This is a genomic window from Coleofasciculus sp. C1-SOL-03, from assembly GCF_040220555.1.
In the GTDB taxonomy this organism is placed as follows: Bacteria; Cyanobacteriota; Cyanobacteriia; order Cyanobacteriales; family Coleofasciculaceae; genus Coleofasciculus.
The window spans coordinates 1-57671 of sequence record NZ_JAVJUO010000140.1; the positions used below are offsets into that span (position 1 = coordinate 1).

Annotated in this window: 44 protein-coding genes (1 of these 44 running past the window's edge); 17 read left to right on the forward strand and 27 right to left on the reverse strand. The window is 46.6% G+C overall.

The window, feature by feature from the left end:
• Positions 1 to 215: 215 nt before the first annotated feature.
• From RIE73_RS21920 to RIE73_RS21930, 3 genes are all read right to left on the reverse strand, one after another.
• Positions 216 to 3026 carry a CHAT domain-containing protein gene (locus RIE73_RS21920; RefSeq protein WP_446403206.1) on the reverse strand — a complete coding sequence of 937 codons (2811 nt, stop codon included), beginning with the start codon at positions 3024 to 3026 and terminating at the stop codon, positions 216 to 218.
• A gap of 257 nt (positions 3027 to 3283) precedes the next feature.
• Positions 3284 to 6271, reverse strand: coding sequence for a two-partner secretion domain-containing protein (locus tag RIE73_RS21925; RefSeq protein ID WP_446403207.1), 2988 nt, complete (start codon positions 6269 to 6271; stop codon positions 3284 to 3286).
• 160 nt (positions 6272 to 6431) lie between these two features.
• Positions 6432 to 6842 carry an ArsR/SmtB family transcription factor gene (locus RIE73_RS21930; RefSeq protein ID WP_446403208.1) on the reverse strand — a complete coding sequence of 137 codons (411 nt, stop codon included), beginning with the start codon at positions 6840 to 6842 and terminating at the stop codon, positions 6432 to 6434.
• A gap of 250 nt (positions 6843 to 7092) precedes the next feature.
• On the opposite strand from RIE73_RS21930, the gene RIE73_RS21935 reads away from it, so the two are divergent.
• From RIE73_RS21935 to RIE73_RS21985, 11 genes are all read left to right on the forward strand, one after another.
• Positions 7093 to 7791, forward strand: coding sequence for a 4Fe-4S dicluster domain-containing protein (locus RIE73_RS21935; protein WP_446403209.1), 699 nt, complete (start codon positions 7093 to 7095; stop codon positions 7789 to 7791).
• 16 nt (positions 7792 to 7807) lie between these two features.
• Complete coding sequence (locus RIE73_RS21940) at positions 7808 to 8854, forward strand: heterodisulfide reductase-related iron-sulfur binding cluster (RefSeq protein WP_446392864.1); 1047 nt, start codon at positions 7808 to 7810, stop codon at positions 8852 to 8854.
• Between the two features lie 271 nt (positions 8855 to 9125).
• Entirely contained in the window at positions 9126 to 10205 is a 1080-nt protein-coding gene (locus RIE73_RS21945) for an FAD-dependent oxidoreductase (RefSeq protein ID WP_446403210.1), read from the forward strand.
• A gap of 11 nt (positions 10206 to 10216) precedes the next feature.
• A complete protein-coding gene (locus RIE73_RS21950; protein ID WP_446403211.1) occupies positions 10217 to 10801 on the forward strand; it encodes a 4Fe-4S dicluster domain-containing protein in 585 nt (194 codons plus the stop codon).
• Positions 10798 to 11664 carry a CoB--CoM heterodisulfide reductase iron-sulfur subunit B family protein gene (locus RIE73_RS21955; RefSeq protein ID WP_446403212.1) on the forward strand — a complete coding sequence of 289 codons (867 nt, stop codon included), beginning with the start codon at positions 10798 to 10800 and terminating at the stop codon, positions 11662 to 11664. Before RIE73_RS21950 ends, RIE73_RS21955 begins: the two co-directional genes overlap by 4 nt.
• A gap of 289 nt (positions 11665 to 11953) precedes the next feature.
• Positions 11954 to 12349: a hypothetical protein gene (locus tag RIE73_RS21960; protein ID WP_446403213.1), complete on the forward strand. Its 396-nt coding sequence runs from the start codon at positions 11954 to 11956 to the stop codon at positions 12347 to 12349.
• A gap of 343 nt (positions 12350 to 12692) precedes the next feature.
• Positions 12693 to 12911, forward strand: a complete 219-nt coding sequence (locus RIE73_RS21965) for a YgaP family membrane protein (protein ID WP_446344738.1) — start codon at positions 12693 to 12695, stop codon at positions 12909 to 12911.
• A gap of 46 nt (positions 12912 to 12957) precedes the next feature.
• Complete coding sequence (locus RIE73_RS21970) at positions 12958 to 13362, forward strand: NifB/NifX family molybdenum-iron cluster-binding protein (RefSeq protein ID WP_446403214.1); 405 nt, start codon at positions 12958 to 12960, stop codon at positions 13360 to 13362.
• A gap of 45 nt (positions 13363 to 13407) precedes the next feature.
• On the forward strand, positions 13408 to 13617 hold the full coding sequence (locus RIE73_RS21975; protein WP_446403215.1) for a DUF2214 family protein: 210 nt from the start codon (positions 13408 to 13410) through the stop codon (positions 13615 to 13617).
• A 475-nt stretch (positions 13618 to 14092) separates the two neighbouring features.
• Positions 14093 to 15925, forward strand: a complete 1833-nt coding sequence (locus RIE73_RS21980; protein WP_446403216.1) for an ATP-binding protein — start codon at positions 14093 to 14095, stop codon at positions 15923 to 15925.
• Positions 15926 to 15940: 15 nt separating this feature from the next.
• On the forward strand, positions 15941 to 16777 hold the full coding sequence (locus tag RIE73_RS21985; protein WP_446403217.1) for an MBL fold metallo-hydrolase: 837 nt from the start codon (positions 15941 to 15943) through the stop codon (positions 16775 to 16777).
• 30 nt (positions 16778 to 16807) lie between these two features.
• Here RIE73_RS21985 and RIE73_RS21990 read toward each other — a convergent pair whose 3' ends face one another.
• The gene (locus RIE73_RS21990) at positions 16808 to 17938 is read right to left on the reverse strand and encodes a hypothetical protein (protein WP_446403218.1); all 1131 of its coding nucleotides are present in this window, start codon (positions 17936 to 17938) and stop codon (positions 16808 to 16810) included.
• A gap of 158 nt (positions 17939 to 18096) precedes the next feature.
• On the reverse strand, positions 18097 to 19029 hold the full coding sequence (gene queG, locus RIE73_RS21995) for a tRNA epoxyqueuosine(34) reductase QueG (protein WP_446403219.1): 933 nt from the start codon (positions 19027 to 19029) through the stop codon (positions 18097 to 18099).
• A gap of 107 nt (positions 19030 to 19136) precedes the next feature.
• Here queG and RIE73_RS22000 point away from each other — a divergent pair, with 107 nt between their 5' ends.
• Positions 19137 to 19517, forward strand: a complete 381-nt coding sequence (locus RIE73_RS22000; protein WP_446403220.1) for a ketosteroid isomerase family protein — start codon at positions 19137 to 19139, stop codon at positions 19515 to 19517.
• Positions 19518 to 19576: 59 nt separating this feature from the next.
• On the opposite strand, the gene RIE73_RS22005 is transcribed toward RIE73_RS22000, so the two are convergent.
• From RIE73_RS22005 to RIE73_RS22025, 5 genes are all read right to left on the reverse strand, one after another.
• Entirely contained in the window at positions 19577 to 20008 is a 432-nt protein-coding gene (locus RIE73_RS22005; protein WP_446403221.1) for a hypothetical protein, read from the reverse strand.
• A 278-nt stretch (positions 20009 to 20286) separates the two neighbouring features.
• Positions 20287 to 20712 carry an ATP-binding protein gene (locus RIE73_RS22010; protein WP_446403222.1) on the reverse strand — a complete coding sequence of 142 codons (426 nt, stop codon included), beginning with the start codon at positions 20710 to 20712 and terminating at the stop codon, positions 20287 to 20289.
• 3 nt (positions 20713 to 20715) lie between these two features.
• The gene (locus RIE73_RS22015) at positions 20716 to 22419 is read right to left on the reverse strand and encodes a SpoIIE family protein phosphatase (protein ID WP_446403223.1); all 1704 of its coding nucleotides are present in this window, start codon (positions 22417 to 22419) and stop codon (positions 20716 to 20718) included.
• A 662-nt stretch (positions 22420 to 23081) separates the two neighbouring features.
• A complete protein-coding gene (locus tag RIE73_RS22020; protein ID WP_446403224.1) occupies positions 23082 to 26003 on the reverse strand; it encodes a DUF3769 domain-containing protein in 2922 nt (973 codons plus the stop codon).
• A gap of 120 nt (positions 26004 to 26123) precedes the next feature.
• The gene (locus RIE73_RS22025) at positions 26124 to 26240 is read right to left on the reverse strand and encodes a photosystem II reaction center protein I (protein WP_006099131.1); all 117 of its coding nucleotides are present in this window, start codon (positions 26238 to 26240) and stop codon (positions 26124 to 26126) included.
• Positions 26241 to 26676: 436 nt separating this feature from the next.
• On the opposite strand from RIE73_RS22025, the gene glgP reads away from it, so the two are divergent.
• Positions 26677 to 29241, forward strand: a complete 2565-nt coding sequence (gene glgP, locus RIE73_RS22030) for an alpha-glucan family phosphorylase (protein ID WP_446403225.1) — start codon at positions 26677 to 26679, stop codon at positions 29239 to 29241.
• Between the two features lie 316 nt (positions 29242 to 29557).
• On the opposite strand, the gene RIE73_RS22035 is transcribed toward glgP, so the two are convergent.
• The 5 genes from RIE73_RS22035 to RIE73_RS22055 all read right to left on the reverse strand — a co-directional run bounded on the left by RIE73_RS22035 (position 29558) and on the right by RIE73_RS22055 (position 41875).
• Positions 29558 to 30955, reverse strand: coding sequence for a hypothetical protein (locus RIE73_RS22035; RefSeq protein WP_446403226.1), 1398 nt, complete (start codon positions 30953 to 30955; stop codon positions 29558 to 29560).
• Between the two features lie 141 nt (positions 30956 to 31096).
• Positions 31097 to 31537, reverse strand: coding sequence for a hypothetical protein (locus RIE73_RS22040; RefSeq protein WP_446403227.1), 441 nt, complete (start codon positions 31535 to 31537; stop codon positions 31097 to 31099).
• 169 nt (positions 31538 to 31706) lie between these two features.
• The gene (locus RIE73_RS22045) at positions 31707 to 35978 is read right to left on the reverse strand and encodes a CHAT domain-containing protein (protein WP_446403228.1); all 4272 of its coding nucleotides are present in this window, start codon (positions 35976 to 35978) and stop codon (positions 31707 to 31709) included.
• Positions 35979 to 36461: 483 nt separating this feature from the next.
• Complete coding sequence (locus tag RIE73_RS22050; RefSeq protein WP_446403229.1) at positions 36462 to 38894, reverse strand: CHASE2 domain-containing protein; 2433 nt, start codon at positions 38892 to 38894, stop codon at positions 36462 to 36464.
• 353 nt (positions 38895 to 39247) lie between these two features.
• Positions 39248 to 41875, reverse strand: a complete 2628-nt coding sequence (locus tag RIE73_RS22055) for a GAF domain-containing protein (protein WP_446403230.1) — start codon at positions 41873 to 41875, stop codon at positions 39248 to 39250.
• Here RIE73_RS22055 and RIE73_RS22060 point away from each other — a divergent pair.
• Positions 41863 to 42267: a hypothetical protein gene (locus RIE73_RS22060; RefSeq protein WP_446403231.1), complete on the forward strand. Its 405-nt coding sequence runs from the start codon at positions 41863 to 41865 to the stop codon at positions 42265 to 42267. The two genes, RIE73_RS22055 and RIE73_RS22060, sit on opposite strands and share 13 nt — an antisense overlap.
• An 11-nt stretch (positions 42268 to 42278) precedes the next feature.
• Here RIE73_RS22060 and recN read toward each other — a convergent pair whose 3' ends face one another.
• A complete protein-coding gene (gene recN, locus RIE73_RS22065) occupies positions 42279 to 44048 on the reverse strand; it encodes a DNA repair protein RecN (RefSeq protein ID WP_446403232.1) in 1770 nt (589 codons plus the stop codon).
• A gap of 396 nt (positions 44049 to 44444) precedes the next feature.
• On the opposite strand from recN, the gene RIE73_RS22070 reads away from it, so the two are divergent.
• Positions 44445 to 46508 (forward strand): ABC1 kinase family protein, encoded by a 2064-nt coding sequence (locus tag RIE73_RS22070; RefSeq protein ID WP_446403233.1) that lies wholly within the window; start codon positions 44445 to 44447, stop codon positions 46506 to 46508.
• Positions 46509 to 46705: 197 nt separating this feature from the next.
• On the opposite strand, the gene RIE73_RS22075 is transcribed toward RIE73_RS22070, so the two are convergent.
• The 8 genes from RIE73_RS22075 to kaiC all read right to left on the reverse strand — a co-directional run bounded on the left by RIE73_RS22075 (position 46706) and on the right by kaiC (position 53193).
• Positions 46706 to 47059 carry a phenylpyruvate tautomerase MIF-related protein gene (locus RIE73_RS22075; RefSeq protein WP_446380288.1) on the reverse strand — a complete coding sequence of 118 codons (354 nt, stop codon included), beginning with the start codon at positions 47057 to 47059 and terminating at the stop codon, positions 46706 to 46708.
• A 210-nt stretch (positions 47060 to 47269) separates the two neighbouring features.
• A complete protein-coding gene (locus RIE73_RS22080) occupies positions 47270 to 47752 on the reverse strand; it encodes a flavin reductase family protein (RefSeq protein ID WP_446403234.1) in 483 nt (160 codons plus the stop codon).
• Between the two features lie 182 nt (positions 47753 to 47934).
• Positions 47935 to 48333: a zf-TFIIB domain-containing protein gene (locus tag RIE73_RS22085; RefSeq protein ID WP_446403235.1), complete on the reverse strand. Its 399-nt coding sequence runs from the start codon at positions 48331 to 48333 to the stop codon at positions 47935 to 47937.
• A gap of 97 nt (positions 48334 to 48430) precedes the next feature.
• On the reverse strand, positions 48431 to 49285 hold the full coding sequence (cobM, locus tag RIE73_RS22090; protein ID WP_446403295.1) for a precorrin-4 C(11)-methyltransferase: 855 nt from the start codon (positions 49283 to 49285) through the stop codon (positions 48431 to 48433).
• A gap of 123 nt (positions 49286 to 49408) precedes the next feature.
• On the reverse strand, positions 49409 to 50287 hold the full coding sequence (gene lgt, locus RIE73_RS22095; protein ID WP_446403236.1) for a prolipoprotein diacylglyceryl transferase: 879 nt from the start codon (positions 50285 to 50287) through the stop codon (positions 49409 to 49411).
• A 51-nt stretch (positions 50288 to 50338) separates the two neighbouring features.
• Positions 50339 to 50833: a DUF427 domain-containing protein gene (locus RIE73_RS22100; RefSeq protein ID WP_446403237.1), complete on the reverse strand. Its 495-nt coding sequence runs from the start codon at positions 50831 to 50833 to the stop codon at positions 50339 to 50341.
• Between the two features lie 175 nt (positions 50834 to 51008).
• Positions 51009 to 51362 (reverse strand): circadian clock KaiB family protein, encoded by a 354-nt coding sequence (locus RIE73_RS22105; protein ID WP_446403238.1) that lies wholly within the window; start codon positions 51360 to 51362, stop codon positions 51009 to 51011.
• A 121-nt stretch (positions 51363 to 51483) separates the two neighbouring features.
• Positions 51484 to 53193 carry a circadian clock protein KaiC gene (gene kaiC / locus RIE73_RS22110; protein WP_446403239.1) on the reverse strand — a complete coding sequence of 570 codons (1710 nt, stop codon included), beginning with the start codon at positions 53191 to 53193 and terminating at the stop codon, positions 51484 to 51486.
• 146 nt (positions 53194 to 53339) lie between these two features.
• Here kaiC and rlmN point away from each other — a divergent pair, with 146 nt between their 5' ends.
• Entirely contained in the window at positions 53340 to 54419 is a 1080-nt protein-coding gene (rlmN, locus tag RIE73_RS22115) for a 23S rRNA (adenine(2503)-C(2))-methyltransferase RlmN (protein WP_446403240.1), read from the forward strand.
• 207 nt (positions 54420 to 54626) lie between these two features.
• Complete coding sequence (locus RIE73_RS22120) at positions 54627 to 55187, forward strand: DUF4334 domain-containing protein (protein ID WP_446403241.1); 561 nt, start codon at positions 54627 to 54629, stop codon at positions 55185 to 55187.
• Positions 55188 to 55520: 333 nt separating this feature from the next.
• On the opposite strand, the gene RIE73_RS22125 is transcribed toward RIE73_RS22120, so the two are convergent.
• The 3 genes from RIE73_RS22125 to dapB form a co-directional block, all read right to left on the reverse strand.
• Entirely contained in the window at positions 55521 to 55964 is a 444-nt protein-coding gene (locus tag RIE73_RS22125; protein WP_446403242.1) for a SufE family protein, read from the reverse strand.
• A gap of 231 nt (positions 55965 to 56195) precedes the next feature.
• Positions 56196 to 56894, reverse strand: coding sequence for a phosphate ABC transporter permease (locus RIE73_RS22130; protein ID WP_446403243.1), 699 nt, complete (start codon positions 56892 to 56894; stop codon positions 56196 to 56198).
• A gap of 89 nt (positions 56895 to 56983) precedes the next feature.
• Positions 56984 to 57671: the 3' portion of a 4-hydroxy-tetrahydrodipicolinate reductase gene (dapB, locus tag RIE73_RS22135; protein ID WP_446403244.1), read on the reverse strand. It continues 140 nt past the right edge of the window; the window shows 688 of its 828 coding nt (coding positions 141–828); its start codon lies off the right edge, out of view; its stop codon occupies positions 56984 to 56986.

Here is a 57671-nt window from a genome sequence, read left to right on the forward strand (position 1 = left end):
CGACACCCGACACCCGACACCCGACACCCGACACCCGACACCCGACACCCGACACCCGACACCCGACACCCGACACCCGACACCCGACACCCGACACCCGACACCCGACACCCGACACCCGACACCCGACACCCTACACCCAGTAGTACCTTCAAGTCCCTTGTCACCCCCTCAGATACCTCACTTACACGCCATCGCGCTGTAGAACTGACGCTCTATAGCCAATTACCCACCAAAACAAACGGCGCCCAGTAATAAGGATGCTCATACTCAGGATTTTTCAAGATTGAGAGTTGTGCTTGACGCAGAGATTCCGCTTTGCTGTTTTCAGCTTGAGTCAGGGATTGGTAAAACTCAGCCATAAGTTGAGCCGTTGATTCGTCGCGAACTGACCACAGAGTTGCCAGAGTGCTGCGAGCGCCGGAACGGACAGCAACACCCGCTAATCCCAAGGCGGCTCGTTGATCCCCTGTTGCCGTTTGGCAAGCACTGAGAACCAGTAATTCAATCGGTTGGCTATCCTCTCGTTCTCGAACTTGCAGTAGTTGATCCAAATCATTGACATTAACTTGCCCTTCCCACGTCAGGATAAACGTATCTTCCACCTCGGAACTAAACTGACCATGAGTAGCCAGGTGAACCACGGGGAAAGGAACATCACTAATTTCCTGTTCAAGTGTGGTTGTCGTAAACTCCTGATTGAAAAGCATCTCAGACGGTACTTGAGCCGAGATTTTACTCAGTTCCAACTCGACTCCAGGTAAAGCAGAAAATCCCTGACGTTCCTCACTGAGTCCACCAATTAATGCCTGAAGCCGTTCCCGGTCTAGCGCACGGGGTTCTAACAGTTGCAATCCGGGACTCACCGCGACACTATATTTTTCAATTAGATACTGTTCTCCATCATAAAGGGCTGCCATGGGCAGATTTCGCAACGCCCCATCCAGGATAAAGACGAGGGTTTTAATCTCATTGTCGGCTAACTCGACTTCTATGGGTCGAATCAGCCAGTCATAAATGTCTTGGGAATAGCGTAATCGTTGTTTGTTTGACAGGACAGGGTTGAGGAATTTGCGGAGTTGGACAAAGGCGTTGTTGACTTCTGCTTCCGGTAATTGGGTTTGATAATGGCGCAGGGGTTGTCCCGGCAATGATAGAACCACAGCTAATCGGTCTGGCAGAATAATCGGATAAATCACCGCCGCCGTGGGATCAACTTGATCAATTTGTTGGGATTGCGCCTGGATACAGGTATGGCGAAAAAAGTTATCTAACTCAGCAAGTTGGAGGGATTCAATCACCTCGCGGGCTTTTTGCAGGTTTTTTTGAGAGGGATCAGATTTGAGAAGTAATCCCACCAGTTGACGATAGACGGGTTCAACTCGTTCTCGAAAGTAAAATTGTAAATTTGGCAGGGCAATCAAATCACTGCGGAGCGATCGCAAGGTTTCCACGGCGACGGTATAAGCAGCGACGGCATCTTTTATATTGCCTTGTTTTTCCAGAATTCGACCCAGTTGCCATTCCCATAAATAGGTAATATCGCCAGCATTAATGCCTTGAACCAAACTCAGCGCCTGTTGCGTCAGCTTTTGCGCCTCGGCTAACTGCTGCTTTTGTTCGTAAAGTTTGCCTAATTGTCCAATGGCGTAGGATTCAGCTTTCGCGTCTTGAATCTGTTGGGCCTGTTGAATCGCTTTGGCTAACAATTGTGCGATCGCACCGTCCGTAGTCAGCGCTTTAGCGCTTGCGTTCGTAGTCAGCGCTTTAGCGCTTCCGGTTTCTGGGGTAACATTATCGGTCAAACCCGCCCCTACCAATTGACATCCAGACGTGCCATGGCACGTCTCTACATCGCTTCCCATCCGCATCAGACTATCTGCCAAATTTACCTGAGCATAAACCGCCGCCCGACTGGGGGATAGGGTGGCGAGACTAACTTGGATTTGCGGTAATAGTGCGATCGCGGCATCCTCTTGTTCCGTATTGATCAACAGACTCAGTTGGTTCAATTGAGCCTTGATTTGCATCAGCGGATTGGTTGCCGTTTTAGCCGCTTTGTGGTAATAATCTAATGCTTTGTCATCCTCTTGTAAGTCTCTCGCCACATTCCCTAAACTCAACAGAATCGCACTGGTATCGGGAGTCGGGTTAAGGGTTTGGGCGATCGCTAAACTTTGGGTTAACAGGGTTTGGGACATTTTGGGATCACCCAACTCTTGCAGGGCAATTCCTAAACTCTGCAATCCTTGAACTTTGACGCGGGAGTCAGGTTGGGCTTGGAGTTGTTGATTTGCCTGTTCTAAACGGGTTTGCGCCCGTCGATAGAGTCCCAAGGTTTGCAAGGCTTGGGCTTGGTTAATTTGGCTTCCCAGTTTTCCGGTTTCATCACCCGCACGGCGGTAAGCGTCGGTGGCTTGTTTCCAGGTGTCCAGGGCGGCTTCAGCTTGTCCTTTGGTGAGTTGCAGGCGTCCCTGCGTATTCAAGGCTTGACCCAGAATCGCCAAACCCCCTGATTCCCAATTGTCTTGGTGTTGCAACAGATCAAGACTTTGGCTAATCGCTTGTTCTGCGTCCTGGACTTGTCCCAAATTTTGATAGGCTAACGAGAGATAACTTAAACTTAGGGCAAAGTTTAGGCGATCGCGCTTTTGTTCATACTCTTGGGCGGCTTGTTGCCACAGTTGTGCGGCATCAGCAAAACGTCCCGCTTCAAAGGCAGCAATTCCTTGCTCTAGGGGGGTTGGGGAATTGGCAATTTTGGCGTTTGCGGGTTGGCGTTTTAAGCGCCTGGTGTTATCCCCAAGGTGTAAGATTTTATCGGTTTGGGCAATATGCCCTTCTGCCCTCTGCCCTCTACCCTCTACCTTGTCTCCACTAACGTGTAAAGATTCAACTGGATATGAGATTCCGGGTAATACAGTGGTGACGAGAAACAGGGTTAGCCCAAACAGTATCACAGAGGAAGCATACCGTCTCAAACTAGACCGAATCTTTAGCCGAAAAATTTGACTAGCCCACTTCATAGTTTGACCTGATTTTGATAGTTAACGGTATCCAGAGGGAGTGTTGAGCGTTGATCCTTTGCTCAAAGGAACCTGGTTTTGAGACAAGTAGGGGCGGGTTTAGAAAATTACGTTTCGCTATTGATCATAACCTTTGTACAAAACCCGCCCTGACTTAATTGGCAGTTAGGAAATTAGGTTTTTTTAACGCAGAGGGGCGCAGAGGTTCACGCAGAGGGCGCAGAGGTTTTTTGCTTGATCTGAGATCCTCCCAAGAATTAAGGTGAACAAGTTGGTGGTGTATAGCGAGGACGTTGGGGAGAAGCTTCCGGTAAATTAGCTACCAATTCAACTTGACCTTTTTCATTGACAATCCAGCCTTGAGCTTCAATAATTTGAGGTTGAGGATTCGGTCGGTAAAATTGAAAATTGTTCTCTGTCTTAGCCGTAGATGCTGGAGAAGACGCCACCGCTAAATTGCGTACATCTGACCACACCGTCTCACTGGCAAGGGGTTGCGTGGGGTTGGCAGGTAAGCCACCGCGCCCCGTTAGGGCAAAGTAATTTCCTTGATCAGCAGCACAGCCAATGGCAATAAGTGTGCTAGTATCCGTAAAATTTTCAGGGAATTCAACTAATCCTTGAGAGGGGTCAATACCCTGAATATCGATTCTAACAGTACCACTAAACTCAGGACCCAATTCAGAGGTAGCTGTAATATCACTTTCTGGTGTCAATTTCTCCCGAAACTCTGTGCCAAAAATACCTTGAGCCGTAATAATAACCCGCCCGCCTCGACCTTGTTGAGCATTCGCGGTAATATCGCTATTTTCTAGAGCGACTAAGGTATCGGTCATGATGGTAATATTACCCCCATCTGTATTCCCAGCATCTGTGGTAATCTGACTCTCTTGAATCATCAGCAAGTTTTGAGTTTTCAGGGATAAGTTACCGCCTTGACCCGAATCCGTCGCCGCATTAATTGTTCCCTGATTGTCCAACTGAATCAAATCCGCGACAATTTCTAATGTTCCCGCATCCCCAGAACCAAGACTATTCACGGCAACTTCTGCCCCATCCCGGATAATAAGTTGACCTGCATTTACCTCTAAAACACCCGCATCCCCCGTGGCTTGCAATGCGGGAAAGTCAGCCCGTCCGGAGGAAGACACTAAACTACTGGGAATTTCTACGGCAACTCCTCCCCCTGTAGTAATTCCTGTACCGATGAGTTCCAAGGTATCGGAGACATTAACCGTCAATGTGCCTCCATCTCCCGCACTTAGAGTGGTGGTTGAGATATTTGCCCCACCCCGGATGATCATATTTCGGGTGGACACTTTTGTCTCTCCTGCAGGTGCCCCACTAAAACTGGTGGTTCCCGGACCACTAATAAATTGAGAATCAGGGGATAAACCATCAATTTCAATAAAATCAGTCGCATTTATGACAACATCTCCGGCTGAACCCCCCGCCGGAATTAACCCCAATCCGGTTAATGCACCCGTCTGATTTCCCACTTGCGCCCCGTCGCGCATAATCATCTGGCGTGTATTTACGGTGATGTCACCGCCTGTCCCTGTACCAAAGACACTGTTAGCAAAAATCCCTGTAGGCGCTAGTGCGCCAATGGGCGTGCTATCCATTTCCACAGACTCAGAGGCATTGACTTGCAAACTTCCACCATCACCTTGACCAAAGGTAATCGTTTGCAGGAGTCCGCCATTTTTTAGGGTTAGGTGTTGCGTATTCAACCTAAGATTTCCCGCATCACCTGTGGTTCCTTGAAACGCCCCAGTGACAAACGCCGAACCAGATATTTCCACGGACTCAGAAGCGTTAATCACAGCATCTCCCCCTCTCCCCGCACCCCCTGTTGGTGTAGAGGCGATCGCGCCATTCCGCATCACTAACCGATTCGTGTCAATGGTTAAACGACCGGCGGCGGAACTGTTTCCTTGAGTAGCCGCCAAAAGTCCGCCGCCGAAAAATTCGATATCGGAAACTTGGAAGGGGGGTACACCTAAGGCAGCTAATTGCTCTGGTGTAGCTAACGCCCTTAAGATAATGTTTTGCTGCAAATCCTCAAATCCAGAGCCACTCAGTTCTACAGATTCTGAAGCCCGAATCGTCAGATCTCCCCCTGTCCCACCTCCAAAGGTTGATGCAGAAACTAATCCTTGACCCTGAACCCGCAATTGGGCGGTGTTTAGGGTTAAATCTCCTCCTGATCCAGTACCAATTGTATTGGTTGTGATGCTACTGATGGGAAAACCAGTGGGGGAAGCGCCAACCACTTCGACTAACTCAGAAGCGTTTATGGTTAAATTAGCTCCAGGTTGAGATCCTAGAGTAATTGACTGAATTTGTGACCCATCCCGGACGGAAACTTGTCGCCCTTGCACCAGAATTTCGCCCCCGCCTGCACCACTTGCATTGACGGTGGCTTGTTCTATCAGTTGAATCGTGCCTAATGTCGAACTTGTAACATTCAGGAACGAGGATTGGGGAGAATTGAGGTTCCACTCTCCATTAAAAACAGAACCCAGTTCGATTTTTCCCGATGGTGCGGTCAGATGACCCCCGTTTAACTCCACATCTCCACCAATTAAGGATAAAGTTTGACCAGGTTGCACTGCTAGTCCCACGACTTCATCCCCAATCATGGCGACGGATTGATTGACAATCGTGCCGGGATTGGCTCCAAATTGCAAGCCTAGGGGAACGTTAACGGTAAGTAAAGGGGATGGGGGTTGAGGATTTGTGGCGCTGAACTCCAGCCCATTCTCAAAAATAACGCTATCTGCTGTCGTGGCTCGAAATGCACCGGACACATCTAATCGAGCATTTTCGCCAAAAACGATACCATTGGGATTCAGCAGAATCAGGTTCGCGGCTCCATCGACGCCTAAGGTTCCCAGAATATTCGTCGGACTGTTTTCACCAGTGACGCGAGTGAAAATGGTTTCAATCCCGCCAGGATTAGCGAAATCAACTCGTTGTCCATCTCCCACATTGAACTGTTCAAAACTGTGGAATAGGTGAGAATCCCGTTGAGCGCCGCCTTGAATCAGAATGTCTATCGAGTTATCGCCCGGTGTCAATACCGACGTTTCATTACCCAAAGTAGCATCAGGAGTAATTTGCGCGATCGCCGGCTGAGTTAAAACAACGCCAATCCAGCATCCCAACAGGCTTGTAGCTGTCCATGCCCGCCTCGGGAAGCTAATGCGATCGCGGCTTTTCTGATTCGGGTTTCGTGCCACTGCTACATTACATTCCAAGTAACACCAAACAAGTTATCGCTGTATTTGGCTACAATAGCATCTTTCTAGAGGCAGATGCTAAAGACTAGAATAGAGGCACGACATCATATCGTGTCCCTACAAATAGTGATACCCCTGCACCCCTGATCGCGGCGGTCAATTATCTGCGACTTTGGCGTAGCGCGGCTAGCTGCTGTATTTGTTGGCTTTGCTGCTCCATTTGCATCGAGAGCGTATCACAGACTAGATCGCACAATTCAAACAAAAACGGATTAGCTATCTTATAGTAAACACAAACCCCTTGCTGTTCACGGGACACGATTCCCGCCTGGTTGAGTATTTTGAGGTGCTTCGATACGTTAGCTTGTCCGAGTCCGGTTTCTTCAATAATCTCTGTGACGTTCTTTGCACCTGCTTTCAAGCAGCAGACAATCTGTAGCCGACTGACTTCCGAGAGGACTTTGAAAAAATCTGCCATCAAGGTCAACGCCACAGGAGACAGTTGGGAGATGCCGCAATCTGTTGAATTAGCTTTCTTGGTCTTGGATTTGGTAGCAGTGCGATTAGGCATAAGGGCTAAAATTACGCGGTTCGGTGTTATTTACTGATTAGTCATATTATTACATACCATAACAATTCCTGTCCTCGTCGCCAGAGTCACAGATGTAGAGACGTGCCATAGCGCGTCTGGGAAAAAAGGGAAATTTTTGTCGCCCTAAAAAATTTCTTGCCAAGCCTTGACACCATATCACTACTTGCTCATATAATAAATTCATCGACGAGAGGCGTCACTCAGTCACGCCAGTCAAAGGGGTTTACCAATGGGCAAACTATTTAATGAACTAAAACAAGACATTTTGTATCAGCATGGCATGAATGCCTGCCTGAATTGCGGTGTATGTACTGCCGTGTGTCCGGCAGCCGAGTTTAACGATTACTCTCCCAGAGAGGTAATGAACATCGTCCAATCCGAAGATGACGAACTGATTGAAGACTTGCTCAAATCCGACAAGATTTGGTATTGCGGACAGTGTTTCTCCTGCAAAACCCGGTGTCCCCGAGGCAACAGTCCCGCCTCAGTCATTCTTGCCTTACGCCGACTTGCGATTCGTTACGGTTACTTTGCCGAGTCGGAAAAAGGACGACAGCAATTAATTGCCAAGCGGGTGTTTGGGGAAAACATGCTCAAACGTGGCTATACCTTACTGGCAAAAAACATCTCCCCATCCCATTTCCCTGAACTCGGTGAGAACTGGGAATACTATTACGACCATATGCAAGAGATGCGTGAATGGTGGGGTGTGCCAATGGACTTGGAAAATAGCCCCGGTTCCCACCGCATGATTCCGGAAACAGACATGGAAGAAGTGCGGACAATTTACCAAAAAACTGGTGCTGTCTCTTTAATGGATGCCGTGGAAAAAGGCATGGAAAAGAAACTCGGCAGCAAAGCGGAAGTGGAAAAATACTGGCAAACCTGGTTAGAAACTGGGGATAGCCGCAACTACGAAATCAAATAAATCAGGAGAATCAACCATGAAACTAGCCGGAAAAAACCAAGCCTGGGACAGACACCAAAAACAAGTCCCCAGCGTCGATGAACCAGGTGGAAACTTATGGGGATGCTTCCGCAGTTGTTTTCTGCAAAGTGCCGCCCCTTATACTGAAGGTGTCGCCTATAAAATCTTAAAAAATGACCTAGGCATCGAATTGCGGGAAGCCCCGGGTCATACCTCCTGTGGGGCAATTGGATATCACGGCGATGTCACCAACCTAGAAACACAGATGGTGATTGCAGCACGAAACTTTTCCATCGCCCATTATGAACAAGGTGTCGATAATCTTTTCTCTTTCTGTGTCACCTCCTTTGCCAACTATACGGAAGTGATTAAACTCTGGGAAGAAGAACCCGAGTTGCTGGAATACACCGAAAAGACATTAAAAGAAACAACCGGTCGAGAGTTTTGGATTCCTCACGTATCTGGTGGTAGACCTTCAGTTGTTCATGCCTCAGATGTCTTTTTTGCCAATCGTCATAAACTAGCAGAAAAAGCCAAATATAGCCTCAAAGGAATCAAAGCCACGGATCACGTCGGTTGCCACTATGGGAAGATTTTTCCCGGTGAAGCCATGGGTGGGGCGGAATTTCCCCAAGTCTTAGTGGGACTTTTAGAAGCCTTTGGTGCAGAAATTGTTGATTATCCCGAACGCCGCCATTGTTGTGGAATGGGCTTCCGCCAATGTGCGTTTCCTGAAAACCGGGATTATACCGCCGGGAGTGTTTATAAGAAATTAGCCAGCTTGAAAGAAGCACACCCGGACTGTAATTTAATCTTAACCAACTGTCCGGGTTGTACGGTGTTTCTGGATGCCGAACAAGGCACGATTAAGGAAGTCCTGGAAGAAGAATTCAACGTGTCTATTCTTGACTACGCCCAACTCACTGGACTGCTGTTAGGCTATGACCCCTTTAAGGATTGTGGACTTAATGCCAAGGCGGTTCCTATCGAACCGTTGCTGGATAAAATCGGGATTCCGTATGACAAATCTAAGACGGCTGAAGAACGCAGACGACCGTTTTAAGTCTAATAACACTGAAATAAGCATTAGGAAATCATCCCAACCTTTGATGTACCGTAGGGTGGGCATTGCCCACCAGCATACCAGTCAGTGGCATTCGTTTTAAGTCGGTGGGGACAATTAAAATCGTCATTTGTCATTTGTCAAGGCTTGAGGAAGGTTGACAGAAGTTAACCAAGTTCGATTTATTTCCATTAACCTACTTAAACGACTCTTTCCGTATGGTTTTGCTTGAAAAAATGCAAAAATTGTAAATAGAAAAAGGATTAAAACAATGGGTAAAAACGTAGTCGTAATTGGTGGTGGTCCAGCCGGAATGGCAGCGGCGGGGAAACTTAGCGAGTTAGGACAAGAGGTCACGCTAATTGAGAAAGAAGCCGAATTGGGGGGACATTTAAAGAAATGGTATAAAGTGTTTCCTGATTTTACCGATGCTTCAGAAATTATCGCTGAACTCAAAGGCGGATTGCATGGAACCCGGGTGTTAAAAAATTGTACGGTGAATCAGATTGAAGGTTCAGCCCCGAACTTTACCGTAACCACTTCAACCGGGGAAAAAATTGAGGCAGCTTCGATTCTGGTTTCGACGGGATTTAACCATTTTGATGCTTCGTTTAAAGAGGAGTATGGATACGATATCTACGATAATTCCATCACCTCGGTTGAACTGGATGCCATGCTAAAACAGCAAAAGGTGAAAACGGCATCGGGGAAAACGCCACGGAAAATAGCCATGGTTCATTGTGTCGGGTCTCGCGATGAGAAAGTAAATAATAATTACTGTTCGCGAGTTTGCTGTACCAATGCGGTGAAGGTGGCAATTGAAATTAAAGAACAGATACCTGATTGTGAAATTTACAGTCTGTATATGGACATTCGGGTGTTTGGTCGCGGTTATGAGGAACTATACCGAACGTCTCAGGAAAAATATGGGGTTCAGTTCATCCGAGGTCGGTTGTCTGAGGCGAATGAGAAAAATGATGGCAGCTTATTGTTGCGGGTAGAAGATACATTAACGGCAAGACCGATGCGGTTAACTGTGGACTTGTTGGTATTAATGGTGGGGATGTGTGGCAATACTGAACTGTCAGAAATTGCTGATTTAAAAGTCGGTTGTGATCGGTTCTATGAAACCGCCCATACTCAATACTCGAACAATTATTCGGCGCGAGCAGGCGTTTTTCTGGCGGGAACAGCAACGGGTCCGAAAGCGATTGCTGAATCAATTACAGATGGGCGATCGGCGGCGGCGGAAATTGCGGGTTTTCTCGCCACTAAGGTTGGTTCTCTCTGCCAATTTGAATCAGCGACCAATGGGCATTTTGCCAGTAAAAAACAAGTTGTACATCAGTGAGGATTAAATCAATGGTCGCCAAAAAGAAATGCTTCTTTGGTATTAAAACGGATCGCCAGGTTGATGGTGATCAAATCAGTCAGAAGGTGATGGATAAAGTGATCGCTGAGGGGGGTGAGAATGCCGCGATCGCGAGTTGTATGCAGTGTGGGACTTGTAGTGGTGGATGTACCAATATTGACCGCATGGATATTTCCCCCCGCAAGCTGATTCTGTTGCTGCAACGGGGTGAATGGGAAACGATTCTCAAAAGTAACACCCTCTGGTTATGTACCTCCTGTTACACCTGTACCTCCCGATGTCCCCGTGGAGTACGACCAGCGGATGTCATTGAAACAATTAAAGCCCTTGCCATCCGCGAAGGAATTCAGAACGACTCGACCCGATTTAATCAAATCTTTGTGGAGTTAGTCAAGAAACGCGGGATTGTCTTTGAACCGGAACTCATGCATCAATATGGCGGGATTGAAGCCATGTTGGAACAAGCCGAGTTGGGCGTCAAATTAGCACTTCGGGGTAAACTGTCGCCCTTCCCGGCTAAAGTGAAAGACCCGAAAACATTTAATCAAGCATTAGACAAGGCGAGTAAAAAATGACATATTCTTACTATCCAGGATGCAGCCTCCATTCCTCAGCCAAGGAGTTTGATATCTCCACCCGGGTGGTGATGCAAGAACTGGGAATTGAGTTGGAGGAACTTGAAGATTGGTCTTGTTGTGGAGGTTCCGTAGCGGCTGGGGTGTCTCATGAGGTGGGGATGGCGTTAGCCGCCAGAAATGTGGTGCTGGCGCAACAAAAAAATCGCGATCTTTTGGCATCTTGTTCGGGATGTTACAACAAGTCAGCTAAGGCAGCTAAGGCATTAGAGAACGAGACGGAACGGAATAAGATTACGCCGATTCTGTCGCAGATGGGGATGTCGGTTTCTGACTCTAATATTAAGGTTAAAAATGTTGTCGATGTCTTGGCGAATGATGTGGATATCTCCAGCCAGATTAAAAAGCCGTTGCGAGGTTTAAAGGTTGCCTGTTATTATGGGTGTCTTTTGACTCGACCCCAGGAACTAACGGGATGGGATTCTCCAGTTTTCCCCATGTCGATGGATAACTTAGCTAAGATTTGTGGGGCGGAAGTGGTTGATTTTCGGTCAAAGACCAAATGTTGTGGTGGACCGATTCTTGTCCCCCAGGAAAAGGTAGCGTTTGAACTGACGAAGCGCCTGTTAGATGAGGCAAAATCCTTGGGGGCAGATTGTATGGTGTTGGCTTGTCCGTTGTGTGCTAATAATTTAGAACTGAGACAGCCGGATATCGAGAAGGCGTACAATGTTTCCTATAAGCTGCCCATTCTTTATATCACGGAAATTATTGGCTTGGCGTTAGGGATTAAACCGGGAAAACTGGGGATTAACAAGCACGTTGTTTCACCTAAACCGGTTTTGGCTAAATTGGGATTCTGAGGCGCACATCGGGAAAGGGCGCACGTCTGTGCGCCCCTACAGTTCTATGCAAGCAAGTTAGGATCACATCCTTTGCGACGAACCCAATTTTTACCATCAATTTGTTCATCAGGTGTATAAATAGACTGAAGATAGATTCATTAACACGATTATAAAGCAATTCCTCGTTAAAGGGAGCAATCTGAAGGTTCAGACTGGATAAAATCTGTTTGATGTCCTCTTCCGTTACTCCAACATCGGCTTGGCACTCTTTCGCAATGTCAATTATGGCTTGTAAGTAAGCACAGGAATGAGAAAATATATTCAAGCTTTAGGGAAAGAGCCTTTGCTTGTTACAATTCAGGAAACTACTGTAGCTGTGCTGACACCAATTGCGGACTTAGACAGTTTACCTCTAGAAGCAAATCTAGATTCACTAACATTAATCAAAAAGTCTTTGCAGCGACAACAATCCGATTGTGTAGCATCTTTAGCCGATTATGTTCGTAGTTTAGGAAGAGAACCAGCGATCGCCGGATTTGAGGGTAAACCCGTAGCTGTTTTGGTAGCTACAGCAGATATTGAAACGGTTTCCTTAAGTAGCAACACTCAGTTTTTAGACATTATTGAGCGATCGCGACAACAGCAAAAAGCAGGTAAGGTTGTGAATAGTGAGGAGGTGCGAAAGACATTAGGGTTAGGGTGAATTGGGAGGTGCAAGCGCTATCTAATGCTTCATCTGAAGTGCGAAATGTGGATGATAACGCGATCGCTCTCACCTCTGTTACCCCACATACCTGCCCCCACTTTAGGCGTGGAAAGGCTTCCCTGGCACCAAGGTAGAGGTATTGTCGCCAACGTCTCTACTAGCTGGCTGCTTTAACTTGCTTAATCAACTATCTCGTGATATATTCAACAAATAGCTGAAAGTTTCCCAGGCAAGGCGGGAAACACTCTTAGCCAATAACCCAGAATTACCGTAACCATTAGGCAATCAGTTCAGAGTGTTAGAACGCCGAAAAATCTACTGTTCGTTTACATTAGGTATCATGTTCAACAATGTCGGACGCTTCGATCAGATTGTTCGCTTACTTTTAGCAGAAATTTTGCTTTATGCAGGGTTGAGTGTTTATCAAGATACGGGCTTAGTCGTTGGATTAGATATTGCCGCCGCTTTGCTTGCCTTCAGTGCGGCGATTGGCTTTTGCGGCATTTATCGCTTACTCGGTATCAACACTCGCCCACCTCACGATCATCCACCCGCGTAGCTTTTACGCCAGTTCAAGTAACCATTCATTAAAAATAGGAAAAACCATGAAAATTGCTGTCGCTAGTCAAAATAAAACAAGCATAACCGAACATGCTGGACATTGCCAGAGGTTTTGGATTTACGACATCAAAGATAATGAAATAACCGCTAAAACGCTGTTGGAATTGTCACCCGAACAGTCGTTTCACAATAGCAAACCCAACAACTCCCACCCGTTAGATGATGTGCAGGTTTTGATTGCTGGGGGAATGGGAAAGAAATTGATGAGCCGTCTGGAACAGAAGGAAATTGAACCGATTATTACTAAAGAAACGGATCTAGATAAAGCGGTTGAAGCTTATCTTAATGGTTCTTTAGTCAGAGAAGATAGCGAATGTCATGATCATGAACATCAGCATCAACACCGTCATCAACACCGTCACGGACGTGAAACTGTCAGTGAGACTTAGGATCAATTGCACTGACTTAATCTGGGTTCGTAGTCGGCACGAAGCGTGCCAGAAGCGCTGAAGCGCTTACTACAAACTCTAAAGTCAGTGGCATTCTACTTAGGTTTCATGTTAGCTTTTGCCGCACTCACGGTTGAAAGTTTTAATCTAAAATCCGACATGACGCTGGCTGAAGCTAAAAAAGTTGCCTTTGCTGATGGGGCTTATGGTGTAGCCGCAACGATGATTCTAATCACCGGAGTGTTGAGTGTGTAGGGGCGGGTTTCACGACTATCTTGTCGGTTGCACCCAGATGTGACTAAACCCGCCCAGACTCAGTTTCTAGACTTCCCGTGAAAAGTTAGAGCGACTGATTTGTACAGCATTTTTTAATCCGGTGTATTACAGTAGTCATGATAAAATCCTATTCTACTCTTATTTTGCTGTATTACATCGAGTATGCAACTGCTGTAGCCACGGGAGATGAATTTTAAACAGTGGTAGAATAGACCAAGAGCCAATCTAATTAATTACTCTAGCCGCTTCGGTTCATCAGGGGAATCTAAGCTGTCATGCATTTAAATTGGGTATTAGTAGCGAGCAAGATGCAAAGCCTGCGGCATGGCTTCGCTTAACGCACTAAAAGGATGAGAGCCATTCTTGACATTAAGGTTTAAATGCCGAACAGCTTATCTCATCTTACGCAATTGCTTAGAGTTGGCTCGCTCAAATCGTTCTGGAACTTGCAGCCATGTCTATTCTCTCCACTCAACAGAGTTGCTTCGGCTTACGCAGTATCTATGAAAAAGTCGATCATCCCATTTTCGTGATCGATATCGATGCTCAAGGAAATTACCGTTACGCCGATTTTAATCCCGTAGCAAAAAAAATTTTGGGGTTAACCTCAGATAACTTACGGGGACGTTTACTGAGCGAAATATTACCACCTGAATTCACCGAACCCTGTATAGAACTTTATGATGAATGCGTTAAGGCGGGAAAAACCATTCATTACGAAAAACTCGTTACTCTAGACGGAGAACCGATTTGGTGGCTGACGGGACTCACCCCTCTCAAAGATGATAATGGGCACATTTATCGACTGGTGGGAACCTGTACAAATATCACACAACGTAAGCAATTTGAACAAGCGTTGCAAGACTCGGAAACCCGATATCGACAACTAGCACAGCGAGAATCACTGCTTAATAGTATTGCTAGTCAAATTCGTGCTTCTCTTGATTTTAATACGGTGGTGGAAACTGCCGTTGATAAACTTTATCACTTGTTAGAATTGGAACGCTGCGTCTTCCGATTATATGTACCAGACGCTATTCCTCCCGTAGCAGAAGTTATCGCTGAAGTCAAACACCCTGAGTTACCTTCCTTAAACGGAAGTCGGGTTCCCGTCGCCGACATTACCCCCTTAATTGCCAAAATCACCCGCAAAGAAGTGACTCGTATTGAAGATACCCTGACGTTGCAAAATCCCGTCGAACGCCAATTTTTTCTGGAGACATTAAACTATCGTGCGGTGGTTTTTGTCCCCGTTCACACTCAATCGGGGAAAATTGGCGCTATCTGTTGCAGTCATAGTGGGAAAACGCGCCATTGGAGTGATAGCGAAGTAGACTTGTTAGAACGGGTAGCCGATCAACTCGCGATCGCGCTTACGCAAGCGGAACTCTACGCCCAAACTCGCTCAATTGCTGAATCGGAAGCCCAGAAAGCTATAGAACTGACAGCGGCTTTGCAACAATTGCGACAGACGCAAGCTCAACTCATCCAACAAGAAAAAATGTCTAGTTTGGGACAACTGGTGGCGGGAGTGGCTCATGAAATTAATAACCCAGTTAGCTTTATTTACGGCAATATTAATCCGGCTAAAGATTATATCGATGATGTTTTGGAACTGGTACAGCTTTATCAGCAATCCTATCCCAATTCCAATCCTATTATTCAAGCCAAATTACAGCAACTAGATTGGGAGTTTATTCAGCGAGACTTTCCTAAATTACTGGACTCGATCAAAATCGGAGCCGATCGGATTCGCAAAATTGTGCAATCATTGCGGAACTTTTCGCGACTCGATGAAGCGGAGATGAAAACGGTTGATTTGCATGAAGGAATTGACAATACTCTATTAATTCTCGAAAATCGCTGGCAAGCCAATCCCAACCGTCCGGCTATTCAGGTAGTTAAAGACTATGGTGACTTGCCCTTAGTCGAGTGCTATGCTGGAGAAATCAATCAAGTGTTTATGAATCTGCTAATTAATGCGATTGATGCTTTAGAATCCGCTTTTGTGAAGCAGCCAAGGATTGAGATTTTGACTCAACAATTAGACGATGAAATGGTGGCGATTCGGGTTCGGGATAATGGTTTGGGTATACCAGCAGAACTCAAATCACGAGTGTTTGAGCCGTTTTTTACCACTAAACCTGTTGGCAAGGGAACGGGATTAGGATTATCAATTAGTTATAAAATTGTGGAGAAACATGGCGGTACTCTCGACTATTGTTCCCAACCCGGAAAAGGCACTGAGTTTGTCGTGAAACTTCCGCGATCGCAGAAACAATCCTAATTTATAGAATAACCTATGCAGATTCAAAAAAACGCCTGTCAGCTTACCGTTTTAGTTGAGAATACAGCTTATGGGCGGGGACTTTTAGGAGAACATGGGCTGTCTTATCTGATCGAAACCGATTCCCAGCGCATTTTATTTGATACAGGACAGGGGTTAACACTGTGCCACAATGCTCAACAGTTGGGAATTTCGCTACAACATTTAGATGCGGTTGCGCTTAGTCATGGTCATTATGATCATACGGGTGGTTTAATCACCCTCTTAGAAGACTGTAAGATTGCTAAACTCTTTCTGCATCCGGCGGCGCTACAACCCAAGTTTAGTCCCAGAGGGAATATTGGATCTCCGATTCAAGATGTAGATCGGTTCAAACAGAGGATTGATCAGTTAGTTTGGACTGATAAACCGACAGAAGTTATCCCTGGTATGTACCTGACAGGTTCAATTCCCCGGTGTCATCCCCTAGAAGATACAGGGGGGGATTTTTGGCAAGATTCCCAGCACAATCAAGTGGATTTGATTGTCGATGATCAAGCCTTGTTTCTGGATACACCCGCAGGAATGGTGGTGATTTTAGGCTGTGCTCATTCCGGTGTGATTAATACCCTCGATTATATTGCCCAAATCACAGGTATCGATAAATTTTACGCCGTAATTGGGGGAATGCACCTGAACCGGGCGAGTCGCGATCGCGTGCAAGCAACGGTGGAAACATTGGCGCACTATAAAGTTCAGGTATTAGGGGCGAATCACTGTACTGGAACCGCCGCGATCGCGTTTTTGTGGCATCATTTTCTAGGCAACTGTATAAGCTGCCATGTGGGTACTCGCTTAGGGTTTGGCACTTGAACGTTGGCACTTTTTTGCCGAGTGTCTAATTTAGAATGTCTGCCCTGTGTAAACAGAACGAACTTCTCCATTCCGTCGAATAATCGCTTCTCCGTTGTTCACTTCAACTAACATCCAGCCACTTGTGCCAATGGCTTCGCCAATGTTAATCCGCTGAGTGATCCCATCAATTTCAAATAAGGCAGCAGAAAGTTCGTCTGACTCTAGCACTCCCACCAGAGTATGGTTGACAGGAGGCGGGGGTGGCGGTGCTGGTGGCGTTGGCGATGCTGATGCTGTAGGTGAAGTCGGAGCAACGGTTGGGGGTGAGGCTGGCGGTGTTTGAGCCGTGACTTGAGGAGGAGGCGGTGTGGGTGCTGGCGAATTAGCAGCCGGTGAAGGCGCTGGGGCTGGTGGTGGGGCGACTGAGGAGTTAGCAGGAGGTACAGGGGGTATCCAAGAACTCTGGGGTGGATAAACCGGATAGTAGATTCGTTCCAAAATTGTACCCGGTGGATTAGCACCGACGGGACGATTGATAGCACCCGAAGAGTTGGTCGCACCTGGAGGTAGATTCGGATTACCTGTTCCACCACCTGCGATCGCAGCTTGTTGTCTGGCTTCAGCTTTACGGTCAATGGCTTTTAGCGCCTCCAACGCATACTCTCCAAACTCGTAATCGGCTTCTGAGGGGAGTTGGGTGTCAGCAGACGGTGAGGCAATAAAGTTGGGCAACCAGGGTGCAAACCGTTGTTTCTGAGTAATTAGGAGCAACAGTGCGGTTAGACCCACTGAAATTAGAGCCATTACCCATAAAAATTTATCCACAGACCAACCTGATTTTTTGGCATGGGAATCACTACTCTTTATTCCTTTCGTTTCTGAAGACTGGGTTTCAGACGATTTTTGGTTCGTCTCAGATGGCTGTTCCACCAAATCTTGAGCAGGTATCACAGCAGGTGGTGCGGTGACGGGGGGAATTACAATCGACTTTAAAGATACATAGTCTGGCTTAGTCGGTTCAGTTGGTAATTTGCTACTCCCTTCCAAGATGCGGTCAAGATCTGCAAATAAATCATCCATTAACTTATCTGCATCGGCTTCGGCTGACCAAGACTGGATCGCCGTGGAGGTGGTTGATGGCTTGTTTGCCTTGTCGTGAGTATTGATATCCTGAGACATAATGGCTCGCTCTGATGGCTATAGAATTCTCTATATTAAGATGCTCTAAAGCATTTCCTATCGCTTAGATTAGCAATCAAATTACCGATCTGAGAAAAAATTCTCATCTTTTTATCAAAATTATGTACAAGTTTAAGTCCAATGGCGATATTGTGGGTTTACTTCTGTTGATTGGCTTTGGCATTGCGTCGCCACATCTGGGGTTTGATGCGTCGCAACGCTGATGCCGGAAATCGTTGATGCCATTGGTGATCTGAAAGTGTCGCCAGTTCCGCTAAGGTGGGAGCGACATTCCCAGGATAGGGTTCAAAGTCGGCTACATCTGTTGGTTGAGCAAAGCGTTGGTTCCACGGACAAACATCCTGGCAGATATCGCACCCCGCCACCCAACCCTCTAAATGGGGGGTGATGGATGAGGGTAGTTCCTCGGCTCGGTTTTCAATTGTATGATAAGCAATACAACGATTAGCATCTACGACAAAAGGTTTAACAATTGCTCCAGTCGGACAAGCCTCCAGGCAACGGGTACAGGTTCCGCAATGCTGAGTATGGGGAGTATCGGGTGTCAGAGATAAGTTGGTTAAAATTTCCCCTAAAAATACCCAACTGCCATACTCTCGCGTAATTAGATTACCATTTTTTGCGATCCAACCAATTCCAGCACGTTCTGCCCACACTTTATCCTGCACTGGACCGGTGTCTACGTAGTAACGAGCTTGGATTCCTTCTGCTTGGGCTTGTAGCCAATGGGTCAAGGCTTTGAGTTTTTTGTGCATCACCTTATGATAATCTCGTCCCCAAGCGTAACGGGATATCTTGGCGTACTCGTCTCCCTGAGGACGTTGGTGAGGGGTGTAGTAGTTGAGGGCAACGGAAATAACGGATTTAACCCCTGGCATACAGGTATGGATATCTAGACGGCGCGGATTCTGCATCCAATCCATGTCAGCATGATAGCCCTGAGCCAACCACGTTTTCAGATGTTGAGCGGCTTCCTCGTCAGCATTCCCTTCTATAGCTGCAATACCACAGTGATGAAATCCTAGCGATCGCGCTTTTTGCTTAATTTGATGGCTTTGGTCATTGGTCATTGGTCAGGGAATAGGGAACAGGGAACAGGGAACAGGGAATTCTATTGTCATCGCATACTTTATTATGATGTATGAATGAAGGCAATACCGTTACTAACAACCCTGAAATGACTATAGAGGGCATTACCCAGTCCGTGATTTGGCGTTACTTTGAAACGATGAATGCTGGGGATTATGACGCAACTGCCGCATTGTTTATAGATAACGGTGTAATGCAGCCACCGTTTGAGGAACCCATCCAAGGACAAGAGGCGATCGCAACCTACCTAAAGGCTGAAGCCATTGACATGCAGCTCTTACCCAAAACCGGAATTGTGGAACCTCAAGAAAACAGGGAGACTCAAATTCAAGTCAAGGGTAGAGTACAGACACCACTATTTAGTGTCAATGTAGGTTGGATATTTCTTCTCAATCCCGAACAAAGGATTAGTTTCGTCAGAATTAAGCTGTTAGCGTCGCCTCAAGAACTCCTCAGCTTAAGACGATGACGAATGACAAATGACGAATGACAAATGACAAATGACAAATGACAAATGACAAATGACAACTAAGCCGCCACTTGCTCCCAGGAACGAGCGAGCAACTGACGCCCCAACTCAATATCTCTAGGCGCACAAAGCCAATCGGGATGAGCTGTCATTAACAAACTCTCTAATGCTTCTTGGTCAAATAAATGCCAGACAGCCGCGCCGTTAATCGTGGTTGCGATCGCGTAGCAGTTGGCGCTGATACACTGAATGGTTGAGGTGTTGGCAATTCGCCGCAGTTCCATGCGATCGCCTGATTGAAGACGGCGGAACCGCCATACTATTTGCTTCCATTCCTTGAGTGATGACACCGTTAATCCTGGAATCGCTACCTGGATATCCGGATCTCCATTGACGGCAATCCAATAGTGGCGTGATGGATCAATTCCTTCCAACCATGGAGAATCGTCATCTAATCGGTAGCGGGGAGACAAGATAAACGGCTGTGTCATACGAAATGATGGGTTGCACTAAACTTAACAGCTAACTCTTGGTTTCAGAGGCTCACCAGTCCTCGAAACAAGGGCATCCTTAACAGACAGACAGTCAAGTCGCTCTTTCGGCTTGACTTATTTAAAATCCTATAGATTCAGACATCTATATCAAGTAAATTTAACAAAGCTTATAGATTTAATTAGGACTATGGCTGTTTTTGTAATATTTCGTAACAATTGCCGTACTCGCAGACATTATACTACAGACGTTCCGGAAATGGGATACAATTATCTAATCATTCGTCAGTCTTAGGCAAGCTCGTCTCCATCTTCAGACAGTTACGACCATTGATCTGCAAGCGATACTCGACTCTATCCATCAGCTTTTGCATAATCAGCCAACCATATCCGCTTTCCTGTTTCGCCTCTGGAGAAGGTTGATTATAGTTAGTGATGTCATACCCTTTGCCGTGATCCCAAATTTCCAAAGCAATGTCCCGCTCTTTGAGTTCCAAGCGAATCAAAATCGGTAAATTGGGTTGATCTCGATGAGCATGACGCACCACATTGGAATAGGCTTCAACTAACGCCAGTCTTAACCGACTCGATTGATGTTGCCAATCCACTGAATCTCCTAACGCTACTTCCAAACTTCCCAGTAACCAGCTTTCAACAATCGTCAAAAACTTCAAGTCACTTGGTACATGCAGCTCCGTTTTCATCAACTATAGAACCTCCATTGAGAGAATTGTTTGATCATCTTCCTGAACATTATTCGTCTCCTCGCGGATGCGAACTAATAAATGGGGTAGATTAAAGGGAGCTGGCTCCTGAAGCAGAAGCTGCCAAAGACCCGATGTTCCCAGCATTGAATTCGTCAAGGATTTACTAGTTTTAGAGTTTTGAGAATGGGTGTAATGTTTAACCTCCTTAACCGTTGCTTCTGTAATCCCATCGCTGATTAGCAGCAAGACATCACCCGAATGTAACGTCAACGTTCCAGCGTCCGCCTGCCACTCCGGAAGAATACCCAGCGGAATTCCCCGAGTTTTCAAGTAATCCGGTTCTACGGTTACAGATGATTCCGGTGCAGATTGCTGTTGGGCAACTAAACGATGCGCCCAAACCAACGGATAAATGTGACCCGCATTTGCATAGACAAGCTGTCGTGAGGTTGGTGTATATCGTGCTAATACCATCGTGATAAAACAGTTGGTACTAAACAGATCATCTGACATAATGCTGTTCAGGTTTCGCATCACTACCTCCGGTTCTGGAGAGATTTCTTGCGCCAATTCTCGGCGCAAGATAGAAATCGCACTTGCCATAAATAAAGCCGCAGGCACTCCCTTTCCCGACACATCACCAACCGCCAGCCAAACATCGCCTTGAGGATGCACGTAGACTTCAAAAAAATCACCGCCAACTTCTCGTGCGGGATAACAGTGGGCTTGAACTTTAACCCCGTCCACTTCGGGTAAACTTTGGCGCAACAAATTATTTTGAATTTGGCGAGCTACCTCCAATTCAGCCCGCATCTGTTCCGCTTGTAACTGGGTGCGTTGGTAAAGTTTTGCCTGAGAAATGGCTAACGCTGCCTGTTCAGCGACAGCTTCAATGAGTTTAATATCCTCTGACATCCAAGGCTGATCACACTGTTGTTTATAAAGGGATAACACGCCCAATAGCTGTTGTTGCCAGATCAGAGGAACAACTAGATGCACCGAATGATTACCATCACTGAGCTGTTGAATAAGCTGGGTTTTCCAGTTTTCCAGCACATTTTGCACAATCGGTTCAACATCAGGTAACGATTCTGAATCGTTTGTTGACTCAGCTTGGTAAGAAAATGAGTCTGAAATCAGGTGATTACCATCGACAGGTTGCAAGATACAACTCGTCGCCTCGAAGGTTTGACCAATCGTGGTGACAACGGTTTGCAACATACTGCCATAGTCTAGCGACTCGCGAATGGCTGTTGTCACCACATTAAAGAGTTCTTCGCGGCGTAAAGCGCGGCTCAGTTCATTAGTTCGTTGTTTGAGAACTCGGTACGTATCGGCTGCTTGTTGAACGATGACTTTCAGACTTTCCGGATTCCAGGGTTTGGTAATATACTTAAAGACTTTACCAGAGTTAATGGCTTCGACTAAATCTTCAACATCGGTATAGCCCGTTAACAGAATCCGAATTGTATCCGGAAAACGATCAACTGTTTTCCCCAATAATTCGGTACCATTCATCACAGGCATCCGTTGATCAGAGATAATGATCGCCATTTCTCCCTGTTCATCCAAAATGTTCAGAGCGCCCATCGCCCCATCCGCTTTATAAACCCGGAACTCTCGTCGGAACGTTCTATATAATAAATCTAAATTGTCAGGCTCATCGTCCACTATCAATAATTTGAGTTTATCTGCCTGACTCATTTTGTGTACTCCGGTTTCTGCTTGAGTTAGAAACAATAAGTTAAGGGGGTTAAAATTTGTTTGTCTTTTGACCTCAAAGCTAGCTGAGGATAGGTGAAAATTATCTTTTTTTCTTTTGGTATATGGCAAATTTCCATAGTGATTAATTTATTTTTGCTAATAAAATTTATTATCATACCATATCTATTTTTTCTTAGAGGAATGAATCAGCCGTTTATTTTACCAAGAGCCTGCGCTCTGCACCAAGCCAGCTATGGAGATTGCCTTTTTTCCCTAGCTTAACCTTCTTCTGGGGCAATGGGGTTGCTACTCAGATTATACTTTCCTGTCCCAGGGCTGGGGGAGCTGGGGAAGCTGGGGAAGCTGGGGAAGCAATGTTCCAGACGTGCCATGGCACTATGGTGAGCTGGGGGATATATTAGCTGTTGCGTTATTCAAACCTGCCCCTACACATTGGTCAGGGCGGGTTTTGAATAAACGTTATCATCAATAACAAAACGAAAGTCCCTAAACCCGCCCCTACAGAGGTGCCTTTTGAATCACCAATGATGAACCATGACCTACACCGTAGACAAACCCAAAGACCAACGACTGTCAATTTTCCCACTTGATTTTTTATCCCGACTTTAGCTCTTTGTAAAATGACAAAGGACAAATGACCGTTAGCGAGTTACTCCCTGCACAACTGGACGAATGGCAGAACCATCAAACAGTCCTGGGTTTCCTGTCCAATTAAAATCATTAATCCGGAAGCTAATCGAACCTAACTCCTGAACTGGGTTGTAGCGCAGGAGAAGACTGTAGGTGCGACGGCTGTACTCCAAAAATAAATCTGTACTGATTTCCTCACCCGTATCCAAATTGTAAGAAGTCTGAAAACCAGCCAGAAACGGACCGTAGATTTGTTGGGTGATGCCAGCAGAAAGCACAATTCTATCCGCCACTCGGTCAAACCGAAATGGGGATAAGTTACCCCGTGCAACTTGAGTGTAGCTGAGGTTAAATCGAGTGTAGTCGAGATAGGGTCGGGAAAAATGCCCAAGCTGACCCACAAGCCCAACTGTACCACTGAGAGATTCCTGGGTATCGCCACTACTATAGGCGCTAGCCACCCCGGTGACTACTCCCCGCACTGCCAAAAAAGGAACTACAGGTCTGGGTGTATATCGTAATCCTTCGGTGGGGGTTAAGGGCAAAGCCTCACCTCGCCAGAGTGTGAAACTTCGGCTTAACGTAGCACTGGCTTGATAGCGCGTTAGATCGATGCGATTATTCTCTCGTGGAGGAGGGGGTAGCAAGTCTTGTCTATCTGTCCTAGCGTTAATTGCCTGAATACCGGCTTGATAGGTGAGATTGATCCCTGTGTCTCCTAAACGAATTACTGGGGATGTAATTACCGCTCCCAGACTCTGCTGCACGGTTTGAAAGCCCAAGGAACCATTAAACAGGCGATCGCGAAAGCTATATTCCAGATTCAAGTTATGCGGTAAACCTGTACCAATAACCTGTTGGAGTCGCACACTGGCTCTGAGTTCTTCGTCCAATTCATCGGGATCAAGGCTGGTGAAGGTGGCTGAAGCCCGTAGGGTGGTTCGGGGGGTAAAGGTGGCATCTAGTTGAGCTTTGAGACCGAAGGAGGAGGGGTCTAAAAGACCATTATCATCTTTGTCTGGGGTATTGGGGTTTTGTTCACCAAGGACGGCTCTCTGGAGAAAGTATTGGGGGGTGACTTTAAATCGTACCCCTGGGGTACTGACAATATTAAACGATCGCTCAATAAATAAACCGCCGCGATCATCATCATCGAAGCCAAACTGAAGTAAACCCGGTTCCCGTTCCCGACGATCAATGACCACCCGATTCCGAAATGTGGGTACGGATAACCCTTGATCGAATACCAGTCGTGGGCGAGTGGCAACGATTTCATCTACTAAGGGCGAAATCCGGCGAAATCGAGCCGTTTCTGCTCGTAATTCTAGTTCAGGGGGAGAAAAGGGGTCATTGGTGATCCGCACATTTTGACCGATCGCTTCTGATCCTTCAAAGTCAATGCGATCGGCTTCATAACGAAATCGATTGATGGTTCCTGTCGCCTGGGGCGCACCCGAAACGACATTCGACAAATTTCCCGTAGTGGCTGTACCAAAGCTTCCGCCGATAAAAAAGGAATAAAAGCCGGGATTGGTTACATCTTGCAGGGGTTGATTGCTGAGAACGCGATCGCTAATCGGTCGTTGTTCTTCGGGAGCATCCGGATCAGCTGGAGAGGGCAAGATGGTCAAATCTGTACCTGATGTGGGGACGTATAATTCTCCACTGGCATCAAAAATCACGCCGCTATCCTGGACAAAGGAATACTCAAAGCGTTCGCCTCGTAACACTTGTTCCCCTCGTGTCAAGGTGACATTATCCTCAGCCACCAAAATCCGATTCGGTAGGTTAACCTGGACGCGATCGGCTTCTAGCAAAGCACCGCGAAACCGCAACAGGACATCCCCTTGGGCGGTAATCACCTGTCGTTGTTGATCATATTCCTGTTGATCAGCGGTCAGTTCCAGCACCCCTGTGATCGGACCGGGAGCCGCAGAGTCAGGGGTTTCTGAGGTTGACGGCTCAGGGGTTGGTTCGGAGGTTTGCGATCGCGGTTGTCGCTGATGCAGATCCGGTGCAGGGACTATCCTTGGGTTTGGTAATGCTGGGGGATCGGATGGGGGAGGTGTAAATTCAAACTCTCTGATCTCACCTCCCCGTTCTTGAGTGATGATACGCTCGACGTTTGAGAGTTCCAAGGTTACGGCGGAGAAACCTACCGGGTTCGCATTCGTTGTCTCAGAGGTTAAGTTTGTGCTGAAAGCATCAGAATCAATCCCTTCTACCTTTTTTTGGTCTGTTAGCGTAGTTGAGATCGGGTCAGACTGGGCATTTGCCGATTGACTTGTGCAACAGGGCTGCAAATCTGCCGCCGTTCCCATCTCTTCTGCTAGCTTGCTCCCAGACGTGCCATGGCACGTCTCTACATTACTCCTCTGCTCATCGGCTTGTCCGCAGGTGGTGACCAACTTTTGCTGAGGTGAATTAGCCGCATTCATTGAACGGTGAGCAGGTATCTTATCCTGTGCGTCTAAAAAGTCCTCACGTCCTTTTATCTCATTTCCGTGAAGCCTTTGACTGGGAACTTCTGCATTGTTTCCACTCAAGGGTAAGGATTCCACCGGACTGGATATTGGGGGTGGCGGCGTGCGATCGCGGGAGTCTCCGGTGCGGTTTGACGGCAAATCATGACCCGCTACACTCGTCTTGGCATCTCTGCTCTGTGACACCTCGGTTCCTTGGTTCTCTGTAGGCGAATAACGGGCAGAAATCGACCGTCCTAGCAGAGCAGCCTGTGAAGATGTTATGTCTGATGAAAACTCTGGCGCTAACGTTTCGGGTGGGGTTGGTGTCGCCAATCCCTTTGGCGTTTGCTGGGGGAGGCGAGTCGGTACTGAACTTAGAGGTGAGGACGAAAGGGGAGCAACAGCGTCCTCAGTCGTTAACGATTGAATAATGGCAGGAGTTTCAGGCGGCTGAACGGGTTGGGGCATTTTTCAACAATAACGGTCGAAGGAACAAATCCGAAGCGTACCGCCTTACCGCGCCTAATCACAGCGGGGCGAGATACGCCTCGCCCCTTTGAAAAACTCAGGGATGAAGCAAAGTCTAATTTACTCCAAATCCCGTCGCTTGGGGTTACGAGCCGGATCGTTTGACAGGAAGCCAAACACGAATAAGGCAACGAAAATACTAACAACGATATAGACCACAATCTTGAGCGTCAGCATCTTGAATATCTCCCAGAGGTATGAATCATCGAATTGGCAATTATGTTGCGTTTTGCAACAACTTTTCTCATCATACCCAATCGTGGTTCCCTTGTTGATCGGCAACGTTTACTCAGGCTCAGGAGATTTGACCGATAGTTTCAGGCAACGTTCTGTCAATCAGCCTGGGATCATTATCCCTACATCCTTATGCACATCCGACTTTTTTAGTCAAGAGTAAGTTCCATGACCTAAGACCAAGGATAAATTCCTTTTGCCATCTGCCTTTGTTCAATCATCCCAAAAATGAGCCTGAACCTCTTACTGATGGGATTTTAGCCTGAAGCTGACATCGATAAACCCAAGTCTGTTACGAAAACAGTATTAAAAGTCTCATCCTTTGTGTAAAAGTATGTACACAATGTTATCCGTGTAAGACTTAGAATTTTGTCGCTTTATGCAGCCTATTCGCACTTTTAACGTTTCTCCCGCGTTGCCAGAAGTTCTGGAACCCTTACGCAAGCTGGCATACAACTTGCATTGGGACTGGAACGTGGAAACAAAAGACTTGTTCCGACGCCTAGACCGTAAACTCTGGGAATCCACTCGCCATAACCCCGTTTTGACATTGGGGATGATCAGTCAAGCCCGTCTGGAAGCGATGGCGGAAGATGATGGGTTTCTGGCACAAATGGAACGGGCGTCTCGACAGTTAGACGACTACCTCAAGGAACGGACATGGTATCGTAAACATCGGGGTAACAGCGATGAAAAAGAATGCTATGCCTACTTCTGTGCCGAGTATGGGTTAGTCGATTGCCTGCCCATTTATTCCGGTGGCTTGGGTGTTCTAGCGGGCGATCATCTCAAATCTGCCTCTGATCTCGGTTTGCCTTTAGTGGCGGTCGGTTTACTCTATCAAGAAGGATACTGCGCCCAATACCTGAATGCAGATGGTTGGCAACAAGAGCGTTATCCGATTAATGATTTTTACAATATGCCGCTGCACTTAGAGCGCCATGAGGATGGTTCAGAAGTGCGGATTTCAGTAGACTATCCCGGTCGTACTGTTTATGCTCGTGTCTGGCGTGTGCAAGTGGGAACGGTTCCCCTGTACCTGCTGGATACCAACATTGAACCAAATAATCCCTACGACCATGACATCACCGATAGACTCTATGGTGGTGATCTGGATATGCGGATTCACCAAGAGATGATGTTGGGGATTGGCGGGATTAGAGCCTTAAAAGCCTTGGGATACAAGGTTAACGTTTATCATCTCAACGAAGGTCACTCCGCGTTTTTAATTCTGGAACGCATCCGTCGGTATATTGAGGAAGAAGGGTTAAGCTTTGCCGAAGCCAAACAATTGGCTCAGTCAACCCAACTATTCACCACCCATACGCCTGTCTCAGCGGGATTTGACCTATTTCCTCCTGATAAGGCGATGTACTATGTGGGTCATTATGCGAATATCTTCGGTTTATCGCGGGAAGAATTTCTGGGGTTGGGACGCGAAGATACCGGGAATTTGGAATCCCCCTTTAGCATGGCAGCGTTAGCCATTAAAACCTCTAGCTTTGTTAATGGTGTCAGTCGATTGCATGGGGACGTGTCGCGGAAGATGTTCCATGGACTGTGGTCTGATCTACCTCTCGATGAAGTTCCGATTACCTCGATTACCAATGGTGTCCATGCTCGCAGCGTCGTGGCAAAGGCAAACCAGGAACTGTATGATCGCTACCTGGGTCCAAACTGGTCTAGCCGCAAGGCAGACGATCCGCTGTGGGATCGGGTGGCTTCGATTCCGGATGAGGAATTGTGGCGCAATCACCAAGCCTGTCGGTCTCAAATGGTCATGTCTGTACGGGAGCGTTTACAATACCATTTGCGTGATCGCGGCGCTACCCCTGCCGAAATTGATCGGGCGCGTGAGGTTTTAGATCCGAGCATTTTGACCATTGGTTTTGCCCGTCGGTTTGCGACTTATAAGCGGGCAAACTTATTCCTACGAGATCTGGATCGGATTAAAAAAATTATCCAAGGCGATAAAGAACGAAAAGTTCAGTTTGTCATTTCCGGTAAGGCACATCCCAAAGACATGCCAGGGAAAGATTTAATCCGTAATATCATTCATACGATTCGGGAAGCGGGATTGGATAACTCTGTCGTCTTTGTTCCCAACTATGACATTCACATCGCCCGATTGATGGTATCGGGGTGTGATATCTGGTTAAATACCCCCCGTCGCCCCCGTGAAGCATCGGGAACCTCTGGGATGAAGGGTTCCATGAATGGTCTGATGAATGTCAGTATCCTAGATGGATGGTGGGACGAAGCCGATTACGTGCGAACCGGGTGGCCCATCGGTCATGGGGAAGAATATGATAATCCTGAGTACGAGGATGAGATAGAAGCCAACGCTCTTTATGAGCTAATGGAAAAGGAAATTGTCCCCTTGTTTTATGATCGCGATAATGAAGGATTACCGCGTGGGTGGATTGCCAAGATGAAAGATGCAATCCGGCTTAACTGTCCTACCTTTAATACGGCTCGTATGCTGCGAGATTATGCGATGCGGGGTTATTTCCCCGCCAGCGAACGCTACAAGGCAATGACGAGCGAAGGTTATCAACCCGTGAAGGAACTTGCTCAGTGGAAACAACACTTATTTGAACAGTGGTACAACATTAAAATTGAAGACATTGACATTGCCGCTGCCAAGGATTTGATGGTCAATCAAACAGTTGCTGTGAAAAGCCGGATCAACTTAGCCGGACTAACGGCTGATGATGTACAGATAGAACTCTACCAAGGTTCAGTCAATGCCAATGGGCAAATTGTTAATGGTGTACCCGTGGTGATGGATTACCAGGGAACTGACGAACACAATATCAGTATTTATACGGCTGATATCAGTTACAGTGCCAGTGGTTTACAGGGTTTGTCTCTGCGGGTATTTCCCAAACACAAACACCTTTCGAGTCTCTATGAACCGGGCTTAGTTCTCTGGGCTTCCTAGTATTAGAGATGGGGGGAGTCGGCTGACAGGTGTAGGGATGTAGGGGCGGGTTTTACAGATAACTTATGGCAAAAACTTTGTCGGGGCGGGTTTAGTTACATCTGGGTGCAACCAAAAAGATAGTAGTCAAACCCGCCCCTACATTAAACCCGCCCTTCTCCCATAGCTGAAAATTAGAATGGGTAAGGGTTATGGCTGAAGTTGACACCAATGTAGTTAAACCCGCCCCTACAGAGGCGTCAGATACCGTAAAAAGTTAGCCAGTTCTCTCTTCTGTTGCTGTACGAGGAGAACTTCAGGTTAAAACCCAACAAAATTATCTCTTCCTTCCGATATCTAAAACTATCCCAGTAATTACAGCACTGACGATGCCAATCAATAGGCTCAAGCCAAAGGTTAAACTGAAATTTGTCCAATGGTTTAGGGCGGGTGTCGGTTGATTGGCAGGTACTGGTAAAATACTCTTGACAATCCCTTCTGCTTGTTCAGTCAGGGCAGACGCAGCCAGTGATGCGGTGCTAATTCCCACACTCGCGATCGCGACGGTTTGGTTGAGAGTGCGTTCATTCTTGGTTTTCTCAATTTCGATAATTCCCCCAATAGTTCTGATACAGGTTTCTAGGGGATTTAATCCGGCTTTCAGGGTTTGGTAATCCCTGTGGATGTGGCTGAGAAATTTCTCCGTCGCCATCTCGCCAAACGCTTTCAGGAAGCCGAGATCGCTGTTGGGGTCAAGTTGTGCGATCGCCTCGACTCGCTTGATGTAGTTTTGAGTGTTTATTTCTAGGTTCGAGGCTTGTTCTTGCAGATAACCTAAACTGGTTTCGTAGTAGTGGGATATCGACAAAGCATGGGCTAAGTCTTGTTGCAATTCATCCAGATTTAGGGGAGAAGCATGAAGGCGATCGGGTAGGGAATCAACCAGTTTTTGGATAACCCGCGAGAAATCTTTCAATGTTCTTTTCAGTTGGCGGCTTTGTTCATAAGTCCACAGTATTTTATTGCGGTAGTGAAACAGACGGATTAAATCGCGGTAGAGTCTGCCAATAATAGTTTTCAGTTCCGCATCGGTTTTATCATCAGGAAACAAACAGAGCAAAATATAGTGATTGCGGTTTAAGCCATCAGGAATAATATCAATTTGTTCGAGTTCAAAGCAAGTAGCGCCTTGAAAGGTTCCCTGTCCTTTATAATTCCGTTGCCATTTGGCGTGGGGAAACAGTTGTAAAGCGTTGTAGCAAGCTTGGGCTGTTAATTCTGGGTCTTGATTGGCTGTGGCTAGCTTACCCCAAACCAGCCAGTTTTCACCCATCTTACCCGGAATTTTATGGGTGTGTTCGAGGATGATTTCTTTTATTTGACTCAGTTTATCCTCTAGAGTAAGTTGTTCCCAATCTGGTTCATTTTCTTTTCCCGAACAGTCGATTTGTAAGGCGTAAGTATCGCCGAGTTTCACTGGATAATAATAGCCATCGAGGGGGTATTTAAATCGCTCGATTTTCTCCGCGCCCAGAAGTTCGATATAGCTAGAGAATAGAATTTCAGAATCTTGGAGTTCGGCGAGTTTTTGGTCACTGAGACTATCCGGATAAATACGCTGCCAAAAACGGCGGCGATTGTCCTGAATTTGCTCATTACTTTGTCCCAATCCGTCTACTAAATCATAGAGGAATAAATCGACAGTGGGATAAATCAGTTGGGGGGACGAGTTCATATAACGTTATCTATTATAAAATCATTGTCGGGGCTGTAGGGGCGCACCGACGTGCGCCCTGTGCTGACTGACGTGCGCCCTACTCAATGTACTGCGTCAGGCTGTAAAATCCTATAGGAAATAAAATTGATTTTTGATTAATCATATTCCATACTTATTCTTAGCCGAATTTACCGGGTTAGGCTCAGAAAGAATTTGAGCAGTTTGCTCAAGTTGGGTTCGATCTAATCTAGCTTCAATTATTGCTAGAGTACATTCCATCTGGGCAATAGAATCCTGGATATCTCTGGTAAGATTGGGGGTTTCTTGATTATTATCGTCGTCAGCGTTATCAGCCGGGAGAAATTTTAACCCTATCTTCTCTTTTGCTGCTGTATCGGTTAACAAGAGACGGGCAGATTCATAAGGTATCTTTAAGGCAGGAATGCTAATTACCAAATCGTGCAATTCTCCAATCCGGGTTTCCAGGGATTGGGCAATATCTGCCAGTTTTTCTTTAATTGTATCAGAGAGGGGCGATCGTTGTTGGCAGAGGGCAGCAAGAAATGCTTTGAGAGTCAGGACATCGGCGTCTTTCATCATGGACTATTGAGTCGGAGCATATAATACTACTTTATTCTAGTTCCCCCCTTTTTAAGGGGGGTTAGGGGGGATCTCTGATAACGATATTATTGCAGTAGGTTTAGGTGTCTAACAACCTTATAAAAGGCTAAAGCCCTTACTACGAACGACGATGAACGACAAACCTAATCTAATTCTTAATACCAGATATCGTAAACGCCGCCCAGTAATACGGATGAGAATAAGGGGGAGCATTATTTTCCATTCTATCCAGTAAATTGCGCTGGTCTTGCAAAACAAGCTGAAGGGATTTATGTTGGGCAAGTTGGGGAATTACTTGATTTAACCACTCAACTAATTGCTTACGAGTTGCTGTTTTTAGCCAGCGTTGAGCCAATTTTAGTGCCATTGGTGGCGATTGTCCCGCCTCAAGGTACTGGTAAAATTTGACAATTAATAATGCGCTAGCAGCTGATTCTACTGTCCACAGGGGACTGATCACATAAGTTACCCCAGCTTTCAGAAAGGCGCTGACTAATCCCACATATTCATCGGTAATGGTTTCGTCGCCAGTCATCGCGGTTTCACAAGCACAAAGACAAGCCAGATAGTAGTCTTTTAAATCCAGATGGATAATATCAGTTAATGTTAGTTGGTCAGTATCGTGGAGGAATAGACAAGATTGAGCCGGATTGCTGGGATTATAGGCTCCATGTCCGGTAAAGTGGAAGACATGATGGGGAGTTTGTAGGGTTTGGCAGAGGGATTCACGAGTTGCGTTTGGGTTTGCGATGAGTGTAACCTGGGAAAATAGCTGACGAATTAATGCTGCTTCAACTTCAGCGAAGGGTAAATCGGATAAGGGTGTAGCTTTTCCCTGAATGAATGGTCTACTTTTGGGATTTTCTACCAGTAATAAAGAATGGAGTGGGGGACAATTATCCGGAGTGTCATTAATCGGGAATTTTCCGCCATCGTCCCTATTTTTCTCATTCTCCAGAATCAACCGCAACTTAGAATAAGCACTAGGGAGATACGTACAGGTATAATTCGGGAAAAAATAGTGCAGGGGGAAGCGGTGCAAGTCGCGGTGGGGAATCAGGATAAGATTTTCAATCGGCTGATTTTGCAGGTGTTCGAGAATACCAGAGATATTCAGAATCGCCCGGAGTTCCCGGAAACTTTCCTCCATTTGATGACGCCAGGGATGATATTTTTTCTCAGTTCCATTGGCTTTCTCCTTTGAACTCCGATACGCCTGATACCGTTGATTCCATTCGGTTAACCATCTTTCCCAAACCAGAACGTGCTGTAACGATTCAGAACGCTGGTCATTCAACTCTATAAACCCTCTGCGAACCTCTGCGTTTCCCTCTGCGAACCTCTGCGTTAAAACAACCTGCAACGCATCAGGTACTATCACAAACGTGGTTAACGCACTCGGACTCAAATGCCAATAAATCGCCGCCGTCGTTGGAGTTAAAAGACGTTGAATCTGGCGGTAATCCAGTTCCGGAACCTCCTCATATCCTAAGAACCAACGCAGACAAGTATTTTTTCCGGTTTCAGCGAGGGTTAAAGCACCAGAAATATCTCCCGACTGAATCGCTAAATCGACGGTTAATTGATTAAATAGGGCAGATTTGAGTGCCAGTTGTTGTTTTTGCGGCGTAGTTCGTTTTGGGTCAGCTAAAAGGCGCTGTAATAGGTCAGCACCCCGACGCTGTAATTCTTGCGCTTCCTCAATTTCTTCTAAGCTTAGTAATACCCGGATCAAATCTTGCAGAACTTCGAGATGTAACTCCTCAAATTCAGGCGGTTTGAGGGTTTGCAGGGCAGTTTTGTAGCTAGTTTCTGCCTTGCGCCAGAAGGAAGAAGGTTTAGCAGATTGTCGCCCTTGGAAATAATGCACCCTGCCAGTTTGGTGATGTAAAACTCCCCAGCCTTTGGGATGAGTATCGCGACGAATGGTTTTATCGAGTGGGGCTTGATAGCTGGCGATTGCTCCCTCGTAACCGCGTAAATTCAGTTTAGGATTAGTTAGGGATGGATGGTTGAGGGAATCTTGAGCAATCTTGGCGATAACCTCCTCAGAGAGAGGTTTTTGGATGAAGTCAATTAATGTCTGGGAGGGTGGTTGCTGGACTAACTGGCTGAGTTTGGGTGAAGGCGGTTGTTCAAGTTGGGCAATAACTTTGGGTGAGTCAGCAAAAGTTTCTTTGAGTAAGGCAATGCTGGAGTGGAGAGAGGCTTGAAATAGAGCAAGATGTCGTTCTCGATTTGTGTTTTGCAGGGTAGGAATTAAGACATTATGGACTTTGTTATATTCTAAGTGAAAGCAAGCAGCAAAGTATTTTTGCCAATAGAACTCACAACCGAATGATTTCATTGCAGCAATCCCCCGATTACTCCACGCTTTGTAGTAATCAGGCTGGAGAGAAATTGCCTGGTCATAACTTGCCAGTGCTTCTTCATGTCGTCCTAACTCACCAAGCGCAATGCCCCGATGTTCCCAGCCTTGGTAGTCATCCGGTCGGAGAGAGATTGCCTGGTCAAAATTTGCCAGTGCTTCTTCATATCTTCCTAACTCCATAAGCGCAGCGCCCCGGTTATGCCAGGCTTGGTAGTCATCAGGTTGGAGAGAGATGACCTGGTCATCATTTGTCAGTGCTTCTTCATATCTTCCTAAGTTACTAAGCATAACACTCCGGTTTAACCAGGCTTGGTAGTAATCAGGTTGGAGAGAGATTGCCTGGTCATAACTTGTCAGTGCTTCTCTGTATCGTCCTAACTTAATAAGAACAAGACCCCGGTTGTCCCAGGCTTGGTAGTAATCAGGTTGGAGAGAGATTGCCTGGTCAAAATTTGCCAGTGCTTCTTCATATCTTCCTAACTCACCAAGCGCAATGCCTTTTCCGCGCCAAGCTTGGTAGTAATCAGGTTGGAGAGAGACTGCCTGGTCAAAATTTGTCAGTACCTCTTCGTATCGTCCTAACTTAAAAAGAACAGCACCCCGGTTGTCCCAGGCTGGGTAGTAATCAGGTTGGAGAGAGATTGCCTGGTCAAAATTTGCCAGTGCCTCTTCGTATCGTCCTAACTCACCAAGCACAACGCCCCGGTTGTCCCAGGCTGGGTAGTAATCAGGTTGGATAGAGATTACTTGGTCAAAATTTGCCAGTGCTTCTTCATATCGTCCTAACTCACCAAGCGCAGCGCCCCGGTTGTACCAGGCTGGGTAGTAATCAGGTTGGATAGAGATTACCTGGTCATAACTTGTCAGTGCCTTTTCGTATCGTCCTAACTTACCAAGCATAATACTCCGGTTAAACCAGGCTGGGTAGTAATCAGGTTGGATAGAGATTGCCTGGTCATAACTTGTCAGTGCCTTTTCGTATCGTCCTAACTCACCAAGCGCAACGCCCCGGTTATGCCAGGCTTGGTAGTCGTCAGGTTGGAGAGAGATTACCTGGTCAAAATTTGCCAGTGCTTCTTCATGTCGTCCTAACTCACCAAGCACAACGCCCCGGTTGTCCCAGGTTTTGTAGTCATCAGGTTGGAGAGAGATTAATCGGTCAAAATTTGCCAGTGCTTCTTCATGTCGTCCTAACTTAAAAAGCGCAGCGCCCCGGTTGTCCCAGGCTGGGTAGTAATCAGGTTGGATAGAGATGACCTGGTCAAAATTTGCTAGTGCTTCTTCATGTCGTCCTAACTCACCAAGCGCAACACCCCGTTTAAACCAGGCTTGGTAATCATTGGGTTGGAGAGAGATTAGCTGGTCAAAATTTGCCAATGCCTCTTCATATCTTCCTAACTCAGACAAGGTGACGCCCTGGTTAAACCAAAACTCTGCATCTGAAACTGTGGAAAAATTGCTCGCAGAAACCGACTTTTGATTATATCCAGAACGATTTAAACCAGCCAATAGCTGATTCAACTTCTCAACCTCACTTAAACTCGCCCCTTGCTCATTCCCCCCAGATATTGCCGATTCAGTTATCACAGAATTATCCGGTTCCGGCACAACCAACAACCCCTCTGCCAACTCCCGCGCCACCCGTGCTAATTCCCCATGTGCCACCTCTGCCAACCGCCTCAACCGCCGCGCCAACTCCTGATGCACCTCTGGCTGTGCCAACCAGCGCTGACCAAAATCCTGTAACCACACTGCCAGCCGTTGCTGATTCACATTCCGACTCATCAAAAATGCCTGCAACTGTCCCCAAGTTTTCCCCTGCGCTACTTCTGCCAATAGCGCTAAAACCACATTCTCGTAATCCAAATCACTGGGTTCAGTTGGTGGAGGTGGAGGCGGTGGCGGTTGGCGCATCAACCAGCGTTTCAGCCAACGCCAGAGTTTAGCGAGTAAGTTGAACATGGGATTGAGGGCTGAGGTTTCACGGTAGCTGACGCTTCTGTAGGGGCGGGTTTCACTATTATCTTTTCGGTTGCATCCGGATGTCACTAAACCTGTCCCGACTGGGGTTTCACTTTATATTGTGGTCAAGATTAATTTTAAATATAGCAACTGCCATAGCGGTTAGGACACATCATTTAGTTCCAGACGTTCCGGCGGAACGTCTCTACAACAGTTGGGATTGAGGGCTGACGTTTCACGGTATCTGACGCTTCTGTAGGGACGGATTTCACGACTATCTTTTTGGTTGTATCCAGATGTTACTAAACCTGCCCCAACTGGGGTTTCACTTTTATATTGGGGTCAAGATTAATTTTAAGATAATCCAGTTCAGTGGCAAAGGTGCGTTACGCTACGCTAACGCACCCTACTGGACTGACACAGCTAAAATTGTGGAATAGATTTATCGTTAAACTGGGCGCACGTCGGTGCGCCCCTACAATTCTAATCCACCAATTAAGGTGTGCTACGCCGCCATCGTGGGTTGAGCGAAGTCGAAACCCACCAGCATACCAGCCAGTGGCATTCGCTCTAAGATTTAGGTGGCAAGGTACTTAAATCCTCTAACACTTTTGTCACAGATTGATATCGATCCATAAAATAGTAACGCACCATTTTTTCTAATATCTCAGCGAATTCCTTACTCACATTTGCCAAATGACGCCAGCTAATTTCCCCGGTCTCTGAATCCAGAACTAACTGGTGCGGAGGAATGCCTGTCAGCGCTTGAATCCCAATCACCCCAACCGCATAAATATCGCTACTCAGAGTCGGGTGTCCGGCATATTGTTCTGACGGTGCATAACCACGAGTACCAACTGCTACCGTATGATGTTCCTGGGTATCATGTTCCTGATCCAGTTTTTGTTGGGGTTGAATCTGTTTAACTGCGCCAAAATCAATTAACACCAAATTACCGTCAGTTTGGCGACGAATAATGTTACTGGGTTTGATATCTCGGTGAATAACATTGTGGTCATGGATAAATACCAGAATTTCTAAAAGCCCTTTGATTAACGTGATGACTTGCTCCTCTGGCATCCGTTTATCTACAGGTAGCTCGTCGCTGAGTGAATCTCCTTTAATGTATTCTTCAACCAGATAAAATTCCCGACTTTCTTCAAAATATGCCAGTAACTGGGGAATCTGAGCATGTCTACCCAACTTTTCTAAGATTTCTGCTTCGGTATGGAATAGGCGTCTGGCAATGGCAAGAAATCGTTCATCACGACGGGCTGGTTTTAAATGCTTGACCACACATTTGGGTTTACCGGGTCTATGACTATCTTCCGCTAAATAGGTGAGACCGAATCCCCCAGAACCAAGCACCCGATTGATTTTATAGCGTCCGGCTAAAAGATTAGGATTGTCCGATTGTTTAACAGTGGGCGCGGGTGGGCTGGTAACGGCGTCAGGTGTCCAAATTGCCGTTGAATCATTCCCTTGTTGGGGCGATGGGGCGATCGCTGTTTCTTCACTCAGGGTTACCTCGTGCTGGTCTGCAATCAGTGTCTTATCATCATCTTCATCGTCCTGAGTGGTAAGCGGAACTCTGGTGCTATCCTGCAACATCCCCTGCAGGGCGATGAGATTATTCTCCTGTTCTTGGAGCAAACGGGCAAAATGGGCGCGTTCTTGCTGATTTTGGTAGGCGCTGTAAGCCAAGACCCCTGTCGATGACATCACCAGTCCCAAGATGGGTGTGATTACGGGTATCCACCCGGCTTCCAGAAACACGATGAAGGATATACCGCCTACCAGACCAATAGCTACTATTTCAGCCAGCAGCAGTTGTTGGATATTGCGGGTAACGTATATCAAGATACCTCCCGTCAATGACCAAAATCCGATCCAGAGGACTTCTCCCCATTCCGGCATAAACCAAAATAGCTTGCGTTCATTCAGAACCGTACTGAGAAGTTGACTGACAATTTGACCATGAACCACGACTCCCGGCATTTTTTTCAGCACGTCCCCTTCAGAACTGTAGGGGGTGAAGAACAGATCATTTACCGCTGGATCAGAAATTCCAATCAGGACGATGCGGTCTTTGACTAAGCTGGGATCAACCCGGTCTTCCAGAACATCTGCCAGGGTAACAGTATCGGCGAGTTTGTCCCCAGAGCGGTAATTTAACAAAATTTGATAGCCCCCTGCATCCGCCCGCTGATACCCTCCTGACTTGGGCTGTAGGGGTTTGAAAATAACGTCTCCCCATTTGAGATACTCTTGTTCGTCTTGTTCGTCTTGTTCGTCTAGGGTAACCGTTTGGGGTTCAATTCCTTGTTTTTCAAGATAGAACCGAGCTAACTGAAAGCTAAATGAAAGAGGGGTGTTGCAACCTTCAGGAATGTCAGCACTGTGAAACAACAATGCCCGACGCACTACACCCCCTTCATCAATGGCTAAATCCGCAAAGCCAACCTGCTCGGGCGGTACACTTTCCGGTGGGGGAGTCCCGTCCGTGGTTTCGTCCCCCAAGCGACAAATGGGGATGATATTATCACTTTGTTTAAACAGTTGGGTTAATTCAGGGTTACCGGGGGGGATGGGAATATCTCGATAAAGATCCAGACCGATTACAGTTGGTTCATGTTGCTGAAGCTTGGAGAGAAGTTTATGCATCAGAGCATCAGTCATGGGCCACTGCTCTCTGGATTGCCACTGCTCTAAGGATGCAGTATCCTGCTCCGTCACTTCCACCACTAACAGGCGGGGGTCAGGGGGTAAACTGGGTCGCAACTGCATCAACCGATCATAGGCATAAAGCTCTAACGGCTCCAACAGGGCTAACTGGCGAGTTCCCAGCAACACACCTGTCACCGCCAAACTGGTGAGTAAGACTGGATTTTTCCAGGTTAAACTACCAATGCGTTTAAGACGCGACCATAAGACAGAGAGCTTTGACTCTTCGCTTTGCTCAAGAGCATGGTTTTGATATAACTCCCCACTAGTCTCTTTCACGTATCTGATTACCCACAACTAACACCTTAACGCTAGCAAGAATTTCCCTGAACTGTAACTCTCATTAATACCGAATTCAGTAGACACTGGGATCTATTATGACTCACACTGGGCTGGATAATAATCCTCTGATTAACGATAAATAGGGGTTGCTGAATAAGTCTTGTGGTGGGGAGAGGGAATAGGGAACACCTCGGTTTCGCTCGGTGTGGAATAGGCAATGGGCAATGGTTGACCCTTCGGCTTCGCTCAGGGTCAACCCTCTGTCGAGGGAAAATTTGGTGCTTAGGTCAGCGAAAAGTAAGTAGGGTGGGCATTGCCCACCCCACCCAAAGAAAGACTAGCCGCTTAATTTATTTTTCAGTCATCGTGTACGCCCCATCCCAGTCATCCGGCGGGGGTTCTTGGAGAAAATGTTGACACCGCTTCAGGTGTAACGCAGCCGCTTTGTCATTTTTGTCAAATTCTTCCATGATAATCCCAAATTCACCCATCGCCCGGGTAAACTTGCGGTTGAGATAATGCTCCCGCCCTTTGTGGTAATGTTCGATAATTTCCTCTTTTTCAGCCGAAATGGGATCAGAACGCAGTCCCACCAGTTCGTAAATTTTGACTGGCTTATTCTTCCCTTTGACCCGAATACAATCAAGTTCCCGATACCAAATTTTATCCTGGCAGGGATTAAAGGTATATTCGCTAATGATAATGTCACAGCCATATTGCTTACTGGCACCTTCCAGACGAGAGCCTAAGTTGACACCATCGCCAATGGCGGTGAACTCCATCCGCTTACTCGAACCAATATTGCCGCTAATTACGCTGTCGGAGTTAATCCCAATCCCAATGCGAATTTCTTCTTTTTTCTGGGCTAAACGACGGGCATTAAAATCTGCCAGTCGGTATCGCATTTCCACTGCCGTTTGTACCGCTCTCCAGGCGTGATCGGGTAAGGGTAAGGGCGACCCAAATACCGCCATAATCGCATCACCGATGTATTTGTCAAGGGTGCCTTTATACTTAAAGATTGCCTCGACCATCGATTCAAAATAGTCATTGAGCATCCCCACCACTTCTTCCGCTTGCAGTTTTTCGGTCAAAGAGGTGTAGCTGCGAATATCGGAAAACAGCACCGAAACTTCTTTGCGATCGCCTCCCATTTTGGCATCACCCAGTTTCAGCAGTTCTTCTGCCAATTCCTGAGTCATGTACCGATACATGGTACTCTTGAGGCGCTTTTCATCACTGATGTCATCCATCACCACCAGCGCTCCATACACATTGGTTAGATCACTGGTATCGGCAATGGAGTTAATCGACAAATGCACGCTATGTTCTTCATCGCTGGGCGTCAGCAATATCTGATCCGGGTAGTACTGATTCCGGTCTTTCTCACTTCTAGCGTCTAAGGCACTTTGTAGCAATTGGGCAAAGCTGGCAAAACTGCCCTCTTTCTCTTTAATTTTCACCAACTCTGACACCGATCGCCCTTCGATAGTATCTCCCTTACTAAAGCCCAGCAGTTGCTTGGCGCTTTCATTCGCCGCGATCACTTTACCCGCTTTGTCAGTGGAAATCACACCATTGGTGAGACTGCGAAGGATATCCCGCTGCATTTGCTCCTGCTGCTTCACCGTGGCGAACAGTTTCGCATTTTGCAGCGCCACACCCGCTTGGATATTAAACGCTTCCATGAAAGCAATATCGCTTTGATCGAAACTCGCTTTCCAGCATTCCGGTGCGTCTTGTTCCTCTTTATCGGGATTCGGTTCGTAAGCAGGAAAATCGCCCTTCTTCTTCTTATTCACCAACTGAGTGACGCCAATTAACTCACCATCGGCGTTATAGACTGGCATACACAGCAAGCTACAGGTACGATATCCAGTATTGCGATCAGTTTCCCTGGCTTTCTCGGAATCGGGATGATTGTACAGGTCAAAGGGGATATTGAGAATTTCGCCCGTCAGTCCCACTCGACCCGCAAAACCCGCTCCGATGGGAACCCGCAGTTCTTTCATCGAACCCCCAGCCTGAGCAATCTTCGTCCACAAATCATTGCGTTCGTGATCAATCAACCACAAAGTCGAGCGATCGGCATTCATCAACTCCTTGGCTTCATCCATCACCCGCTTGAGCGTTTCTTCCAAGTCCAAACTGCTCTTACTCAGGGATTCAGTCGCCTTCATCAGAGCATTCGCCGCTCGCTGTTGCTGAGTTGCCATGTAAAATGACTTGGACGACTCCAGAATCAGGCGGATGGAAGGAGCAAATTCTTCAAAAAGTTTCTGGTCGCTTTCGCTAAACCCTTGTTTATCAATTTTTTCTTCTAAGGGTAAATCATCCTCAGGCTCATGATCCGGCTTCAGCTTATTCAGTAGCTGAACCACCGCTACCAAGTCTCCCTTCTCATTGAGTAAAGGAAGCGTCAACATGGTATACGTCCGGTATCCGGTTGTCTTATAGAGTTTTTTCGACCCTTCTGATCGCGGATCATCGAAGAAATCATAAGGATTATTGACAACCTTTTTAAAGGTTGCCACTTCCCCAGCAATTCCTTGATCAGCCGGAATCCGCAGTTCTATGGTTTTTTCATTCTCACCCTCGGCGACAATCGAAAATAATTCATTTTTATTTTCATCCAGTAAAAATATTGTTGTCCGGTCTGCACCCAAAAGCTCTGCTGTCTTCAAGGTGATAGCATTGAGCATCTCCTGCAGAATTGTCTCAAACCCTTGGCTGTCGAGAAGCATGGACAGGGTTTGATGAACCACTTCGAGTTTCTTTTCCACTCCCGTGACAACTTCTTTGAAGCTGTCTTGAGTCAGGGGCGCAAGAAACGCCGTAAATGTTCCATTTGTAGTCGCTAACGCACCAGCCGAGGCAGGTTGATGTTCATGCGCTCGTTGGTCGTCAGTATAGATTGGCGTTATATCAACGGTATCTCCATTGTGATCCGCAGACCTGGGTGAAAATGCAGCTGTCATATTTCTCGTTAGGGTCAGAGAACATTCCTGGCATACGAATAAGATTACTCTATCAGTTAAAGTTTTACCACTCAGGTTTATTTTATTGGCAAGATGAGGGAGCTGGCAAAGCTGGGGGAGATGGGGGAGATGAGGGAGATGGGGAAGATGAGGGAGATGGGGAAGCTGGGGGAGATGGAGAAGTTGGGGGAGATGGGGGAGATGGGGAAGATGAGGGAGATGAGGGAGATGGGGGAGATGGAGAAGCTGGGGGAGATGGGGAAGCTGGGGGAGATGGAGAAGTTGGGGGAGATGGGGAAGATGGGGGAGATGGGAGACAAAATTTCTATCGCCTATTACCTATTGCCTATTGCCTATTGCCTATTGCCTGTTCCCTATTGCCTGTTCCCTGACAAATGACCATCTAATTTTGACGCCAATGACGGGCTTGGGTCAACAGCGAATCAGCAAACGTCATCGCTTCTTGACCCGATTGTCCACCCGCTAGCTGGGCAATTTCTTCCTGGCGGTGAGAATGATGATCCAGGCGACTGACGCGAATGACGGTACGCAGGTCAATTTCAGCGATTCCCTGATCAACCAGCGTATTTGTCTGGCTGGTTTGGGGTAAGAGGGTTTGATCGATCACCTGTTTATCGACACGGAAATGCCGATCTGCCATGGCGGCGATGATTGGTTGGTGCGTCACACACAACACTTGATTTTGCTGGCTCAGGTGATGCAGTCGTTCCGCGATCGCACTGGCGACTCGCCCCGATACCCCAGCGTCAATTTCATCAAAAATTAAGGTGACACCAGGATCACCACTATTGGATAAACAGGCTTTCAATGCCAGTAAAAAACGGCTCATTTCCCCACCCGACGCTGTTGCGGCTAAGGGTTGTAGGGGTTCCCCTGGGTTGGGAGATAAATAAAACGTCACTTGATCCGCACCTGTGGATGTTGGCGTGATGGGTGTGATCGCGACCTGAAACTGGACTTTTTCCATGGCGAGGGGCTTCAGTTGTTCCACCAGACGTTGTTCCAGTTCCTCGGCTGCGACTCGACGCAACTGGGTGAGCTGATTACAATATTCGGTTAAGGTTTCCTGACATTGACGATAATTTTTTTCCAACTCATCCAGCGATTGACCATTACCTCGAAGTTCAGCCAATTCTGAGGTCAGTTTTTGGTAATGAGCGATCGCATCGGCTAACGTCGGTCCATATTTCCGGCAAATTTGTTTCAGGGCGCGGATGCGTTCTTCCACCTCTTCTAAACGTTCGGGATCAGTTTCGAGTCCATCCCCATAAGCATTAATTTGGTGAGAAGCTTCCACCACCTGGGCTAAAGCACCACTGACCAATTCTAGGATGGGTTGTAACTGGCTGTCGTATTGCGCCATATCACTCAACGTGGTTTCGGCTTCCCCTAATAAATCGGCGCAGGCAAATGCCCCACTATCATTTTGGTAAAGCGACTGATAGACCTGATAACTGTGCTGTTGGAGTTCTACGACATGAGTTAACCGTTGACTCTCTTGTTCGAGTTCGGTGAGTTCATCGGGATCAGCAAGATCAGCGGCACTCAGTTCCTGAGTTTGATACTCTAGCCAATCGAGGCGTTGTAGGCGCTGCTGTTCCGACTGACGCCGTTTTTGCAGGGCTTGCCAAGCCTCCTGAGATGCCAGATACGCCGTAGTCACTTGATCAAGGTGTTGTTTGATCGGGAAACCGCCATAAACGTCCAGGAGTCGCCGCTGGCGAGTTGAGGCAAAAAGCTGTACGGTTTGACCTTGAGCTGTAATTTCCACCAAGCGATCGCGCAATTGTTCCATCAAGCGACGGTTGACTAGAATACCATTAATTCGCGATCGCGATCGCAGCGAGTTCTGTTTCGCGGTAATTTCTCGACTACAGACCAAATCCGCTTCATCCAGTAAATCAATTTCCTGTTCACTCAACCAAGCCATTAACGTCGCATCGATGCGAAACGTCGCCTCAACCAGCGCCCGTTTTTCCCCCGTGCGAATCAGACGATGGCTGACTTTCCCTCCCAACGCCACATCAATGGCATCCAGAATAATTGACTTACCTGCACCCGTTTCGCCTGTTAAAACGTTCAGACCCGCCGCAAATTCCAGTTCCAGCTGATCGATTAAGGCAAAGTTTTGAATCCGTAGTGATAACAACATAACCTTTTTAGTAGGGGACTCAGGGAGAACTAATAAGTCATAAGTCATCTGAGAGTGCCAATTTCACCGGGAAGGAAGAGGCGAGAAGAGCTAATCCAGAGAGATACTGGTCTATAGATATACCCAGTCGGTTTAGCCTACCGTCTGATCATAGCCCTAGTGATCCTGCCACAAAATACTATAGCTGTTGCCATGAACGTTAGGACGTTCTGAAACGGCTGAAACGAGAAGGTGTCAGTAAAAACCCTCCTGTCTGCGGCTATACCTGGTCGAGTCAACCAACCGGGTTGCTGAAACATGTATCCAGAGCAGGATAAACTGAGTGGCGTGGTGTTTGAATCATTTTTTGTTACAATTCTTTACAGCGTCGCTCCTGTTGGTTAATCCTGAATTAATATGAATCTTAAAACAATTTCCCCATCCTCTCCCCACCGAGATTCAATAGCCGAACTCAATCCCTCAGTGGAACCCTTACCCCCTGAGCCAATTGTGGTTGAGTATGAACAGACGACGTCCTCGGTATCAGCGTCGCCCCAAGAGGTTTCAGTAAACCCAACAGAAGCGCTACGCTATGATCCGGTAGCGATTGAAGCCCAATATGGACGAGCGCCGTTCCAAGTTTTAGGACGGTTACTCAGGATTACATTACCGGCTGCTGCCTTTGCCATAAAGCTATGGTGGGATAAGATTCGGGGACGCCGACAGGTCAAAGAACGGCGACGAGCGATTCAGTTGCGGGAACTCTTAACCAAACTTGGACCGGCATACATTAAAGTGGGGCAGGCACTTTCCACACGACCTGACTTAGTGTCACCCATTTTCCTAGAAGAGTTGGCATTGCTCCAAGATCAACTCCCACCTTTTCCCAATGAAGTCGCGTTTCGGTTCATCGAAGAAGAATTAGGCGCACGTCCGGAAGAAATTTATGTCGAACTCACCCCATCCCCCGTCGCGGCTGCGTCCCTCGGACAAGTGTACAAAGGGAAACTCAAAACGGGAGAAACGGTTGCTGTAAAAGTGCAGCGACCGGGATTAGCACGGCGTATTGCCATAGACGTTTATATATTACGCCGCCTCGCGCAGTGGGTACAAAACCATATCAAGCAGGTGCGGAGTGATTTAGTTGCCATCATGGACGAGTTTGGCACCCGCATCTTTGAAGAAATGGATTATACCCAAGAAGGGTGTAATGCCGAACGCTTTGCCAACCTTTACGGTCACCTTGAGGATATTTATATCCCCAAAATTTATTGGCAGTATACAGGACGGCGTGTCTTGACCATGGAGTGGGTTAGTGGAACTAAGCTGACCAATCTGGAAGCAATTGAAGCCAAAGGAATTGATGCCAAGTATTTAATTGAAGTTGGCGTTCAATGTTCACTACGTCAGTTGTTGGAACATGGATTTTTCCATGCTGATCCCCATCCGGGAAATTTATTAGCCACACCAGAAGGGAAGCTGGCGTATCTGGATTTCGGGATGATGAGCGAAGTCAAACCCTATCAGCGCTATGGGTTGATTGAGGCGGTGGTTCATTTAGTCAACCGGGACTTCGCGGGTTTAGCTCATGACTATGTGAAATTAGAGTTTCTGTCGGAAGATACGGATCTAACTCCGATTATTCCAGCCCTTGCCAATGTGTTTAGCAATGCCTTAGGGGCTAGTGTTGCTGAACTCAATTTCAAGAGCATCACGGATCAACTCTCAGAAGTGATGTATGAATATCCATTTCGAGTTCCAGCGTATTATGCTCTAATTATTCGTTCCTTGGTCACATTGGAAGGGATTGCGATTAATGTTGATCCGAACTTTAAGGTTCTTAGCAAAGCTTATCCGTATGTCGCGAAGCGTTTGTTAACCGACTCTTCCCCTCAATTACGCGCTTCTCTCAAAGACTTACTGATCAAAGATAGTGATTTCCGCTGGAATCGTCTGGAAAATTTATTGCGGAATGCCGCTAATTCCCAAGATTACGATCTGAATAAAGTTTTGAATCAAACGTTAGAATTTTTATTCTCAGAACGGGGGGCTTTGATTCGGGAACAATTAATCGAGGAAATTATCAAAGCGGTCGATATGTTTGGGCGTCAAACCTTCGATAATGTTACGGAGTCTCTACGCCAACGAGTGGGATTACAGCAGAAAACAGCATCCACTGGCAAAGTCGTAGAACTGCCGCAAAGTGCGGAACATATCAAACGAATTTGGCAAATTCTGCAAGATACCCCTGGTTTTGATCCCTTCCAACTTGCTCCCTTAGTTCCTCAATTCTTAATGAAGCCAGAAACTCAGCAAATGGGACAAAAAATTGCTGGCGGTTTAGCCCAACGGGTGATGGCACGGTTAATTCGGGAGGTTTTACTTCAGGAGACTCAAGGTCAAGGGGAAAAATCCTCTAACGGTGCTAGTGTAAAGCCTGCGCCTAAACTCGTCCTGCCACCAGCCGCAGCAATTCGCTAAGTAGTCGGACTTTCAATACTATGGCGATAGAATCACCGAAAATGTACCATTGCTTCCCCTGCTTCCCCTGCTCCCTCTGCTTCCCCTGCTTCCCCTGCTCTCTAACCCCACCATAAGACTCCCTACAGCAAACCCTATCTATCCCCACCGTGTAGGTGGGGAATTCCGTGATTTTTGTGGCAAGATATCAGCTAGACTCAACCAAAGGTTGTACCGTTCCACCCCCACATACTACCTTTGGCATCAGCGAACTCAATGTAAATTCGCTTAATCGGGACACCCAGCTTTTCACTAATCACCTGGCAAAAATCTTGACTCATTGCCTGGGTTTGGGCTGGGTTCATCGTGCCAATATTTTTGACTTCCATGTAGCAGGTTGGCTCAACGGTACCGCCAAAGGTCATGGATACACCATCTTCAAATGCCGTCATCACATAGGATTCAGGCTTACCTACATGCTGGGCTAACTTACCCGAAAGAGTTTTCAGCAAGCCTTCGACTAGGGTAGGTTCTGGATTACTGACAGAGGATTGAACTTTAATCAGAGGCATAGGCTTATTTTTGTAACGTCATTGAACTGAGATCTGGCAGTACAGGTAATACATCTCAAGTTACTCTGTGGTGAGCAAGAGCAACACACGATAATAGAAGGGTGTTTGGGTTGATCTGCCCACCCACCCTACATCAAACCAGCTTACTCTTGACTGCTGCCAGATCTGAGTTAGAACCATTCAGGAGACGAGGAAACTGGGATTCAGTCTCTAGCCACCATATTGCCAGCCGGTGCTTTCGAGTAAAAGCGGTTTTCCTTCCCGGTGGATACCTGCGGCAATCACTTCACCCACATAAACGCTGTGATCTCCCTTTTCCACCGAATCGATTACTTTACATTCGATGTAACCCAGGGAATCGGAAATGATCGGACAGCCTGTGGCTTCTCCTTCATAAAATTCCACATCGGCGAATTTATTCCCAACTCGGCTTTGGGGTTTAAAGAATTTCGCCGCCATGTCTTTTTGTCCACTGTCTAGGAAGCTGACGCTGAATACACCATTTTTTTTCAGCATTTCGTGAGAACCTGTCTCTCTCTTAATACAATTCACCACCAGTGGCGGTTCAAAGGAAGACTGCATCAGCCAACTGACGGTGAAACCGTTTAAGTTATCACCATCTTTGACACCGCAGATATACAAACCATGCGGAATCTTACGCAGCATCGTTTTTTTCGCTTGTTCGTCTAGCAAGGCATCCTCTCCCTAGTTGCACAGATATGGCATTCAGTTTACCAAGAGCCAAGGGGTTTTGGGTGCGGGAGATAGTGTTGAGTGTTGAGTTAAATTCTCTGCTCCTCAGCTCCCAGACGTAGCATGCTGCGTCTCTACATTGCTTCCCCTGCTCCCCCTGCTCCCTCAGCTTACCTATCTCCTTAACGAGGACGAGGACGCCACGTTTTGCGAACTCGACCTAAAATCCTTTTGCGTGAGAAATTCTGCTTAAATTTCTTAAATTCGCCCGCATCTAACCAGACGCCATGACATTGGGGGCATTTTTCATACCAGATACTATATCGATCCAGATCAATCATGCGAAACATCGTCGCGCCACAGCGAGGACAGGACACATCGTCATCTATTTGATCAAATTGATGTCCCGTTTCTGGATCTCCAATGTCCAAATGCTCGGAGTCTTTAATCCGCTTGAGTTTTTCAGCTTCTAGAGAATCAAACCAAATCCCTTTGCAGTTACAGCAGCGATCGACTTCTATGCCACCATGGGTGATCGACTCTAAGTTGGCACCACATTTAGGACAGACGGTTGGCTTCATAGGTGAATGAGGAACAGGGAACAGGCAATACCATCACTATACTCCCCCTGCTTCCCCAGCTCCCAGACGTAGCATGCTGCGTCTCTACATTGCTTCCCTATCTCCCCTCGCGGCGAAAAAGGTGGGAGTGATCTGGATGATAAAGCCGAGAACGTGTTGCTGCTTTGGTATCTTGGTTAGATATTGTTTCAGGTAAAGACCAGGGTGTCCTTAAGGCGGGACTGATAATATAAAGTGTTGTCCGAATGAGATTTTCTTGGTGAGTCAGTGCTGCCATTTCTTCTAAAGGGACAAGCCACATTTTTTCATCTGACCAACCAATCCGGAAGCAGATAGCCACTGGGGTATTGGCTGGATAATGCTGGAGGAGTTTGGCTTGGGCGGCGTTTATATGACGAGCGCTGAGATACAGACAAAGACTGGCTTGATGGGCGGCTAGGGAGGCTAATTCTTCAGACTCCGGTACGGCTGAGGCTCGACCACTAATGCGTGTCAGGATAATGGTTTGTACCACATCTGGCACGGTGAGTTCAACCCCTAGTTTAGCCGCCGCCGCTTGGTAAGCACTAATACCTGGAATCACTTCAAAGGGAATTTCCGCCTCGGTAAGGGCTTGCATTTGCTCGTGAATGGCGCTGTATAGACTCAGATCACCCGAATGTAAACGAACCACAGATTTTTGCGATCGCACTCGTTCAATCATCAAGGGTAAGATGTGTTCTAAGGTTTTATTCCCAGTTCGGATAATTTCTGCATCAGAACGGGTTTCCTGCAAAATTTGTGATGGCACTAAGGAGTCGGCAAATAAAATAACATCGGCTTTTTGCAGAATTTTCACCGCTTTAACGGTTAATAACTCCGGATCTCCAGGACCGGCACCAATAATGTAGACGGCTGGGGCTAGGGAAGGGAGAGGGTTTTGAAGTTGAGTAGAGTCAGGACTTTGATACATATAAATTTCCGGAGCAGGTTCATAGAGATAGGAAGAAAGAAATGGTAGATGCACCCTGGTTCAGTCCTAGAGATTCCTTCTCTGGGACTTTTGTTATTTCAGTTAACACCAATAACCGATGTACTACTCAGCAACTGTATCCCATTGCTGATTTTCCGGTGGGACAACATCGGGTAGAGGACGGCGAAACCAATAGAGCCATGCTAAACCTGCCAATCCTAAGATAATTGATACTAAGCTGACAATTTGGGCAATGCGTAAGGGTCCCACCATCAGACTATCGGTTCGTAATCCTTCAATCCAAATTCGACCGGCACTATAGCCCACCAGATAAATGAGCGCCAATGTTCCCACTTTCAGATGCGGTTTCCGTTTCAAATCCCGAAAGAATAAGGTAATCAGTATCACAAAAATTAATACATTCCACAGCGACTCATAAAGAAATGTGGGATGAAAATACTGATAATTGATGTACGCTGGAGGACGCTGTTGGGGAGGAATATACAGTTTCCACGGTAAATTTGTGGGACTGCCAAAGGCTTCTGAGTTAAAGAAATTGCCCCAACGTCCAATCGCTTGCCCCAAAATCAGCGACGGAACCACCAAATCGGCTAATAACCAAACCGATAGTTTCTGCATCCGGGCAAAAATGATCGTGGCAATAAGTCCACCTAAAATAGCACCGTGAATCGCGATACCCCCTTTCCAAATCGCAATAATATCTTCCGGGCGTTGGGCATATTGTTCCCATTCAAACAAGACATAGTAAAGTCTGGCACAGGGAATTGCCCCAATCACCAACCAGATTGCCAAGTCAGCGATCGCATTTGGGTCAACGTTACGGCGTTTGGCTAAATATTGGGACAGACTGACTCCAATTAGTACGGCTGAAGCAATTAATAAACCGTACCACCGGATCGTCAGTGGTCCTAGCTTCACCAGAATCGGTCCTGGAGAGGCAAATTGAAACGCCAGGATCAGGGAAGGTATGGCTTGCATCATTGTGGGTATGGCGAAGACTAAACGAGCGTCCGATTGGATACCATTTCAACTCTACCATCCCATTGTTCCGGCACCACCTTTGAACGGTCCGACAATATCGTTGGTAATCCATCCTCCGTAGAAGTCCCCTGGCTGGGATTGGACTAACTCATCATCCACATAGCAGGCATCCATTTTACTGGCATAAAAGCTAAAGTGGTCTTTAATCGAGGAAAACTCTGGAGTCGGTTGCGGATAATACCAGGCGGCATTGGCAGCCCGCTTGTCACCCACTACAACGTCGGCGTATCCAGCCATTCCTTTCCATTCACAAAAACTTTTACGCCCTGTCTTAGAAAGGTGTTCCAGCTTGATGTCTTCCGGTGGGATGTAATAGCAGGGAGGATGGCTGGTTTCCAATACCCGTTTCGCCCGTCGGGTGTCTGCGATCGCCATCCCGTTAAAGATGACCCGAATATGCTTTGTTGTCTCCTCTAGGCGGGGAGGACGTGGGTAATCCCAGACAGATTCTTGACCAGGTTCTGGAGTAATACGATTGGGTTTCACGGTTTAGCTGTGTTCTCTAATCAGACGGTAGATTCGAGGCTGTTGGTTATGTGTTGCTAATGTTACCAGTTTCTGGGAAAAATTTCTAATCGATACTCAATCTCATCCATTCGGGGCAGTTTTATACTCAGTTGACCCCTGAATCGATCTATGGGGTTGAAAACATGTTTATTGCTCAAATACTCAAGCAAATCTTAACCTTTTCCTTGTCTGCCATATCACCAATTAAACGCTGTAAAGGAGGAGGAAGTTCTTTAATTAGAGTTGGCACAGCAAAAATCTGCTCTTGTTCTAAACGTTCGGGATTCTCGTAGATATCGATTATTTCCAGTTCATAACGTCCTTTTAGGTGTTCTTCACAGATGCTTTTTATGTTTTTAACCGCTTGGATCGACTTGAAATTATTATGGGCAATATACAAACGAAAAACATAAGTTTCTACCTCCGGATTAGCAAGTGGATCGATACTGGAATTAGAGTTTTCGAGGAACTCCGGCGAATTCTCCTTGTTTTTGTGGGAATCATTCATGACGATGCTGTTTTACCTCCCTATAATACTAATCTAGTCATTGTACCCTGACTTCCTCAACAATTGATTCGCTAAACTATTCACCATTTTTTATTACGTATTAATTATTACTTATTAATGCTTATTTTCCCATCTCATCGAGCGGGTCAGAATAACGCATCTGCGCCCTTAGTCGGCGATCCTGGAGTAGGGTCTGCTCCCGCAACTTCTCTTGCTGAATCATTTGCTCAATTTCTTCTTTTTGAGTTTCAAATTCAGCTTGCAACGCTTGCACCTGAACTTCCATAATCTGGCGTTTGCGTTCGATTTCGTGTTGTTTGCGTTCAATGGCTTGTTGACGAACTAATGCCTCTGCCTTTTCTTGCGCTTCTTGGATGGTTCGTGCCGTTCCCGCCATAACACCACCTGCTCCCAGATACACATCCACTAATTGTACTCCCGTATCTGTCAACTGAAATTCACGGACTTGATGAGAATGTTTCATGCCGCGAGATTTGAGGACAAACAGTAAGCGATTACGTTCGCCGCTGCTTTCTTCATCCCGCAGCAGTAACCAGGTATCCATTAACGAAGAAATACCCAGATCCGTCTGTTCCAAGGGATTACCGCCTACGTTTAAATGGGTCAAAACCGTTGTAATTTTGTGCGTTTTAAAGAAATCAACGAGACGCATCATAAATGATTTGACTTGCATATAGTTACCGATATCCGTCAGATTCGATATGGGGTCAATGATCACAACACTGGGTTTAAATTCATTCACAAAATGATGAATTTTGACTAAATGCATCTCTAACCCATAAAAGGTTGGACGCATCGCTTGAATTTTTAACAAACCCTTTTGCACAGATAGATCTAAATCGATGCCAATCGATCGCATATTGCGAATAATCTGACTAGCGGATTCCTCGAAGGCAAAGTAGAGACATCGTTCTCCCCGCAAGCAAGTCGCATTAGCGAAATGGGCGCAAAGTGAACTCTTGCCTGTTCCCGCTGTACCGGAAATCAAAATACTGCTACCACGAAAATAGCCTTCACCTCCTAGCATTGCATCTAAGCGCTCAACACCTGTGGATATTCGCTCATTGGATACCTGGTAATCTAATCCCACAGAGGTGAGGGGTAATACAGAAATCCCGTCGTCTTCAATCAAGAAGGGGTATTCGTTCGTACCGTGTCGGGAACCGCGATACTTGATAATATGTAATCGTCGTGTTGCCAGTTCATTGATAATCCGTTGATTGAGGAAGATAACGCAATCAGAAACATATTCTTCTAAACCTTGACGAGTGAGCGTATTTTGACCACTTTCACCCGTGATAATCGCCGTCACGCCCTTTTCCTTCAGCCAAAAAAACAATCGCCGCAATTCAGAACGGACGATCGCATTATCTTGCAATCCGGCAAACAAAGCCTCTAGGGTGTCTAAGACAACCCGCTTGGCGTTAATCGAGTCAATGGCATAGCCGAGACGAATAAATAGGGCTTCGAGATCATATTCACCCGTTTCCTGGATCTGAGTGCGATCAATATGTACATAATGAAGCGCCAGTTTCTTTTGATCAGCTAATGCGGTTAAATCCCAACCGAAGGAGGCAACATTCTGTGTCAGTTCCTCTGGCGACTCTTCAAAGGACATGAAAACACCCGGTTCTTGGTACTCCGTGACACCATGTACCAGAAATTCCATTGCCATGAGTGTCTTACCACAGCCGGCTTGACCGCAAACTAATGTGGGACGTCCTTGAGGTAATCCGCCATTGGTAATTTCGTCAAGTCCCTGGATGCCAGTGGGACATTTAATTAGCTTGGTTTTGTTTGTCTTGGTCATTTGTTATTTGTCGTTGTATCCCAACGGTTTCCTCCCCCAACTCTTACTGAGGCGGTAAAATCAAATATAGATCCGACTGCCTCCATCTCACCGCTTATATTCTTGACAAAATAGACAATCTGTGAAATATAAGAAGCATCAGACTTATGGTTTATTCCGTCACTCCGTCTCCCCATTCTCCGGTCTCCCCAGAAAATAATCAGCCAGATGCAACCAAGACACCGCTATTAGGGGCAAGTTTTGCCGAATTAACCCAATGGGTACAACAGCAGGGACAACCCGCCTATCGGGGACGCCAGCTTCACAACTGGATTTATCAAAAAGGGGCGCGATCGCTGAGTGATATTTCCGTCTTTCCCAAGTCATGGCGGCAAGCCTTAGTTGATGTTCCCATTGGTCGATCTACTCTACATTATCGTTCTCAGGCTCCTGACGGCACGGTCAAATATTTGCTGCGGTTAGCGGACAGCAATATTATCGAAACCGTGGGGATTCCCACGGCTAATCGGTTAACGGTTTGCGTCTCCTCCCAAGTCGGTTGTCCGATGGCGTGTGACTTTTGTGCCACGGGGAAGGGCGGATTTACCCGGAATCTCCACCGTCATGAGATCGTTGATCAAGTTCTGACGGTTCAGGAGGATTTTGGGCAACGGGTGAGTAATGTTGTCTTTATGGGCATGGGAGAACCCTTACTGAATTTAGAGGGGGTAATCCGGGCTGTGCTATCCATCAATCAGGATATTGGTATCGGTATGCGATCGCTGACGATCTCCACCGTAGGTATTCGCGATCGCATTCGTCAACTAGCAGAACATAAACTGCAATTGACATTTGCTGTTAGCCTTCATGCCTCTAATCAGCAACTGCGCGAACAACTGATTCCCAGTGCTAAACATTATCCGTTAGCTGATTTACTACAGGAATGTCGGGATTATGTCAAGATCACCGGACGCCGAGTCACCTTTGAATATATCCTATTGGCAGGACTGAATGACCAACCCGAACATGGAATAGAATTAGCTCAACACCTACGTGGGTTTCAAAGTCACGTTAATTTGATTCCCTATAATCCGATTAGCGAAGTGGATTATCAGCGTCCGAGTCCCCGCCGGATTCAAGCCTTTGTGGAGACATTAGAACAGCATAACATAGCCGTCAGTGTGCGTCGTTCTCGTGGTTTGGAAAAAGACGCCGCCTGTGGACAATTAAGGGCTTCAACCGTTTGATCAAAGAAAGGTAGAAGTAGAGTATGTCATCTTTTTAAATTCAATGGCATGCTCATTCAGCATTTTCGAGTACCAAAACCCTTGATAGATATATAATATATTGTAGGGTGGGCATTGCCCACCAGCCTTAGATCAGTATCATTCTTTTTAGCTTAGATCTGCGAACAAAAACTCGCGATCGCCATCGAATATACAATCCTTAAAACTATGCCAACTTTAGAAAGCTGCCAGTCAATTCTGAACGCAGGTAAAACGACAACCAAAACCGCTTTACAATTGTTTGACTCTCTCGAACCCGTAGATTTAGACTTTATGATCGGTCGTTGGCAAGGCTCTGAACTTCATACCGATCACCCAATAGATGGCTTATTAGAGACATTTAATTGGTATGGGAAAGAATTTATTGATCCGGAGACAGTTCATCCTTTGTTATTTTTAGAGAGTCAGGGAAAAATTTTTAAAGTTGCACCCAATTCCACGGCGATTAACTTGCTTTTTAAGTTACCACTTCTCAACAATGATTCTCTGAAACCTTGGCTGAGGCTGACGAATTCCTTACTGAAACCCTTCGTGGAAACAGAGGAAAGTCAAGCCCGACTCCGCATGATGGACTATCGAGGCAAAGTTAGTGCCACAATGATCTATGATTATCTGCCGATTAATGACTCATTTCGGAAAGTGGATGAAAATACTGTGTTAGGAATTATGGATTTGAAACACTCACCCCAACCATTCTTTTTTGTTCTCAAGCGTAGTGTTACCACTTAAGTCATATCATGTCTGTCTAAACAATCATTATTGGGAACATGTAAATTAGCTTGGGTTCGTAGTAAGGGCTTTAGCCCTAAATTTCCTTGGGTAACAGGCGTCAACCCAACCTACAACCCATACCACAATTTTAGCTGTGCGACGCCAGTAGGTCGGGTTTCGCTTACGCTCTACCCAACCTACTTGAGAGTTATCGCACTACGCATTCAGGTTAGGACAATAAAATTAGGTGACAAGGCAATAGGGAATAGGCAATAGGCAACAGGGTAATGTCCTAACGTATGCCCGTAATGCTATATGTGCTTTCTTTCACCTCTATGCTGCCGAAATTGTCTAACTCGGATTCGTCGCCAGTTTGAATCCCAGGGCTTTTTTCTTCATCGTCTGGAAAATATTGTAGAAGCCATTGGCACGGGATGGAGTTAAGCTGACATTTAACCCGGTTTCTTGGATAAACTCTGGGGACACGTCCACAATTTCCTCTGGGGGAAGTCCATTTAACCCTTCAATTAGCAGCGCCACTAGCCCTTTGACTAACTGTGCATCTGAATCCCCCTGATACCATACCTTTCCGTCTTCGAGGTTGGCAGTGATGTAAACCTGGGAAACGCAGCCTTGGACTTTATTGTCCGGTGTTTTGTCCGCTTCTGGCATATCCTGAAGCTTCTTGGCATACCAGAGAAGCTGTTCATACCGTTGTTTAGGATTCGTCCGTCGCTTAAATCGCTGCACAATTTTGGCGAGGGAATCGGGTAGAGGGGTTGAGGTTGATGACATACCCAGCATTCAGTGACCTACTGTTCACATTTATCCTAACAAGACTTATGCAATTCTACTCACGCTTCAAATTGAACTATGTTTTGTAGTACATTGAATTCAGGTAAGCTGTCATGCATTTAAATTGGGTATTAGTAGCGAGCAAGATGCTCGCACTACAAGGCTTTCGTTATTATTGACATTAAGGTTTAAATGCCGAACAGCTTAATCCCAGCTAAACCTACCATCCCGTCAACGCCGACGACGGCGAGTCTTAACCACACGGTTAGCTGGATAATCATCCTCCTCAGCTTGAGTTAACTGGCGACTTACCTGATTAAACACATTGCGCTGTAAGTAAGGATAGTCACTCACCCAAATATTCAAGCGAGGAATATAAATATCACTGTTGTTGGCAATACGAGATAAATCAGGCTGATTGGACATCACCACCATCTGGGCAATTTGACCGGGAACAATGCCTTTGTGAGTGCGGCGTAGAGGTGCTTGTAGGACTGTGGTAAATCCGCTCTCGTCACCGACTTCTAAATTCAGGCGTCGCTCCCGATTTTCCACAATCACCAACTCACCCCGATTGTTGACATTTTCTTCAGTACCAATTAATTCTTCAGTGACGAAGACATCCAATACTCGACCTTGCCAGAAGCCACTATATTTATAGCGACGTATCTGCATATTACGCCGACTTGCCCAGTAGACCGGACTCCAAAACCAGTACAACCCGGTGATAATACCTAAAAGAAAGCGTAAGGGATCAAACCCTTCACCTAAAAAGAGTCCTAAGAGCAATACCACGACAACAGCGACAACCGAAATCAGCAGTCGCTTTAAAAAGTCTGGGAATTTTCCCCAGTAGTAAGCATACTGGGAACTTGTAGCAATCACAGGAATGAGTTGCTCAAAGGTCTGGCGGGTAAGTGGTACTAGCATGGGTTTTAGTCATTGGTCATTTGTTCAGAGAAGAGGGAATAGGGAATAGGGAACCAGGAACCGGGAACCGGGAACGGAGAATTCATTTATTACAATATTTTATCCAATCCGTAGACGAGAGATTTGAGCTGAGTCACTTTGCGAATGGCAAGCAAGACGCCTGGCATATAACAAGAGCGATCGCTGGTATCATGACGTAGGGTGTAGATTTGACCCGGCGCCCCAAAGATGACTTCTTGGTGAGCAATTAAACCGGGTAAGCGGACACTGTGAATGCGAATGTTGTCATTGGCGACACTCCCCCTCGCCCCCGCCAGTTTTTCGGTTTCTTCGACCTTAGCTGGATTATAGGTTTTGCCCAATCCGGCTAATTGTTGAGCCGTTTGAATCGCTGTACCGCTGGGGGCGTCAGCTTTTTGATTGTGGTGAAGTTCGATAATTTCAACGTGGTCAAAGTATTGGGAAGCTTGAATGGCGGCTTGTTGCAATAAGACCATACCAATGGAAAAATTGGGAATAATTAAAGCACCTGTGCTGGCTTTTTCGGCAAATTCGCCCAAGTCTTTGATTTGATCACTCGTGAGTCCCGTGGTACCAACAACCGGACGAACCCCATACGCGATCGCGGTGCGGACATTCTCATAAACGCTGTCAGGGTGGGTAAAATCCACCATCACCCCTTGCACTTGTTCCTGAGTCGCCATGACGAGCGTGGCTTGCAGATCATTGAGAATCGGAATTTCCAATGCACCACAACCTGCGACTTCGCCAACATCT

What these genes read in the sequence shown, in the direction of transcription:
- RIE73_RS22000 (WP_446403220.1), top strand. Translation starts at nt 19,137, where the DNA reads ATGACTATAGAGGGCATTACCCAGTCCGTGATTTGGCGTTACTTTGAA.
- kaiC (WP_446403239.1), bottom strand. Translation starts at nt 53,193, where the DNA reads ATGACCAAGACAAACAAAACCAAGCTAATTAAATGTCCCACTGGCATC.
- RIE73_RS21990 (WP_446403218.1), bottom strand. Translation starts at nt 17,938, where the DNA reads ATGTCTCAGGATATCAATACTCACGACAAGGCAAACAAGCCATCAACC.
- rlmN (WP_446403240.1), top strand. Translation starts at nt 53,340, where the DNA reads ATGGTTTATTCCGTCACTCCGTCTCCCCATTCTCCGGTCTCCCCAGAA.
- RIE73_RS21985 (WP_446403217.1), top strand. Translation starts at nt 15,941, where the DNA reads ATGCAGATTCAAAAAAACGCCTGTCAGCTTACCGTTTTAGTTGAGAAT.
- RIE73_RS22075 (WP_446380288.1), bottom strand. Translation starts at nt 47,059, where the DNA reads ATGCCTCTGATTAAAGTTCAATCCTCTGTCAGTAATCCAGAACCTACC.
- RIE73_RS22035 (WP_446403226.1), bottom strand. Translation starts at nt 30,955, where the DNA reads ATGAACTCGTCCCCCCAACTGATTTATCCCACTGTCGATTTATTCCTC.
- RIE73_RS22120 (WP_446403241.1), top strand. Translation starts at nt 54,627, where the DNA reads ATGCCAACTTTAGAAAGCTGCCAGTCAATTCTGAACGCAGGTAAAACG.
- RIE73_RS21920 (WP_446403206.1), bottom strand. Translation starts at nt 3,026, where the DNA reads ATGAAGTGGGCTAGTCAAATTTTTCGGCTAAAGATTCGGTCTAGTTTG.
- RIE73_RS22085 (WP_446403235.1), bottom strand. Translation starts at nt 48,333, where the DNA reads ATGAAGCCAACCGTCTGTCCTAAATGTGGTGCCAACTTAGAGTCGATC.
- RIE73_RS21980 (WP_446403216.1), top strand. Translation starts at nt 14,093, where the DNA reads ATGTCTATTCTCTCCACTCAACAGAGTTGCTTCGGCTTACGCAGTATC.
- recN (WP_446403232.1), bottom strand. Translation starts at nt 44,048, where the DNA reads ATGTTGTTATCACTACGGATTCAAAACTTTGCCTTAATCGATCAGCTG.
- RIE73_RS21930 (WP_446403208.1), bottom strand. Translation starts at nt 6,842, where the DNA reads ATGCCTAATCGCACTGCTACCAAATCCAAGACCAAGAAAGCTAATTCA.
- RIE73_RS22020 (WP_446403224.1), bottom strand. Translation starts at nt 26,003, where the DNA reads ATGCCCCAACCCGTTCAGCCGCCTGAAACTCCTGCCATTATTCAATCG.
- RIE73_RS22015 (WP_446403223.1), bottom strand. Translation starts at nt 22,419, where the DNA reads ATGAGTCAGGCAGATAAACTCAAATTATTGATAGTGGACGATGAGCCT.
- RIE73_RS21950 (WP_446403211.1), top strand. Translation starts at nt 10,217, where the DNA reads ATGGTCGCCAAAAAGAAATGCTTCTTTGGTATTAAAACGGATCGCCAG.
- glgP (WP_446403225.1), top strand. Translation starts at nt 26,677, where the DNA reads ATGCAGCCTATTCGCACTTTTAACGTTTCTCCCGCGTTGCCAGAAGTT.
- RIE73_RS22055 (WP_446403230.1), bottom strand. Translation starts at nt 41,875, where the DNA reads ATGACAGCTGCATTTTCACCCAGGTCTGCGGATCACAATGGAGATACC.
- RIE73_RS22070 (WP_446403233.1), top strand. Translation starts at nt 44,445, where the DNA reads ATGAATCTTAAAACAATTTCCCCATCCTCTCCCCACCGAGATTCAATA.
- RIE73_RS22105 (WP_446403238.1), bottom strand. Translation starts at nt 51,362, where the DNA reads ATGAATGATTCCCACAAAAACAAGGAGAATTCGCCGGAGTTCCTCGAA.
- RIE73_RS22040 (WP_446403227.1), bottom strand. Translation starts at nt 31,537, where the DNA reads ATGATGAAAGACGCCGATGTCCTGACTCTCAAAGCATTTCTTGCTGCC.
- cobM (WP_446403295.1), bottom strand. Translation starts at nt 49,285, where the DNA reads ATGTATCAAAGTCCTGACTCTACTCAACTTCAAAACCCTCTCCCTTCC.
- RIE73_RS22005 (WP_446403221.1), bottom strand. Translation starts at nt 20,008, where the DNA reads ATGACACAGCCGTTTATCTTGTCTCCCCGCTACCGATTAGATGACGAT.
- RIE73_RS21940 (WP_446392864.1), top strand. Translation starts at nt 7,808, where the DNA reads ATGAAACTAGCCGGAAAAAACCAAGCCTGGGACAGACACCAAAAACAA.
- RIE73_RS22010 (WP_446403222.1), bottom strand. Translation starts at nt 20,712, where the DNA reads ATGAAAACGGAGCTGCATGTACCAAGTGACTTGAAGTTTTTGACGATT.
- RIE73_RS21945 (WP_446403210.1), top strand. Translation starts at nt 9,126, where the DNA reads ATGGGTAAAAACGTAGTCGTAATTGGTGGTGGTCCAGCCGGAATGGCA.
- RIE73_RS22130 (WP_446403243.1), bottom strand. Translation starts at nt 56,894, where the DNA reads ATGCTAGTACCACTTACCCGCCAGACCTTTGAGCAACTCATTCCTGTG.
- RIE73_RS21955 (WP_446403212.1), top strand. Translation starts at nt 10,798, where the DNA reads ATGACATATTCTTACTATCCAGGATGCAGCCTCCATTCCTCAGCCAAG.
- RIE73_RS21935 (WP_446403209.1), top strand. Translation starts at nt 7,093, where the DNA reads ATGGGCAAACTATTTAATGAACTAAAACAAGACATTTTGTATCAGCAT.
- queG (WP_446403219.1), bottom strand. Translation starts at nt 19,029, where the DNA reads ATGACCAATGACCAAAGCCATCAAATTAAGCAAAAAGCGCGATCGCTA.
- lgt (WP_446403236.1), bottom strand. Translation starts at nt 50,287, where the DNA reads ATGATGCAAGCCATACCTTCCCTGATCCTGGCGTTTCAATTTGCCTCT.
- RIE73_RS22060 (WP_446403231.1), top strand. Translation starts at nt 41,863, where the DNA reads ATGCAGCTGTCATATTTCTCGTTAGGGTCAGAGAACATTCCTGGCATA.
- RIE73_RS22125 (WP_446403242.1), bottom strand. Translation starts at nt 55,964, where the DNA reads ATGTCATCAACCTCAACCCCTCTACCCGATTCCCTCGCCAAAATTGTG.
- RIE73_RS22025 (WP_006099131.1), bottom strand. Translation starts at nt 26,240, where the DNA reads ATGCTGACGCTCAAGATTGTGGTCTATATCGTTGTTAGTATTTTCGTT.
- RIE73_RS21965 (WP_446344738.1), top strand. Translation starts at nt 12,693, where the DNA reads ATGTTCAACAATGTCGGACGCTTCGATCAGATTGTTCGCTTACTTTTA.
- RIE73_RS21960 (WP_446403213.1), top strand. Translation starts at nt 11,954, where the DNA reads ATGAGAAAATATATTCAAGCTTTAGGGAAAGAGCCTTTGCTTGTTACA.
- RIE73_RS21970 (WP_446403214.1), top strand. Translation starts at nt 12,958, where the DNA reads ATGAAAATTGCTGTCGCTAGTCAAAATAAAACAAGCATAACCGAACAT.